Raw genomic sequence first — 57,671 nt, 5'->3', positions numbered from 1 at the left:
ATTATGGACGATGCGCTGGAATGCGCTTAGCTTGTCGCTCTCGGAGCCCAAGCGCAGATGATAATTGGCTACGAGGGGATCCACGAACCGCGTCCGGGCGGCGAGTTCTGGATTGTTCCCCTGCAACTCCTGCTCCAGGAGCTGGTAATCCCTCTGGATATGTTCGTCGCCTAGCAATTGCAATGCGCCGAGCACCCGCCCGCTGGGGTCGCCGAAACCACCAAAAAACCCTTCTACCGCGGGGGACATCCCCTCAGGAAAGAGCTCTGGCGAGGCGGAATTCCCCGCCCGCAAGCTGGGCGGAGCGAATTCCGGTGGCCTCAGTGGCACCTCCTCGCTTGGTAGCAGGTTGCTCCTGTCCTGTGCAGCGATCCGCTCGTCCGGCGCGCGCTGGTCGCCGTCGCGCCAGATCAGGGGACGAAAGGACTCTGCGGGATCCGAGGCTTGGTGATGGTGCCCAGTTGGTACGAAAGACGATGGCAGAACAGCGGCGTCTTCATTAGCTTCCCCAGGGAGCTTCTCTGGCCGACCCAATGCCTTCTGCGGCCCGCTGTGCTGCGCAGCGGCGTCCCCAATGGCACGAGCCACCATGCCGACTGCGTCTTCCGGACGAGCAGCAAGGGCAATTTCGCGCCCGAGTGCGGCGGACGGCAGGAACTTCCGGAGATGAGGTAGTGCAATGATCCTCCGGTCACCACTGGAGTCCTTATAGCGCTTGGCATCTTCATCCAGCGACTCCTCGTGAAGCCGAGCCGCAATCCCCGGCTTGTTGTTTTCAACCAGGTATTCACTGAAACGTCTAAGAGTAGCTCCATAGTCGTGAATGGTTTGGCGATTCGGCCCGGTCGCAGGCGCTCCCTTGTACTCTTTGATGAGAGCCGCTTTGTACTCTTTGATGAGCACGGCGTCGGCAGGGTCGGGATTCAGGACAGCGCGGCCCACCATTGGCACTCCGCCCGCCGACTCTCTGAGACGACGCAGTGCCACAGCCACAGTCGAGGAGCCACCACTGCTCTCGTACTCCTTGAGATCTTCATCCAGCGACTCCTCGTGAAGCCGAGCAGCAAATCCCGGCTTGTTATTTTTAAAGAGCCAACGACCAAAGCCGTAAAGAGAATTTACATGGCGCTTGACCGTGTCCTCCTTGGCCTTACCCGCGTAGAGTGACCTCAGCCCTTCGACAACGGTCGCATCGTTGGAATAAAGAGGACGCTTGCAGCCGCGACCGTCGGAGACCACTATTGGAGGATCTGGCTGCACCGCCGCCGGCACGGCGGAACGAGCATGGTCACGCAACTCGAACGGTGCGGAAGGATTCAGATCACCCACTGACGAATCCGGCGCATGATGATGGCGCGCCGTTGAGTGACCCGGCTGTAGCACCGAGGCACCTAGCATCGACCCACTGCCTCCGGCGTACGGCGCCGCGGCGTGTTCTTGTCCGCTCCCTTGCATCATGGGCTGCGCTTCCCATGGGGCCGCGCCTTCGATGAGGCTCAGGTCTCCCTGAGACGGATGAGGATGGAACGGGTCTGGCAGAGCCGGAACGCCGGGGGCGGGAATTTGGGCAGCGGCTTGGCGCGCCTCGCCCGAGCGCTGCTCAAAGCCCTCTTGCCCGGCCTGTGCCGCTTGCTCTTGAGATGCCGGGGGCTGCACCTGCCGCCAACCTGTTACATTGGATAGGTCAAATTTGTGCCGGTTCACGCTAGCCTCACGTCCACAGATCAGCTGAGCAACCTACTCGGGCATACTTACGAGAAGCTGACGAGGTCCGCGGTCCCGGAGCGGGTAGGCCTAATTTTCTGCGCGCCGATTGCGCTAGCGCGACGTAGCCCGGCCTTTTGCCAGCTCGGCAGCTACGGCTCGCAAAGAGCGTCGTAAGGCTTGCGGAGCCGACCCTCAGCTCCCGTCGAGGAGCAATCCACAATTCACATATTTGGAGATGGCTCGCTGGTTTACCGGTCTGCGAGCCCTGCAAGCCCATGCTTCAGATGCCGCCCGTGCAGAGGTATTTCATTTCGAGGTAGTCCTCGAGGCAGTGGCGGGAACCCTGCGTCAGCGGGAGCGTCAGCTACATAGTCGATAACACGCGCTTTTTACCTCGGTCTCGGCTCGCAACGATGGATTGCTAACGGCGAACTCATGCTGGTCGGCAAGGCGATACTGGCTGGAGCATCAACTCGGCCGACGAGAGTGGCCACACCATCCTAGACAGGATCGGCCGATATGCCCGGCATCGCCGCTCTGCAAAAAGCACAGCGGGCATCCAGACGTTGCCGGGTTGACTATGGGTGTCCGAACCGCGAAAAGAGGCCGCTCTTTATGAGTGGCGTGCGCTGGCAGTCTAACCCCAAGCCCCCCGCCCGGGCTGCCGGCGCGCTTCTAGGAACATCGAGGTAGATGACGAGACTCCGAACTACATTTCCAAAGCTATCGGTGGATTCACATTTCAAGCCCAATCGATTTCTTACAGCCAGGCGCGAACGTTCGATTGGAACATTCAGAATTCACATCAAGGTGCACCGCTATTGCGTCCCGAACAGGTTCGGCTGCTCGATGACGACTACGAGATTGTTCTCATCAAAGGTCTGCCACCATTAAAATTGAGGAAGGTGCGATATTTTCGGATCGCATTCTGAAACGCATCTTTGAAAGCCAGACAGGCGCCCTCCCGGAGCCGGCGCCCTTGACGGGAGCAGAGGAGGCGCTCTCCGCAGAATCTCAACTCGATGACCCGCTGTGTGAATTGGCGCAGGACTTTGACGATACAGTTTGATGTGAGGCTAGTATGAACCCGCGAAATAGTAATCCATCCCGTGTAACAGCTTTGTCGCAGGTGCAGGACGCCGGCTTGGAAGACGGGCAAGCGCTCCAGGCCCGGCGAGTGGGCTTTGAGCAGCACGTGTCCGAGGCGCTCCGGCCGCTGTTCGATGGTCGAGCTGACGAGCCGCCTACCGGTCCAGAGGAGCTTCTGCGACTGGAAAAGGGGTTTCGCGAGGTGCTTCAGCGAGGGCAGGATCATCAAGCCGCCTCGTCTTTTTTCAGCGATCCAAGGATGCCCGCTGGACGGGATGACCCCAAGGGAAGCGTGTCGGACGCTTTCGCAGCAGCCGGCTCTAGGCACGCCGGAGTTGAGGCCGCCGCCCCGCCAGTGTTAGCTGCCAGCCAACAGCAGATCCGGCCCTCGCCAGTTGCGTTTGACCGACCGGTATCATCCTCGGCTGCTGCAGGCGTGCGCTTGTATGCCCCTTCGATGATCTCTCGGAAGACCAGTTCCGAAAACTGCGATCAGTTGCCCGCCTTGTGCTGCCGCCTCGCCGTCGAGGTCGAAACGCCCGCGAATCAATGGAACGTCAGCGGGCCATGGGGGCAGAGTGCAACGGCGTCTACACCGCCTATTTGAGGGGAGAGGTACACTTGGCTTTCCTGTTCCAGCAGCATCCGGCCGCACACCGACGCGATGGGGAGCTAGAATTAAAATCGGACCTTCGCAAGGCACGCACCGCGGATCAAACGCCGTTCGTTTGGGAAAAATGGCTCAGTACCGACAAAGCTTCTGTAATGGCCCTAGTGGCCTCGGTCGCGCTCTTGGTCGCGATACAGTGGCAAGACCCCCAGATCAACGAGGCGGTCCTAAGCGAACTGCGGACGATTCAGATCAACTACGCATTGCTCCAGCGAGACGTCGCCCGCGCAGACATGGTATTGGACTTCCGTTCCGTTGCTTCTACCGGGCAAGCATTAAAAAGGAACCTTCAAAACTACCAACGCCTTGTTGAGATCTCGCCCAATGAGAGCTCCGGGGTGCACTCCAGGTTGGTTGCACAGCTCAAAAATTCCCTCGAAAACACAGAAGCTGCCATCTCGGCCTCGGCCGCGCAAAATGAGCTTCTGCAAAGCTCTCTGGTACGCTTTGCTCGCTCGGCTAATCGCCTTCGGGGGGGGGTGTCGAACAGGCCTGAATTTTCCAATCTGATCCTTCAATTTTCGGCCAGACCGGGATTCAGCCTCGCATTACAAATCGATCAGTCTCTCCGCCGACTTCCTCCTAGCCAGGACCAAGTCACGGAGGATGTTGCCCGCGAGGGCCGCGCTATCCTGTCCTCAATGTTGAGGTTGGACCGCGCTGTCAATCGGATCCCATCCTTCGACACGTTCGCCAAGGCTGCCGAATTGGAGCGAGAACATCTGAAAGCCTACAGCTTCGCCAGCGCGCAAGCGCAGCGTACACGACTTTTCTTTGGCTTGGTGTCCATATGCCTCTGCTTGTTTGCGACCATTCGAGCCTCCACGCTGCATGTGCGGACGAACCGGGTGGAAAGGCGGTTAGAGCTTGAAGCGGCGATGAGTGAGATCGAAGCTTGTTTCATCGACAGTCAAGCAACGAAGGCTTCGCGGCGCTTCTCCACCGAAGCAGCGCTTAGACTCATTCAATGCGTTTTCGATGCAGATCAATGCGCGCTTGCTCTGGTGGATCCGAGTATCAGCAGGAATACCGAGTACTTTGTCGCGAACAAGCGCATGCGCGTCTGGAACGCCACGCTAATCCATGAAGTCGTCTCACTTGTACACCCGGAACAGCCAGTGTTTCGCGTCGTTCCGGCGTCGGAAGTGGTTCGGACTGCCGTAGGCGCTACCGGTGTTTGTCAAATTGTTGGTTGCAGGGCCTCCGATCAGCAGGCTGCGGTTTGTATCCTTGTTTTTGAAGGAGATCGCTCACCACCCTCCACAGACGACCTCCTGGTTCTGGCGAGCGCTACTGTGCGTTTAGGCAACCATCTTGAAATGCAACGTGTACACACGGAACGTAACCTTTTTGAGAGTCGATGGGAGCATGCGGAAAGGCTGACGGCTGTCGGCACAATCGCAAGCGGCGTTACACATGAATTCAATAATGTTCTAGGAGCAATAGTCGGCTACGCAGAGATGGCTAAAGGTCTTGTGCGCCGCCCCTCGAGAATTCGGGGCCACATCGGCCAAATTATCTTGGCCAGCAACCGAGCCAAGCTGATTATTGATCAAATTTTGTCACTAAGCCGAACTCGGAAGCGCGTGACGATGCCTTTCGACGTCTCGGAGAGTGTAATGGATCTCGCGCCATTGCTGCGGGTTACACTTCGTGCGGATGTTCAGTTGAACTTCAAGATCAACGAGTGGCAAACGGTGATCGAGGGCAGCCCGACCGAGATACAGCAAATCCTTATGAATCTATGCAAGAACGCGTCGGAGGCTCTCTTGAATGAGGGCCGTGTCGAGATTAGCGTTTCTCGCGCTCACGTCTGTCAAACGAAGCCCGTGGCTAAGGGCACCTTGAAACCGGGAGATTACGTTCTCCTCTCCATCAGCGACGATGGCCAAGGAATCGCAAGTTCGGTGCTTCCGCACATCTTTGAGCCCTTTTTTACCACGCGCTCTCGCGTCGGCGGGACCGGACTGGGTCTTGCTGCGGTGGACCGCCATGTGAGCGCGCTCGCAGGATGCCTTGACGTCACCTCGGCTGTTGGCCGAGGTACACGCTTCGATCTCTACTTACCGGCCTGCGCTGAGGAGCAGGTCAGAGCTGATAGCGCTTCCGGTCCATACGATGGATCACTTGGCAATGGAGAAATCATTGCAGTCGTGGAGTCCGATCCAGCAGCGTTGGAGATCTACAACGATAAGATCGCCGCGCTTGGTTATAAGCCTGTCGGCTTCGCGACCTTCGAAAGTCTTTGCGACTGGATCGAGAGCGGGAAGGCAGCCGACCTCCTAATTTTCGATAAAGCGACTTTCCTCGGGCCAGGACAGCCCGAAGCCGTACGTACCACCCTGATGACGGTGCCCATCATCGTCGTTGGTGGAAGCGACCCCATGCCGATCACATCTGGTAATCAGACCTTCGTCCTTTGGCTAGCCAAACCGGTCTCGTCCAGGACGATGGAGCATGCAATTCGTAGGATGATAATGGCATGATGCCGCCGACGCGCTCAGGATACCGAGCTGTCGAGGCAGTCGGAGGCGGAGCCGGCTGGGATCCAGCAAATACAAGAGCGTCGGACGATCTCTGCGCACCCGGCTCATGGCGAGTTCCCCTCGAACACTGTCGTCGGCTTCCGCTCAAGGAAGGCTCCCCGACCACGGCAAACCTGCCGCCGTGCTCGTGACCGTCAAGGACAAGTCGCCGCGCGATGGGGTCTGCGGGCCTCCATCCTTGAAGTCACTGCGCGCTGGCGGCGACAGGCGACGGGCAATATAAGGTCGGGACGAGGAGATGGTCGCCAATCGGTCACGCAAGATGGTTGACGAGATGACTCGAGAGCAAAGCTTGACAATCATCGCCCCATTCACGCCAGACTTCTCCTGTGCGTTCATCATCGGCCACGGCTCCTCGCTGCCCCGACAAGGCTATCGCCGCCCGGCCGGGCAAGCGATATCCCAGGTTCCGACGTGTTCCTTTCATGCTTGATGGACCTAGGCCCCGGCAGGCATGTGGCTGGGTTCTCGGTCGCGGATCTGTGAGGCAAGCACGGGGTAAGCGACGGCTCGACCCACCATTGGGAAGGCCGGCTTCGGCACGGAGGTGCGGCCTCGGCGTTGAGAGGCATCGGATCGGGTGTAGCAGGACTTTCGAACTAACTGCCGACAACACACTGGATAGGCCGTTCTCGTCGTTCGGTCCAGTTCACCAACGCCTATGTCGACATTTTACGGCGCTTCACTACTAACCGGGCACCGCACGATGGCAGCTCGTTCTCTCCGGCAAAAGGTACTCCCTGTGTTAGCTTCCGTGTTGTGTGCTTGCCCTCAACTGCGGGATACGTAAGGCCATCCCTAAAAGCATCGAATGCGGCAGCAACAGCGCGAATCCCAAGCGATGCTCCGCCGTACGCGGACAAGACCGTTTTCGAAGTCCACTAGTCCGTCCTTGGCCAGCATCGCCAAACGCTCATCTGAACCGCGAAGACGGATCGGATCAGATCCGTGGGCGACACAGATTGCCGGCACGTCAGCCTCGAAATCGCACATTAATCGCTCGATGATTGCGGCTCGCACGCGGTCGTCGTCTGTGAGGCGATGGCCCTTCGATGTCGCCAGTCGGCCAACTGCGATGTGCTGGATGTAGATATCCCGTGTAACTTCGTTTTGAACGTACCCCTGGCCGATGCGGCCGATAGCCGACGCGCCGAAACCGATCAGGGTTCTGCAGGTATCGGCAGAGTAGCCCAACGAGTTACGTCGCAGGCGACCGGTTTCCTGTGCCAGCGCGAGCTCGTCGTGCGGCAAGGCGAAATGGTCGAGCCCGATCTCCCGGTAGCCGGCGGCAACCAGCGTCACGGCGACAGCCGCATGCTGTTCAGCGCGGGCAGCGCTGGCAAGCCGGTCGGGGCGCATGGCGACCGCTGCCCTCGCCGTCTCGACCCACGACACCACCGTTTGACGCGGCAGGCGTCCCACGGTGATAACAAACCAGTCAGCTCCGCCTGGGAAATTTTGCCAGCTTGCCGGATCCGACGAGATAATGCAGCGCTGGGACGGACTTTGCTCGCCAGCTAGCGACCGTGGTGATCTCTGCCAAAAGGACGAGGCCATGAACGCGATCGGCGCTAACGGTGGGCGTTTGTATAAGCCTTGGGGTGGGAACTGGGCCTTCTATGCTGGCGCCACATACAAGCTCAACGAGACAACTTCGTTCTACCTTCGGCTCTCCCGGTGACCAGCTCTCAGTAGCGTCGCGGCAAACGTTGCCTATGGGCTTCTTTTCGATTTCACAGCTACGGCGACTCCAAACTCAGCAGTCGGCAAGATGGAAGCTTCCAACGGGAACTGCCCAATGCGAACAAGAAGAGCAGTGTCGGCAGTAATCCTGCGCTTCGAACGCTCATCCTAACGCCGTGAAGCGTTGAGCTCCGAGGTTGGGCAGACCAAGCCCGCAACACGCTCCAAGAGAACGGCGCATAGAAGCCATACGAGATTGCAGCCTAGCCTTCGGGGCCGGACGTTGTTTCATATCAGACCGGTGGGGATGAAGCCTGCCATCCAGCACCCGGTCAGTTTCAGGTCAAACTTGAAATCCCAGTCGGGTCAGAACGCGATCAACTGGCAGTCCGACGCACTTAAAAATGACAAATGGATCGCCTGCTTTTGGGCCATCCATGGGGAATTCGGGCGCGAGAGAACAAGCTCACACAGCATAAGCGAAGCTCCAGGCGAATCTTGCGCTGGCCGAGGCAGAACCATGTTTAAAGCTGCCTGTTTTCCACCTCGAACCTGTCTGAGTCCGGCCGATCGTCATAGATCGGCCAAAGCATCGGCCAGATGGCTCCCCCAATTACGGTTTGTGCATAGTTGTCAGTACGATAGGCCTGCCGAACATCGGCCATGATCATCATCGGCAGCATCGATTTGTGTCCAAGCCTGGCGACGTCGGCTGTTTTGGGCAAAAGCCTGCACTCGCGTACCGCAGCCAACCTCGCCCATCTCGTGCGCATCATGAACACCTACTACAGCAACCTGATCGAAGGCCACGATACGCGCCCGCGCGACATCGAAGGGCGCTGGTCGGAATTTCGATGTTCTTGCACCTCAGCTCAATACACAAGGTTTTGGGAGCCGCAGCCGACTTAGGAGAGGAAGGCGAACAGGCGGCCGAGCAAGCCATGAACCAGTCCGATTTTGACACCACCTTCGAGAAAAAGTTGGACATTGAGTTAGAGGATGCGCGAGTCGTTTACATGGGCGATTTGGCTGATGGTAACGCCTTCGACCCCCGGTTGCTTCAAATCTTCAGTGTTGAATATGAGACCACCGTAGCCTTGAGCGACAAGCTTGTCGTTGCGACCATGGTCGTCGAAGTCGAGGTTGAAGTGGACTTGGAGTACGAAGACCGCAGCGAGGGTGGGTACGACAGCGAAGAGGGTGTTTGGCATGGTGCCCAAACTGCCACAACCGCACTGGCCGAGCCTGTTAAGGTGCTCGTTCTTGTTGAGATTGAGCGAAATAGCGGGAAGGTGCGGGCCGCCAAGCTTATCAAACGAGAGATCTATTTTTACCACTCGGTGTACGACTACCGGTAAGAGCCGCTTCAGTGATCCCACAGGGCGGCGTAGCACGTCACTTCTGAGATAGAGCTTCGCTTTTCGTTGAGTTGGATGCGGCAGTCGGATGCCAGTTTACATAGTACGCGCGGTAATGCAGCATATTGGTTCCAGTCCGAGCAGCGGGCACGCCATCGCCATATTCACATAGACCATGGAGCCGTCGGCGACTGGCAGAGTTCGCGCCATCTGATTGCGGACATTATTCGCGGTGTTGGCAACCCTGTGGACTTTCGGGGATGCGATGGTGAATTCGCCATCAGGCAGATCGTGAACGCATGGAATGGCTTTTCCGCCTGAACCGCTCAACCAACGCCCGGATGCACTTGCGGGAAAATGGCTGCCGATTGTGTCGACACACCGTTACGGCATTGCGAAGCCATCAATCTTCGTCCTGACAAAACCGCATTGTAGATTTCCCGTTCGTTCTCTATCTCTCTTGCAGTGCCTTGCGGGGGATGAGCACATGGCAGAGCCCATAGATTTCGATAACTTACCGGAGAATCCGTTCCAGGCGTTCGTCATCCTCGTGGGGTTGTTCGATGAGCAGCTTGCCGAGGACATCCGAGGCAACGAGGAGGGTGACACCCGCCTCGCCCTTATCAGTCACATGAACAAGATTACCGGTGCCGCGAGGGCGCTGCATATCGAGGCGCTGAGAGATTGGGAGCTGCCCGACTACGACAACACGTACAACGTCCACCGCGAATTCGACCTTGCCACCAAGAGCATCGTCCTGCAAATCCAGATTCAGAAGGCCCGCATCGGTGCCATCTACTCGGTCGAGCTGGACGCTGCCACCAAGGCTCGCATCCACAACCTCGTCAATGAAATCCGCCAGTTGGTTGAAGCCGCCGACCTTGAAGTCGGCAAAAAGAACTCGCTATTTTCCAATCTCAACGCGTTCGACGCGGACGTTGACCGCGCGCGGACGCGGTTCGACAACGGGATGCTGATGGGCATCTCCATCGCCGACCTCATCAACAAAGGCGCCAACGCCTTGAAACCAGCCAACGAGCTGCTGAAGCGTATCAATGAGCTTCTTGGCGGTGCGAAGACCAAGGAAGCCGCCCCAGAGAAGCTGCCGTCCCCGGACGACATCAAACGCGTCGAAAAGCCAAGGAAGCAAATCCAGGACTTCAGGCGCGCAAGCCGAGAGCTGGACGACGAAATTCCATTCTGACGGCTTGCAGGCTGATTCCCCTCCAGCTCCTCGCTCCGGGCCTGCACCTGCGCTCGCATCTTCGCCTCGTCGCCGTTGTACACGTTGAAGGCTGCGAACAGCTTCATCACGTCCTCCTCCAGTTCGGTGCCGCGGTGGACGCTCGGCATCAGAACCTCAGAAAGAGATCGGAGCGCTGCCATCAGGGTTTCGCGATCGGCCGGAGCCATCTCGGGTTTCGCCGACAGATTCAGCCCCACGCTCCCCGCTACTGCCAGCGCCTGTTCCGTGGCGGTGATCCACGACTGCACTGACGCAAGTCCTCCACCAGCCGTTCCGCCAGCGCCACTGCCTCGCCCGCCGTAGCGGGCGGAGCGACGGTAATGAGGGCGCCAGGTTGCGAGCAAGTCAGCCTCGATACCGTCGCCGATGCCAGCTTAGGCTTGCCCGATGGTGAGGCCGACCTTACTCGCTTCCGACCTAAGCATCTTCATGAGGGAGGGATTTGGCAGTTCAGTGACCTCTACCAGCGTAAAGTCACCTCCATCCGAAGTGACACTCATCCGCTGGAATTTTTCTGTCATAATGCGATCGATAAAGCCCTGAATACGGGCAGGAGCATCTGGTCCATTGCCCTGTATGCCTAACGTGTAGGTCTGCGGAGAAATATTCCCAGCCTTGCCGAACCTAAAAGCTGCCGCGCGAGTGAACCCCTGCTCAGGCCTTTCGAGCGCGCTGACCCGGTTTAGAATTGCATCGAGCTGATTCTGAAAGATCTTCTCTGCAGGCGTGGCCGACTGTGCGAACTCCACTTTCCCGCGAGAAAATGTGACCGGGTTGTCCACCTCGTACCCATCGGCCAGCACTGCCTCAATAGCCATCTTGAGCGCGCCCTGAGCAAGCTCTAGGTCTTTAGGTCTTTTCCGGGAAAAGCTGAGTGTGCGGAATGACGCAATATCGAAGGGAATAGGCTGCTTTTCCAGGCGCACTGGATAATGGGCTTCTGGGTCATGTGCCGGATCCCGATTTCATAAAAGGCGTTCGGGTTCAGAGTTGTTAAATCAGCCACAACCAATTCAGCGTCCAGCAGGGCGGTGATGACCTGGGCATCAATGCGGCCTGGTTCTGCGATCTTGTCCGCCCGCTTCACCTCAAACTCAGGGAAATGCTCGGCAAAAACCGGTTCAACGATGCCCTCAAGGAACCAGTCCGCGTGAATTCTTTCGTCGCTATCATCGCCACCAATCGGCCCGACTACAAAGCAAAGCTTCTTCGCTTCTTTCTTGGCCATAATCCCCCCTGGTCACTATCCGCCGATGTCTACTGCCTGAGAGGTATCGTTGAGCAAACGACCTTCTTGTCAGCATCTGGCACGCCTGCCTCTTCCAAAAGCGCGACCGTCGCCTCCCGCAGTTGGTCAGGAAACTCGGTTGGGCCGATGATTATGCGATCGACTAGCTTGGGCAGCTCCGCACCAACAAATCCCTCCTCCGGGTAGTCCTTGAAAGGAATGCTGTATACGACTTGCGGCACCCCCCGTATTAGCTCGATGCTCTTCACGAGCTTGTGCTCTGTCGAAAACCGCGGGTCGAAAATGACGCGCCACTCGCGCTCCTCTTTGAAGCCGGGGTGCTTGGTGCAAAGAACCGCAAAACGGAATGCATTAAACAGCGAGTTGATAAGCGCTTGCCGGCCATTTGCCTTAAGCATGTCTTGGTGGGTTTTAATCCCATCCGTCACCCGATTGAATTGCGTTACGAACCCCCGCTCATCGAGATACGCTACCGGCGATGACACGGCGCCGAGAACCGTACTGGATGAATAGAACGCCTCTGGATTTAAGACCACAGCCACGCCAGAAGGCCCGCCGTAGGCTCGCCACATTGAGAGGCGTCCGAGATCGTCTTCATCGCTGTCATGCTCCGAGAGACAGCTTATGTAAGTTTCCCTTCCGAAAAGGGGAACCCAGCCCCTGAGAAGGTCGGCTATTTCCTGGGAAATGCCTTCAAACAGGCCATCGATAGTTTGCCGAAACCGATCGCCGTCAGGACTGTCCCAGGCGTTCGCTAAACAGCTGCTTCCGTGTTCGATTTCCATAAAGTCGTTCATCACCTTCGCGTTGCGAAGCCGCATTCTGTTGGACCTCACGATGTGAAAAGCGGTCTCGGCGCTGCAGTAATGAACAAAGCGAGATTTCTTCGTCATGGCGACCATGTACTGGTCGACGGCGTGAGGGTGGAAAATTCCGAAATTAAGAAGCTCTTCTGGCGTTATCCGCATATCAGTACCTGTCTGCGTCGGTGTCCGCTCTGGTGCCTCATTGCCGGATCGCACCCGGTAATCTTTCAGATCCTTACCGGGCTCGAAATGCCACCGGAAGGCCTCCTCTGCCTTTTTTTCCCACCCTGGCCCGTCCGGCCCTTCTTTTTGTGGGCAGTCCAGTACTTGAACTGCGGCACCGAACGCCGTGGTTTGGCGGTGTCATCGGCGGGGCCAGCTTGCTTGACTTTTAGCTCCGCAAGGTTCTTTTCACGCTCTGCTATCTGCTCAATTTCTGGACTGACTCTAAGCCGAAACAGTCGCATCCTTCATTCGGGGTGAGAGGGCGTGGGGAAAATCCAGCATCATATCGGTGCCGACCTGGCTGACCAGCGGCGCAAGAACGCCAAGAAGCGGCGGCGCGGCTTATGGCGGCTTGAGTATCTGTTTGCACGGTACCCGTAGCCGTGGTCGTCTCGCAGAACCCCGGCATCATCGGCGCGACGCCCAGCCTCATGCAGCTTACCGACGAAGTTGATGACGATACATCTCCAAACGCCTCTCTATTGTCCACGGGTGCGGGATGCACGATCAAGGGCAACATCAGCATCAACACCGGCGAGCACATCTACCATGTACCCGGACAGCAACACTACTCCGAGACAAAAATCAGCCCGCAGTATGGTGAGCGATGGTTCTGCAGCGAAGCAGAGGCGCGGGCGGCCGGATGGCGCCGAGCAAAGCGATAGTAATAAATTCGGATTTCTCCGCGACCGCCAAATTTTGAAACGACGACCAGCCATCACAGGTTGCGATGCTCATCTTCTCCCGACGTACGCTGCAATCCGTCATTGATACGGTCTCTGGTCACACACCGGATTCGCAGTTGCGTTCCCTTATCAACGCGGTGGAGAAACCGAACAAGAACGGGATACCTGGAGTCTGGGAGCTTTACCTTTTGGCCGGCCATATTCTGGCGCACAACGCCAAGGTTGAGCCAACGCTCGCCAACGGGAAGAAGCCTGATATCTTGCTGCCAGAGCATCTTATCTATGCCGACGTAAAGGCGATTTCTGATGATCAAGCTCACCACGACTATCCGATTGAATTCTTTATTGAAACTTTTTCGGATCAGATATTGCGCCGCTTGCCGGTGATGGGGAATTTTCAAGTTGATTTCGGATCACGCAAGGCTTCGATAGATGGCCAATTGGTGTCAGTCCCTGTGCTGCCACCGAAAGCAGATATTGCTCAGATCACAAAACAGATTGCCTTGGACCTGAGACTGCAGGGCGGCGATTTTAAACGCCCTTTCGAATATTTGATCGTTTTCGACGGCGTGCCGACCAAAATATCGTTCACGCCTGGCCGCCATGACTTTCCGACGCTTGGTTGGAATTCGGCGCATTTCACGACACATCGCAGACACGATCGCGAGGTCGATTCTGTTGCAAAAAGCGCTCTCGACGGTGCTCGACCGCAGTTGGAGTCATCACCGGAAGGGTCCCTCAGAGGTGTTTACCTTTGCGATGGCGGCACGGAGCTCTGGACAAAAGGGGCAGCACATAAAACTTTCCCGATACATGACATAGTACGCCGCTATATCGCTTCGTCGTCGTGGCTCGACTTCGTCGTGCTCTTTTCCGTGGAGCAGGAGCGAGATCCGACAGATCGGATGGCACCGTCTCTGCGATCACGACGGGCGACGTACAGGGTCAGCCATAGCGTCATGGCTCGCGATGAGGCAATTCGTGACAAAGTCGATCGCCTAGTACGGGAAGCGTTAGCCAAGCTGGATTCCCCGCTCCAGAATATTGAGAGTGCTTACCTCAATCGCATGAACACAGCGACAAGTATTGGCTTTCGAGGAGGCTGGACGACTATGGGAGACGACAAGTTTCGCATCCCCGCGCGATCGCTCGGCGAAATACTCGCTGGCGGCAACGCTCGATCGATTTTGGACGGCGACGAGGACCGTCTTTGGATCTCAGAGAGGCTGGCACAATGCCACCGCGATGGAAGGATGATCGTCAAGACCGAGCTGGTGAGCGGCCGACCAAGTGACGACGATTGGATCGACATCACATTCGGACCCAAAGATGCAGCTGTCTCCCCACTTGAGTTGCCAGCAAGCAAAAAGAAGGATCCTAGCTAAAACGTCTCGATAGCGTCCCGGCGTGTAGTGATGGCTGACAACGACCGACCGAAACCACCCGATGAGCACCTGATAGAGTTTCTTGACGGGCTGCGACCATTCGCAGCAACGTTCTGCATATGTGTTGCTGGGGAGTAGAGATCGCCGGTCTTGTTGAACTCACCACGATGGACCTCCTCCAATAGTGAAGGACTTCTTAGCGGAGGAGCCCTGACTTAGGGCGTATCGGTGCGGACAGCTCATTGGCGTAACCGAAATTGTACTCGCGCCGCCAAAAGTAAATGAAGAGCTAAACCAGAAAATCTACGAAGAAACTGGTCACGAGGCGTTTCGAGATGCTGCCATCCGCGCTCCATTGAATGAACGTCACTTTGAGCGCGCTCGCCAACAATTCGCTGAACTGCGGCGGACATCCCTGAGTCCTGAATCTCTTTCGCTATGGCGAGAGATCTACCGGGATTGACGCCCAGTGAAACCAAGACTGCCGCAGCGGCGTCTTGACCGACTGCCCGCCGGCTGTCTGTTCGACATCGTTTCATAGCGACCACCAAGCCAGCGCCAGCACGACGCCCGCGGCGAGGGTGAAGGCGAGGAAATGTATCATGCGGCATCGTCCGGCCTTCCGCCCGGCAAGACCGTGAGCCGCGGTTTGGCTTTGCCGGGCAGGATCCCCACGCCTATCGTGCCTGCGACTAGATGCTGCAGGCGCGGGATATGCGAGATGTCAGCGACGGCGGTGAAGGAGCGCGCGCACATACTCCGATTCTTATCGCTTGGGAGGCCCAAAGCGCATGACGCCTAACAGGAATGTCATTAGCGGTTGAAACGAGTTGGATCTGAACACGGCACGCCGGCCCTCCTCCGACTTGAACTCCACATTCGGATGTCAATTAAGATTATCCGATGGGAAATTCTGTGAACCCAGCCTCCTGCGCGAGCGCGCGCAATTTGGCTGGAGGAGCCAGACAAAAAGTTCGAAAAGCTTCCATAGAACCCCAGTCGATGGTCAATTGTAGAACCGTCTGACTGTCCTCCTAGGGGTCGACAGCGGTCAGTCCGCTTATGGGAGCGGATGGCGGAAGGCTGCGGTTCGGCTCTCGACCGCATTGCCGCCGCTCCTGCGCTCCGGTAGGACTGCTTTTAGCCCTTAGCGGACTTGTGTCTCGGCTTTCCTGGTAAGCCTGCACCGCGGGTGGCCAGTGGATGCCGCAAGCTGCCAATCCGCCTTAATTTCGTAACTCCGACTCAGTCGCTTTCTACAACGTAGTGCTTCCTAATCTCTTTTTCTTCGTAGAGATCATCACTAACCATCGCCACGATGATGGCGGCGACGGCAAAGCACAGATCAACGTCGGCCTTAGCAATCGGCTCTGTTTTCGTGTTGTGAGCGATAGCGTTTCTGAGTTTTTCGCACTTGTCGAAACCGTTCTTAACGTCTCCCCATATCTTCACTTTATCGAGGCCGCCGACAGATGGTGGCATGTTCGCCTTTATGATCGCCTGCAGTTTCTGCATCAGTCGGATGTCAGGTTTGATCCGCTGATCGTCGGATTGCCCCTTGTTGAGTTTCTCACGCTCCGATTCAACGAAGCTGTCGAGTGCCGAAAAATATGAGAAAAATGCCTGCTTGAGCTTTCCCTCTTCCTCGAACGCGAAACCTTCGGCAATCGCTTCCGCAGCATATCCGATACGACTGCTTTCTCCGGAGTAGGAGGCCACGATGAAATTGAAGCGCACATCCATGTTCATTTCCATGGAAGTACCAGACAAGCTTCCCCTGACCAGTGCTCGGCACCCAAAGCGGTCTGCCATCTGGAGTTCCAAGGCAAGCTTCCCTGTGCTTTCAGAAGTTGCTTTCGGTAGCTCATATTCGGGATCATCGTGCGGGTCATCGTCAACGAAGTACCCATAGTCGTCCAGTATCAAACTATGGATGAAAATCGCTTCGTCCGAGAGATCGAACTCGTGCCAGACTGGGTAGTCCTTATCGGTTCCCCCGTCGTACGGGATGAAATCGAAGTCGGGAAGGAGTTCAGTGGTCCTATAGACGCGCTTGACCTCGGAGGCCTCCAATTTAAGGCAAACACTGAGCTTGTCCTGGCTCAACGCCTCCGTCAGCTTACTCATGAATTCGACCTCGAATCTTGCAGAGCATTCATATCCAGATTCTGCAGATCACGTCGTCTGCGTGAGTACAACCATCAATGACTGAAACCCATGGGGGATTTATGACCACTTCCGCCGGCCAAAAACCAAGCTTGATGGACTTTGCTCGCGCAAAAACTTTGTTGGCGGCTCGACTTCGCAAACTCGAAGCGACCGGCACGAGTGGATTTGAAGGTCTCATGCGAGACGTCCTGTCAGAAACCACAGGTCAGCTGTTCAGGTTGGCCAAATCAGGCCCGCAGGCAGGATCCGATGTCCGGACGATCGAGCACAATACATTTCGCCTCGGTCTGGAAGCCAAAAGATATGGCGCGAAAACACGGCTTAGCCTTGATCAGATGAAGGCAAAGGTCGTCGACTCCGCTCTTCAAAGCGACCCTGTCGATCTATGGATACTGGCTGCCTCGCGGGAGATCCCGGTCACCGATATCGAAGCGCTCCGAGACATCGGAAACCGCCTGGGAGTAGCTGTGCTGGTCCTCGATTGGCCAAGCCACAAAGACTCGCTTCCCGACTTGGCGGTCCTTTGCCTTGAAGCGCCAGTCGCCATGGCGCGCCACTTTGGGAACGACCGATCTCTGCGGGACGTGGTCAGAGCAATTGGATCCCACCCGGATTTCGCAAAGTCTCGCGAGAGGGTCCGCCAAAGGCTGCTGGACGCCGATATCGGATATGCGGCAGCTGTGAGCGCCATGAAGACCTGGATTGAGGTTGGTTTGTCCAATCCCATGAACGCGGCATCACGTCTTGGCGGGAGCTTTAACAATCTGCATGACCCTGCCGTGAGGAAAGTCTTACGGCCATCGCTGAACGAACAGCTCGACAAATGGCTCATCAGCGGTCGACCTGCGGTTCTGCTCGGCGATGAAGGCATGGGGAAAACTGGTCCTTCTTGTCCTGGTGGGCAGCGAATTCCGCAGACGGCCGTAATCTGCCTCTGTCGGTTTTCGTCTCGGCCAATGACGTCCGGGACGACAACGCCGAGGAGCTGCTGGCCAAGGTTCTAGCCAGACGGCTCGGCCATGGCGATGCGACGTTCTGGCTACGCAGAGTTGGGCTCTGGCAGCGCGCCGATTTCGCCGGTCAGCAGTTCATTCTGGTCGTCGATGGACTGAACCAGAATTGGCGAAAACGCGATTGGTCGGATTTCCTGCAACCGCTCTACGACGAGCGCTGGAAAGGTCGCTTTGCCGTTCTGACAGCTGCTGGCCAGACCATTGGGCCGATCTGCACAGGCTGGCGCCGTTGGCTCCCCGTCCGGATGAAATTCGTGTTGGTCCCTTCAGCAACGACGAGCTGAAAGCGCTGTTGAAGTTGCACGCGGTGGAGGGTGAGGCGTTTGGAGATCGGATGCTGGATCTTATGAAGGTGCCGCGTCTCTCCCAGTTGGCTATCGAACGGCGTGAGGCCCTCGCGCCAACAGGCGACATAACGCCCGAGCGGCTCGCATACGAAGATTGGAAGCACAGGGTAGGTCGGCGCGGAGCAGCGCTGGCGATTTCCGATGAGGAATTCCGAGATTTCATCCGCGATCTCGGCAGCGGCGTGAAGGTTTCGCTCGATGACGCAATGTTCACCCGCGTTGATCTGGTTACCAAACTGGGCCGGGAGAGCGGCAAGGGCCAGGACGACCTTCGCGAAACCGTGGCGGAGCTGATCGCCGGGCGTTGGCTGGAAGCAGGTGACGGTCCTCATCGGTTTAAACTCCGCAAGGAGCTTACGCCTTTCGTGCTCGGCCTAATATTGGCGGCTGAACTGAGAGGCCTGGGCGATGAAGGCGAGGCCGCTGCCATCATCGCCACGTTCGTAGATCCCTACAAGGGGCAACGGCTCGGCGTTTCGATCCTGCGAGCGACAGCAACAATCGCGCTCCTGGACGGGCTTGTCGGCCGGCCTGCTCGGCGTGCCATCGTTCATCGGTGGGTAGCCGAACAAAACTTCTCTCAGGTGGACTATGATGCTTTCTGGCGTTTGATCGGCCTGGATTTTGAACTTTTTTGCCAGATTGCTGAGGAGACCTGGCTCGCCCGGTCCGGCAACAGATCGATGGATGAAATCCTTATCAAGGGACTGGCACGAGCCCATTCCTTCGCAGAGATCGCGCCACGCCTCGTCAGGCAGGTGACGATCTGGCTGGGATGGCTCTGGGCAGACCCAGACGACGGACGCTTCCTTGGTAAGATTGATCCGAACTCCGAGCGATCGGTCACAAATCGCAAGCGAACTCATGACAACCTGAAACGATGGAATGACTCGCCGATATCGTCGACCTGCCCGACCGTTGAACTGGTGGCCACGGGCGACGTGAGTTGGCTCGCTCACCGGGTGTTCGGGATTCTTTCGTTCCTGCCGCTGCAGGCATTCACTGACGCGTTCCTGGCCTGGGCAATCAGCCGGGCAATCATGGCCACCGCCAATCATTTCGAGGAGCTGGCCTGGGTCTTGCGCCTGGGCGGCGGCAAATCTGGCGATTTTCATGCCGCGCTGCTGAAAGCCGTGGACGAACTGACCGCAACAGGTGATGACATTGCGCTAACTGGCGGGCAATGGCTTCTGGAGGCTTTTGGAGACGCTGTCGCCGGGACGCACTTGGCTGCGTTAGTAAAGGACAAATCACCTACACTATTTGCAGACCGCGCGGATACCCAAAGTCCGCTTGATCCGAACGCATGCGTAGCGAACCATGATGCCAAGTTCGCAGGCGACCAGCTTTGGCTGCTCGGGCGCCAGTCGAGTGATGACGACAATCGTTTTGAGCGCCTAAAAGCTATGTTGGCCCGCACAGACCCAAATCTCCTGCAACAAATCGTTCGCTTGGCGGCCCTGAGCGCCCCGGGGCGAAACGAACTCGAATTGCAACGTCTTGTGGCCGAGGCCAACCGACTTTCGCTACTGTATAGACAGGAGGAGAGACTTCTAATCGCCGATGCCATCAAGGATTTGATCGACGCCTCGGCCATCGCCAAGGACGATGATCTTCCTTGGTGGCGAGCACGCGAGCTGGAATTGCGTCTTTGGGACCTCGAACCGGAACAACTGCTGGATAGAGTGCTCGACGATTGTCTGAAGCTGCCGATCCTCGCCAGGATCGAGAAGGTGCTGCTGCGTTGTGGACAATCAGCCATACGATCGCGCCTTTCCAGATTCCCGCTAACCGGTCCTCGCGATGACGTGCTCAGCGGGCTTCTGCTCCTGGGCGCCATAGCTGATGAAGAGGCTCTGGATGGTTGGTCAGATTTGGCGCCACTTGTCAGCAGCGTGGACGCAGAAATACGCGGCGCCGCTTTCGAACTGGCACCAGAGACACGCGACACTCAGGTGCTGCAGGCGATCGCCGATAGCGGATGGAAAGCTGCGGAAGCGAACAACCTCAAAGACCGCTGCCGGGGATCATTGGCGTTGCTGGCTGCAAGCGAGATTCTGCAACGCCCGGAACTGATGGAAGAGGCGGATCCCGAAATCTGGGCCGTCATGCTTCAACGAAATCCTGAAGACCCGGTCGCGCTGCAAAAATATCATGACTTCGTTCGCGGTGCCTTCGATAGGCTGGATCAAAAGGGAGGCTCCTGGTCCTACCCGAGATATTGGGCAAACCACGACCTGCCGATGACCATCTTGATTGCGAAGCAAGGGGCGAGCCTCGTGGCCTGGTTGAACGCTTGGCTCGACGAGCGTAACCACATTTCGAACGTTGATACGCTCGATGAATTTCCTCTCATTGCCCTGTGTGAGGGACTCATTCGATCCTTGCCCGCGGCTGGCATCCCGTTGTGGCGGAAGTTGAATGACGCAAGGGACCGAGGCATCATAAAGAACCCTCGGATAACCCTGTTGCCAGTTGAGGCGCCAGCATGCGCTGCCGGAGATGAAGGACGCCGGGAGGCTCTTGACCTCTGCACGACTGACAATGTGTTGCTTGACATGGCGAGGGCCGCCATCCAGCACGGCCAATCGAGCTGGCTTGAGGCCACCATCCGAGATGACGAGGCCAGTGGCGATGCGGCCCGGATCGCGCGGGCTTATACGCTCCTGGGTTTCTGCGATCTGACACCCGCATTCGAAAAGATATGGACCGAGTTCGAGGCGAGGAAGCCACGAACAGGCTGGCTGGCCGAGGTTTACGCGACTGGCAGTGATCACTATCGTCGAAACAGATGGGCGCGCGAGTGGTATCGACGCTACCTACACGCCGCTGATCAAGCGACCGCATTTGCCGCCCACGAAGTTCTCGCGAAGACGATCGACGGGCGAGGCAACCTTTGGATCAAGGGTAAGGATATTGAGCTGCTCACGACTCCGGTCGGGCGACACTGGGACACGAACCTGACCGTGCTGAACCAAGCCATCAAGAGCAGAAGCGAAACCCTTCAGGATAGGCTTTATGGCGCGAGAATCATGAGGCAAACCCAATCGCCTTGGCTCTGACGGGGATTCGACACCGAGCAAACCTGTTGGCAATGCGAATTCGAAGCGCTTGAACCAGCCGAGTATGTAAGTTGGGTTTCCGCGCAAGCTCGGTGATTAGATAAAAAGCAACCTTCTCGGCGGCGTCGCCCGAGATCGTGTCCCAGGGAGTGGTGTAGCTGACGGCTTGGTCGCCGCGCTCTCCGGGATGGGGCCGGGCTGATCAGCGTGCCACGGCTGGCAGGCTGATCAGACGGATCATCGCTCATTTGGCTGATGGTTTCCAGCGTCATGTATCTGGCGCGCTGCACGGCCCATTCGTCGTTCTGTTCGAGCAGGATCGCGCCAACCAGGCGGACGATGGCGTCGTCATTTGGGAAGATGCCGACGACCTCGGTGCGCCGCTTGATCTCGCCGTTGAGGCGCTCGATCGGGTTGGTCGAGTGCAGCTTGGCGCGGTGCTCCTTGGGGAAAGTCATGTAGGCAAGCACGTCGGGCTCGGCGTCGTCCATGATTGTCGCCAGCTTCGGCACCTTCGGCCGGATCTGGTCGGCAACGGCGCGCCATTGCGTGCTAGCAGCCCCGGGCGTTTCCTGGGCGAAGGCGGTGGCGATGAAAGCGGAGACGACGCGGCGCCCGCTCTTGCCGGCATGGGCCAGCACGTTCCTCATGAAGTGGACGCGGCACCTCTACCATGTCGCGCACAGCACCTTGGTGACGGCCGCCTTGATGCCTTCATGGGCATGGGAGACGACGAGCTTGACGCCGCGCAGGCCACGGCGGGTCAGCTTGCGCAGGAACTCCGTCCAGATCGGCTCGGCCTCAGACGTGCCGACCTCCATGCCCAGAACCTCTCTCGGGCTTTCGCCCGATCATGCGGGAAACCTTCTCGATGGCATGATCGACTATCTCGAACAGTTGTTGAGTGTCCCCAGAAGGTATCTTTCGGAGAGATATCTTGTCCGAGAGCGGGGTAAGGAGACCTACCAGCCAATTTGTCCGGCTGAGCTCGATTGCCATAAAGCATGTGTTCGTTATCCGCGTAACGGACTGCACCGATGGATTGGCGGTCATGGATATCCTCCTGTCTTTCGCCGAGAGAGGGAGCAAAGCTGCCCCAGCCGCAGGCCCCCTGCATAGGATCTACTTCCAGTACCTTTGCGGCGAGGAATTCTTCTGCCACGCGCTGCCGTTCGATCGCTCGTCGATGACGCGCTGGCGCGGCCGCATGGGCGAGGAGCGGATCATGGCGCTGTTGCAGGAGAGCCTCAGCCTTGCGGTCAAGACCGGGGCGATGAAGCCGGCCGACACGCGCCAGGTGATCGTCGACACCACCGTGCAGCCGAAGAACGTCATGTTCCCGACCGACGCCAAGCTCATTCACCGGGCGCGTGAACGGCTGGTGCGGCTGGCCAGGAAGACGGGGCTCAATTTGCGCCAGAGCTATGTGCGGGTCGGCAAGCTGGCGCTGATCAAGCACCAGCGCTATGCCCACGCCAAGCAGTTCAAGCGGGCCAACAAGGCGCTGCGCAGGCTCAAGACCTATCTCGGCCGGACCATTCGCGACATCGGTCGCCAGATTGCCGGCGATGCGGGGCTGGACGCGCTCTTCAAATGGCCGCTCTACCAGGCCGCCACCGTTCTCGAGCAGCGTCAGCGTCAGCGCGGCCGCAAGATCTACAGCCTGCACGCGCACGAGGTGGAATGCATCGGCAAGGGCAAGGCGCACATGCCCTACGAGTTCGGCGTCAAGGCCTCGGTGGCCACCACGCTGAAGCGCTCCAAGGGCGGCCAATTCGCCCTGCATGCAAAAGCACTGCCCGGCAATCCCTATGACGGCCACACGCTGGCAAGCGTCATCCCCGATATCGAAGAGACCATCGGCAACGAGATCGGCCGCATCCTTGCCGACGCCGGCTATCGCGGCCACAACGCACCCCAGAGCCACAGGTTCAGGGTCGTCACCAGCGGCCAGAAACGCCGCGTCACCCCGGCAATCAAACGCCAGATGCGGCGGCGGTCGGCGGTCGAGCCGGTGATCGGCCACATCAAGGCCGAGCACCGCATGGGCCGCAACTACCTCGCCGGCCAGCAGGGCGACGCCGTCAACGCCATCCTGGCCGCCGCCGGCTACAACTTCTCCCTCCTGCTCAGGTGGCTGAAGGGTTTTTTGTCGCTCTTGATCGCTCTCTTCCAACTCCGGCCCAAGCCGGTCGCCGCTTAGGGGCTGGATTGTTCACGGTCGACTATCTGTTCGGCCGGTCAGACCGCCAAATTCGGTTCATTCAGAATTGGATGGGTACCGACCAAAATGAATCCCTAATCGACCGACTTCACAGAAAACGAAGCGATCTCCGGCCCTGACGAGCGAGTTTCGGCGTTGTCCGGGTGCTCCTGGATGAAAGATCGGGCTTCGCGCCTCATTTGGACAACGCCGCCAGGTAACCGTTTCCCTGAAACCTGCCCTTCATTCAGATTTGCAACATCAACGACTACCGGCTTCCTAGACCTACTTGGAGCCAATCGGAGGACAGCCGTGTCGGCGCCAGCCCGACCGCAAATTGCGGCCGACCCCATGGCAAACGTTGATTAGCCAATGAACTTGATCCACAGGCGCTTGAACCATGCGACGATGGCCCTGAGCCCCTTCGGCTGGGCGCCGCGCTTGAGCAGACGGTCATGGACGCGGCCCGCTTCGATCTGCGCGCGAGACATCTTGCCGGCCCATTGGATGCGGCCGCTTTTAATGATGTAGTGCGAGCCACAAGGGAAGTCGTGATTGCCGATCGACGGCCATATCGAGGCTCCCTCGTCTTCCATAATGAGGTCATATTCAGTCGGAACGAGCGGTGTTGAAACCTCCTCGCCGCACCCACACGCGCAATTATGCAGCGCGACGTGGCATTCGCGCGACACGTAAAGGACACCGTCTTCCAGTTGTTCCGGAATGTCTTCGACGAAGACCGTTGTAAGACAATCCACCCGAGCCATCATGTCACCCGGTTTGTGATATTGTTGCCCTCGATCATGTATGTCGCGTTCCTTTCGTTGCGCTCATCACGATAGAAGGTCAGCCAGCGTTTCCAGCGCATGACCGCCATAATCGCGTTCAAAGAATTGAGTTCGGCGATCTGGATTTCGGTTCCGTACACATCGGCCTCTTCGTCGTCGTCACCGAACGACAGATGGGTAGCCACTTCCGCCCACGGCATGCCAGGGGCAATAAACGTTGCCCTTGCGCAACCGTCGAGCGTGTTGTCGTCCAGCCCTATACCTATGCCAGTGTCGACGAATGCAATGCCCAGGCGAACCAGCCCTTCGGCAATCACGCGCCGCGACGATCCCTTATCAACGCAGACAAATACGAAGTCATAGGCTGAAAATTCGTCAATGTTGTCAGCCGTCACTCGAGTGGTGTGCGGCTTCACGCCCTTGTGCATGCGCGCGTAGAGCGCAGCGTAATAATCTACCTTGCGGGGGAAATTCTTCGCTAGCACCAGTTCGGGAGCACCAGGCGAACGGAAAAGATTGTGGTTGAGAAGCTGGTCGTCATCGTAGATGTGGATCTCGGCAACACGGGTCTTGGCGGCGAGGTCGAGCAGATAGGCACCGGTTCCGCCGAGGCCGATGATCGCGATGCTGCCCCTGAGTTTGCGGTTGGCGGCGAGGATTCCGTAGCGGACTGACGCAGAATCGGGAATCGCGAAGGGACTATCGTCCTCCGCACTGGCCAACGTGACGCCTGTACGCGCGTTGGCGGTCTTGTCGTGAGACCGCGCAGCAGCACCGAGGTGAGACTCATAGGTGACAACCTTGTCGTAAATGTTGGCATACTGGCCGGTGCCTTCTGGCTTCGACGAGAAATAATGGTGGACCTTGATGTCCGACCCCACAGTCGCTTCCTGACTATTATGGATGATATTTGTCATTGGCGTGCCATCGCGATGGCAAGGCGTCTCGCCGGCGAACCACATGGTGTGGTCCGTCAGTGGAGTCGAGGTCAGGCCTTCCGTATCCAGCGACAGAGTGCAGACAAGTGTGCCTCGACCAAGCGACATGTCCCGCTTCACATAGGGCACGCTGTGAACGAGGAGGACGAGGTCGCGCATCTCAAGCTCAAACCCCTCGTCCAGCAGTTGCTTCAGATGTGGATCACGACTTATCAGATCGGCGGACATTGAAGACCATCCCATTCTTGACTTCGATCTTTTCGCCCTCCACCAGATCACCTTCCGCGCCGTGTACACCTTTCAGGTAAGTTATCGTGTACTTGAATTTCTCGAAGTCGGCGTCAGGGTAGGCGAGAAGTGCAACCTCACGATAGCTGAGCTTTTTCTTGGGCACCGTACGCGGTCGCCCGTTGACTTTGATGACCACCGTCTTCGCTTCGCGGCTGCGGATGCGCTCGACTCCCTGTCCGCCCAGAGTCACCTCGCCATCAGCGGGAATGACCGCGTCGCCGGCGCTGTCCAGGATTAGCTCGAGTTCCTCATCGATGCTGGCGTAACGGTAGATGTCAGCTGCGGAGAGTTTGGCCGCCCCCCATTCCCAGCCGCGCTCGTTGACGGTGAGGGAGAAGGTCCGATCACCTTCGAATGAAAGGAACTCAGGCTGCGGCATCTGTCGCAGGTCGGTCGGCTCCTCAAGCCCGATCGAACGCGTCGACCCGTCCGCAATCTGGATGAGAATATAACCGCTAGCTGGATTGAGCCCGCCGATGGTGCGGACCTCGCGACCTGAGATTATGGCGTCATTGGTGGCGATCACGCGACCATCCAGCTTATATGTAAAGTTCGTTACGTCAGGCATTGAACCCTCCTTGTTTCTCATTCTGCACAAATCATATATGGAGTTTTTAGCCAATGTCTAGCTATTAATTGGCTAGTTAATGGTTGTTTTTTGATTGACAGGTATGGACTTTATAGCTACATGGAGAGTGCTGGTTAGGGAGAAGCGCCTGTGAAGCGTACGATGACGCTTAATTTGTCGGACGCAGAAATGAGCGTCCTTGAAACCATGTGTGAAGAAAAAGGGTTGTCTAAAACCGCACTCGTTCGCCAAGCGCTGCGGCTCTACAAATCAGTCGATGATCGACTGGCGCGGGGCGAAAAGGTGTTCGTCGAAAGCGCGGATAAATCAGAAAAAGTAGAGCTTATGGTTCTATGAAAGGGCTGATCGATCGAGTCTTTCTCAAAAATCGTGCCACAGGCCTGTACGAAGATGCACACCTGTATCATGGCTTGGACAGCACGAATCTCGCGCATATCGAAGGACGCTGGCGACCTCTTTTTGAGTTGCGTCGGAGGGAGGCTAAGGCTTCCCTTCAGACGTTAGCAGAGGTCAATGCTGAAGACGCCCATTGGGAATGGGGCAAGAAGGCGCTGGTTGCGCTGAACGACCCCTTCCTGTTCGATTTCTTCGTGCTTGAATGTGGTGGCAGTACCCAAGCCATCATGATGACGCGCAAAGGCGGTCAGGATTGCTTCAGTCGCCACCCCGAGCATCAGCGAGCGCCGCTGATCTACGTGGAGTTTTTGGCGACGGCTCCATGGAACCGACTAAAGTTGGTTGCTGACCCGACTTACAAGGGCGCGGGCCGTGTGCTCATCGGTACGGCCGTCAGCTTGAGCCTAGAAGAGGAATTTGGTGGCCGAATTGGTCTGCATTCTCTTCGTGGCGCAGAAGTTTTCTACCGGGATGCGATCGGAATGACGGATTTCGGAACGGATAGCGAAGGAGTACATAAAGGACTTAGATACTTCGAGCTTTCCAGCAGGGATGCTGCGACTTTCCTATCCGTGCAACACTAACAAGAGGAGTCGACCATGAAATTACATTTCACTGCCGATTGGCTGCGCAGCCATATCGAACATGATCCGGATGTCGATTGCGACGTGGGGCTCCCGCTCCGCGACGCAGCTCCGCTTGAGCGTCTTATGCAGGAGAAGTCTCGTCATCAAGCAACTGCGGGGCAGCCTAATTCGGCTGCCCCCGAACAGAAATCTGCTGTGTTGTTTAAGTTGGTGCATCAGCTTCGACGCAAGGACGGTTTAAGCATTGCGCAGTTGGCTGCCAAAATTCGTGTTGATGCGGCGGAATTGGAGCAGGTGGAGAAGGATCCCAACTATGTTCCAGGCCCGCGTACCGTTCATCAGCTAGCCGAGTTTATTGGGGTTTCAGCACGTGCTGTAGGACTGCTGACTGCGGCGGCGTCCGCGCAGAATGACAATCTCACCGAAGCGGTGCATCGTTTTGCTGCGAGTTCAGACGACCTATCGAAACTAAGCCAGGCTGAAAGGCGCGACCTCAACGATTTCGTTAAGGTACTGGCGTCAATCGATAAGAAGAATGGATGACCATGTCTGCGATTGAGCCGATAATCGGGAACTTTGAGCGCCGAGATATCCATGAGCACATATCACGTTTGCTACGTGATCTCGGCAATCCAGAGCCCCCATTAAGGCTCGAGCAGGTGCGCGCGCTGCAAAAGCTTGACCTTACCTATTATAGCAAGGCGAACTTGAGCCTATTAGATGAGATCGCCCACAGGGCGCGAATGGCTGGGAACGAGATCACCAGCACGGCTAAGCGCATGGTCGATGTAGTCCAGCAATATGGCCTTCGTGGTATCCTAATGTTGAAGGAAGGCGACAAAAGAATCTTCATCGATGACGAGGTAGCCGAGCTAAAGCGACGCTTCCTCATCGCACATGAAATTACACATGACCTTCTACCGTGGCATCGCTCCCTGCTTCTGGGCGACAACGAGTCCACGCTGAACCCAACATTCCATCAGGCAATGGAAGCAGAAGCTAACTATGGCGGACGCCATCTCTTGTTTCTGGGAGGAAGGTTTCGACCGGAAGCGCTGGACTGCTCATTGGAATGGAAGAGTATCGAGCAGCTTCGCAAGCGCTATGGGAACACACTTACAACAACACTTTGGCAAATGGTTTGTGAACGCGACCCGGAGTTTCCTGCCTTCGGCGTTGTCAGTCGGCATCCGTATCACAGAGATATTTGCGAGAAGGCAGGGAATGACAATGTGGCATATTTTCCAAGATCGATAGCTTTAGCTGAGCACTTTCCCGGAATCACCACCACAGTTGCCTATTCCGCGATCTGCGATCACGCAACGAACCGCAAACGGGGTCCAGTAGGCGAAGGCGAAAGCATCTTTTATGATGCGAACGGCGAACCCCATGTATTCTGGTTGCACAGCTTCTCAAACACCTACGATCTGCTCACTTACTGCATCTACAAGAAGAAACACCAGCGCATTTTCCCTGTCGGCTTTAGGGCAGCCTAGGCACAGGCAGACGGTTATCTCAACGGCAGCTTGCCCATACTGTAAGCACACCACCGCTGTTTCGCTTGCGGCATATTTCTTGGCGGACGTCGCTTATTGTCGGCGCGACATTGGTATGACCTCGCCGAGCTGGCCGGACGGCCCCTCACCGCGGGTCGGCGCCACGAGCTTCAGCTTCACGACGCGAGCAGGCTCTTGCGAGAGCCAGCCCGGAGGAAGGTCCATCCGGTGAAGACCGCAGACGTGCGCATCCGGCAGCCAGGAGAACCTGTGCACCGGAGTGCTGGGGTCAAGCTTACTTGGAGGAAGTGCAGCCAAGCTCTCAACATCATGAGCGAACAACGGCAGATCGTGCCGAAGCTCTTCCTTGGACAGCCCCCGTCATCCACCACGGTCCGAAATACATCAGCCAGTAACGTAGGTTGCTGCAGCGGCCAAACGTCATCGTAGGGCTCGGATCCTGAGTAGCCCTTGGCGCTGTAGCTACGATAAAGGCGGGTCGCTCCCTCGGCATCGACAATGCAGAGGCGTTGGAGACGCATGATCTGAGCCTTGATGGACACGCGCCAGCGAACCTTCAGCCGCTCCAGCTCCCAAAGCGAGGCACTAGTGACCTCAGCCGAGAACTGACTCGCCGGCAGAAGCAACGCTGAAGCGAACCGATGAGCTTGGTCTTGGATCAGCTTGAAATTCTCGACAAGCTCATCCTCGGACACTGCACGGTGCAGCAAGAGGTGGGCCAACTCGTGCGCGGCATCAAAATTGTCTTCGCGCGAATGACTGCGCTAGAAATACGTGTGGGCGACGATCAGATCCCCACCTGCTTAGCCCATACAACTGTGTGGTTTCCATTGGTTCGCTCGCCACGACGACGCCGATCTGCTCCAGCAGAGCAACTACGTTGGGGTCGGTCGCAATCCGATTCCCCAGTGCTCTCGCGCTGTTTGGGCAATGCCCTCCAGATCCTCATCCCCAGGCTTCGGTAGCCTAAGCCGTTGAGTAAATCTGGCAGGTCGACTTCAGGGAGAAACGCATAATGGCCGGCAACTGCCGTAATGTCTTCAAGCCAGCGGTTGACCGGATAATCCTTGGTCACAGCCACGCCCTGTACGGTGCGGCCCTCGTCCAGCAGCAACCGCAACGCCCCCAGTCGCCGCCCTCCGGCGACGACTTCGAACTTGGCTCCCTTCGGGGCCTTGCGGGTCAAAAGGTTATGGATGAGGCCATGGGCCTCGATGCTGGCGGCCAGTTCGGCCCTACCTGCGGGCGGGATAGTGATAACAGCGGTATTCATGGACTTGCTCGTGTTGATTTCAGCGATTGACCTGATGGGTTCAGGTCCCCTGAACCCCTGCCTCGCGGCGAGTAGCGGGGAGCGAGGGGGGGGGCAAGTCCCGGGGGCGGAGGGGTCTCCCCGGTCTGCACCTAGCGAAGCGGAGGAAGATGGGGGAACCCGCCCGCGGCGGCTTGCTGGGGAGAGAGGGCCGCGCGCCTCTCTTCCCGCTACATAGGAGAGGTGCCGCTAGGCACATCCATGTCGGCGCAGCCGTGCCGCGAAGCGGCCCAAGAAAGAAGAGCGTACAAAACGGAAGCACCTAAATGCCCGCCAGCGGGACCAAGTCAGATCGGTGCAGGAGAAAGACCGTGGCCCTGAGACCGGCTCAACAGGGCGGCCGTAGGAGCATCAGCAACGCGCCGCCGTCAGGCGGGATGCGGAACGGACGGCCCCCCGGCGAAGGGCGCCGTTCTCTTTGAGCTGCGACCCTGGTGAGCGCCTTCGTGCCTAAAGCTGTGCCGTCGGGCTAAGCTTCAGCTTCAGATCGTTCTGAAAAGCCGAACATGGTTCGTCGAGTAACCCTTGAGGGAAGGATCCTTGTCGGGTTCCCTGTTTTTCGACAAAATCGCCCTGCAGAATTTATATTGCGTGATTTGGCGGCATCGCACTGCTGGGTGTCCGCCTTATAGCAAGCGTGGACCAAAACGGCTCCCACGTAATCATGCTCGACGTTGTTGGAAGAAAGGTGGGTCTGAATGTCTTGGAGAATGGCAACTCCATGGGACATCCCATCTGCTCCGGAGTAGGTCATTACGAGTTGACCGGGTCGTTCAAAGCCGCTTACCGAGCCGCTCCCTGCAACGTTCTCGTAGGTGCCAGACAAATCCGGGGCCGACGTGAATGTCACCTTGAAGGGGTGCCCCAGGCCGACGGGGGTGACATCCGTAAAGTCGGGACCGTAGTACACCGAGAGATCACGCAGTATGGAGATGATAACCCGATTGCGGCTTTCAAGTGTCCTCGCATCCCCCGAGGGCGCCACCTGATCTCTCGGGCAACCTTGTTCGGCGCCGCAGTTATTGAGGCGGCCGGCTTGGAAGCAGTTCCTTATGGCCCTCATGCATAAACCAGAGCACCCGTTTGAGGTGACTGCGAAGGGCCTTACGGGCGCGGATTGGCTCTTTGACCGGATCGATACCCAGTACATCCAGCGCCATCTCCTCTTCGCTGGCACTGTCGGCGCAAGCGTCCATGAGCTTCAAATAGAGCTGGAAATGCTTGTCATCATATGCGGTTAGGCTTTCCGACCAGGGGACTTCCGTTGCAATGGTTGGATCAGGCGTTGGGCGCGATCTGCTTTTCATCCATGTCTCGCTTTGGCGATGAACCAGGCCCCCGTTCCAATTCAGAATATCTCCATCTAGCGCACTTTCAACCGTTCTCGGCCTTCTTCGGACAGTGCCCAATCGTTGCATATGGTCGTGGGTTCCAAATTGGCGCGCGGCTGCTCGCGACCAATACATCCTCAACTTGGCGAGGCGATGTAACGCCCGGCTGAACCAGAATGGCGCGGGTATTGAGCATCGCCGATTGGATCGAACCTTCTTTTAGCTTCGCGATAATCTTGTCTGGCTGCTTGCAAGCGTCCATCATGCCGCCGTACATACGCTTAAGGATCTCGCCCATCACCGTACGAGCAGCAAACATTTCCAAAATCGATCTTGCAACTTGAGGCTTTGCGTTACTGCATAGCTGCATTGCACAAAATGTGTTTGCGCATTGCACAACTTTTAGCCATTAAGCTTTACAGCTGATGCATGCGATGGTTTCCTCCCATTCCATGGTATCAGCTGTTCCCCTCTGAAGGTTTTGACTTTACACCTAAAGGGCCTCGGTTTTCCGATGCCCTTTTTTTTGGCGGTCGCCACGTCGTTAATGGAACGCGGCTCGATCGCCGGTTCAGCCATCAGGCTTTGGAACCCGTTCTGCCCGGCCGACCCCTCCCGACAACAGTCTGACCTTCGCCAGCCTTCTACGGGCAAGCGTTCGCGCCAAAAGTTCAAAGCCGCGTCCGTAACATTCGACGATGAAAGCCAATGTCATCAGGTCGAGCAGAAACTCGTCGATCGCATGTGTGAGCGCATCAGACTTTTGTCCGAACTGAAGGAGCAGGGCGCGCGCGTCTTCGATCGCGGCCTGGCAATCGTCTGCATCTATCAGGGAACTGATCCTGTCAAAGATCTGCAAGCGTCCTCACTTTTCGGAAGCCGCACTCAGCATCGAACGCCGCTGATGAGTGAGTTTCCAACAAAAGAACAGGGTAACGTTTCGCGAAAAATCGCTCGCAGCGCGTCGAACGAGCATGATGCCTCAAATGACATGTGAATTCCGGCTCACCAACATGTCGTCGAAGGCGAGTGAGCCGGCCCATGTCTGCGTCCCGGCCGCCAGACCACTGGTCAGGAGGAACTGTGGCCACATCGTCGGAGACAAATGGGTCCATCTATTCTTCCAGCCGCCACGGTTCAGCCTAGATTACATGCGAAACGACAATAACGGAAAGCAAAGGTTCGCAAAATGAGTAGGGTGGCTGGATCAAACGAAGATTTGGCTGCACCAACGACCTTTGGGCCACTTCTGCAGCCGACCTTTCGTTCGATCTGGCTCGCGACGCAGGTTTCAAGCCTCGGCTGGTTGATGCAGACTGTTGCCATCAGCTGGCTGATGGCAACGATCTCGACTTCCGATCTGATGGTTGCGCTGGTGCAGGCTTCATCGAACCTGCCCGCTTTCGTCCTGTCCGTTTTTGCCGGAGCTCTCGCCGACAATTTCAGCCGGCGCAGGGTGATGTTCGCCGGTCGGTGCCTTATGGTGATTGCGTCCGCGATGCTGACCGCGTCTGTAGCGCTGGGCTTTGTCAGTCCGTGGATGATCCTCGGCTTCAGCTTTTTGATCGCAAGCGGCGGTGCTCTCAATGATCCGGCCTGGCAAGCGTCGGTTGGCGATATCGTGGATCGACGAGATGTTCCCGCTGCCGTAACCCTGCTTTCTGTTGGCTTCAACACCGTCCGGACCGTGGGTCCGGCGCTCGGCGGCATTGTGGTTGCCTCTTTTGGCCTCATGGCGGCATTTGCGGTGACCACGCTCACCTATTTCGTACCTTTGGCCACTATTTGGCGCTGCAAGTGGAAGGTTCGCTCGTCCCCTCTTCCACGCGAGTCGATGAGGACGGCGATCTATGACGGGCTGCGCTTCACGGCGATGTCATCGGAAATCAAAGCGGCGATCGCGCGCGGAACCCTCTTTGGCCTGGCGAGCATCGCCATACTCGCGCTGCTGCCGGTGGTTGTCCGCGACCAGCTGGGAGGAGGCCCGCTCGCCTATGGCGCGCTCATGGCCGGCTTCGGGACCGGTGCCGTCTTCGCCGGCCTCTCCAACAGCCTGTTCAGACGGAGCTTGTCGCAGGAGCGGCTGATGAGGCTCTCCTGCGTCGCCTGCGCGGCGTGCTCACTTTCCCTGGCACTGACCTCTTCGATCGGGGTGGCGGCAATTGCACTCGCTTTGGGCGGCGCGGGCTGGGTCACCGCCTGGTCAGGGGTCGGTGTGAGCGTGCAGCTGGCGAGCCCGCGCTGGGTCGTGGGGCGCACCATCTCGATCTACTATGCTTTGATAGACGGCGGCATCGCGCTCGGTAGCTGGGTGTGGGGCACGGTGGCCGAAAACCATTCGTTGACCTGGGCGCTAGAGGGTTCCGCTGGAGCCCTGTTGATCGTCGCTGCAGCCGGCGTTCTCTTTCCGCTTCGGGAGCGCCGCGACTCCGAGCCCGATCCCTTGGAGGAATTCGATGCCCCAGCTGTCTCTCTCAATTTGAAGCCGAGGAGCGGCCCGATCGTGGTCAAGATCGAATACCTGATAGCCGAGAGAAATCTCGAGGCCTTCCTCGACCTCATGCGGCAGCGGCGCCATGTACACAGCCGCGTCGGTGCCCGGAACTGGACGCTCCAGCGGAACTTGCAGAAGCCTATGCATTGGACAGAAACGTTTCGCACGCCGACCTGGACGGACTACCTTCGCCTCAATCATCGTCTGACGGAAGCTGGACGAGCGCGCTGATCCGGGCCAACGCTATCTTGAGGTTGGCATTTTGTCCCGCCAGCTCGCTGAGACGATCACGTTCGGCGGCGACCACATCCGGACTGGCGTTGGCAACGATGCACCCGCGCGGAGCGTGCTGTTGCTGGAAGCAGGAAGGCATGATCGGCCAAAGCCGGGAGAGGTGCTGCCGGCAGTAGCGAATGGGCTGCTGCGTCAGCTTGGTGTCTGGACGCCGTTCGCCGAGGCCGGCTTCGTTGAAAATCGTGCGCTTGTTTCGGTGTGGGCCAATGAAGTTCCCAGCGAGCGGCACGGCATGTTTTCCGCTCAAGGTGCCGGCTGGCAGCTCGACCGGACGCGATTCGACCGGCTGATGGTGCAGGCGGCCAAGGCGGCAGGTGTGGACACGCGGTTTGGCTCGGCCGTGGGTTCGGCAGTGCGCGACGATCAAGGCTGGCTGCTCAAGCTGGCCGATGAAGCTATCGTTGCCCGCGCCGTGGTTTGGGCGACCGGTCGCAGTTGGAGGCTGGCGCGATGTTTCGGCGCCAAGCTCACCATGCACGGACATCTTGCCGCCTACACACGCTTTTTCGACCGCGCACCGGGCGATTGCAGCATGGTCGTCAAGGCGCGTCCCGAAGGCTGGTGGTACAGCGCCGACTTGCGCGTGCCTCACCGATCCGGATCTGGGCAGCGAACTGCGCAAAGCCGGACATTGGTACCAAGCTTTAGCCGCAACGCAGTCCATCGCGCCGCTCGTGCCGCCCAACGCAATCGAGACCGCCAGCATGATCAAGGCGGCGGGAACCGCAATCGATCCCGCCGCCGGTGACCGCTGGGTCGCGGCGGGCGACTGCCTGTTCTGTGCCGATCCACTGTCATCACGCGGGATCGTGCATGCACTCCGCTCAGGGATCCTGGCGGCCTACGCGGCATCGGACATGCTGGACGGGCGTGGCGATTCGCCTGCGCCCGCTATGCAAAATCGCCACACGCGGCTTTGCCGATTAGCTCCCAGCACTGCTGCCCACTATGCAGCCGCCGCGCGATGGGACACGCCTTTCTCGCAGCGGCGGCGCAGCCATGTCTTCCACGCGTCTAGCATCGAAGGAGGGAGGTCAGAGGTGGTCTCGGGACGGGGTGCTCGGCATTTATGAACCGACCGAGCGCCAGCGAGTGGTCGTCGGCGGGCTCAATGGCGGCATCAGGTCAGGGAACTCGGCCTCCATGATCATCTCCGATTTAATTCAAATTTGTCTGTATATATTGCCGATTGCACTACCTTCACCTCGTAGACGGCAATGCGGGCGGGTAGAGAGGGTTCTATGATATGACAAGCGATTTTTCCGCCGCCCGAGTGCATTTAGATCGAGCGTATGACTACCTTTGTGGGGATGACCCGATGAGTCAAAGGGGCCGCGAAGCCTTGGACCTGCTAATTGAGGCGGTTGCCGTCGAAGAGTTCAAGCAGCCACGCCAAAGCGCTGAGGTGCTAAGGTTTCCGATCGGGCGCCGCTGCTGAGGTAATCTCCACGGCCGCCATGTAGCCTCGCGGGTGAGGCGCTCACGGCAGGGACTCGCCGCCCCGTGAGGGCCGGGAACGAACGCATTGGCAAACGGAAAGCCCACTTGCCAGACCAGCGCCCGGCCGGCGTGGCAAGTAGGCCGGCGGTTCCAAGCGGAGACATTGATGCCGGACTATGTCGTGCTTTGCATCGCATTAAGCTGCTGCGGGATATACGTAACGCCATCCCTAAAAACATCGAATGCGGCAGCGACAGCGCGAATCCCAAAGCGATGCTCCCGCCGTACGCGGACAAAGCCGTTCTCGAAGTCCACTATCCCGTCCTTGGCCAGCATGGCCAAGCGCTCAGCCGAATCGCGAAGACGGATCGGATCAGATCCGTGGGCGACACAGATTGCCGGCACGTCAGCCTCGAAATCGCACATTAATCGCTCGATAATTGCGGCTCGCACGCGGTCGTCGTCTGTGAGGCGATGGCCCTTCGATGTAGCCAGTCGGCCAGCTGCGATGTGCTGGATGTAGGAATCCCGTGTAACTTCGTTTTGAACGTATCCCTGGCCGATGCGGCCGATAGCCGACGCGCCGAAACCGATCAGGGTTCTGCAGGTATCCGCCGAGTAGCCCAACGAGTTACGTCGCAGGTGACCTGTTTCCTGTGCCAGCGCGAGCTCGTCGTCCGGCAAAGCGAAATGGTCGAGCCCGATTTGTCGGTAGCCGGCGGCAATCAGCGTCACGGCGACAGCCGCATACTGTTCAGCGCGGGCAGCGCTGTCGGGAAGAAATTCCGCCTCGATGAGGCGCTGATTCTTTACTTGGGATGGGATGTGCGAGTAGCCGAACAAGGCAAGCCGGTCGGGGCGTATGGCGACCGCCGCCCTCACTGTTTCGACGCACGACTCCACCGTTTGACGCGGCAGGCCGTAGATGAGGTCGAAGTTGATGCGGCTTACTCTATGCCGGCGCAGCACTTCCACGGCAGCCGACGTCTGGGCCTCGCTCTGGATTCGGTTGATCGCTTTTTGAACAATGGGATCGAAGCTCTGTACGCCCAGGCTCGCGCGGTTCACGCCGGCCGCTCCCAAGCCTTCCGCCATCTCGGGCGTGAGCGTGCGTGGATCGATCTCGATGGCGACCGTAGCTGCTTTCGAGATGGCGAAGCGGCATCGCAGGAACTCCATCAGAGCGAGGAACTCGGCTGGTCCGATGAGAGATGGCGTTCCGCCGCCGAAATGTATGTCGCTCACGGGCAACGTCTTCGGCACTCGCTCCGAAACCAGACGGATCTCGTCACGCAGCGCCGCCAGATAGTTGAGGATGGGCGCATCACGGCGGGTGATGGTGGTTGGGAAGCCGCAATACCAGCAGGCTGATCGGCAGAACGGAACGTGCAGATAGAGTGACACCGGATCATCAGCCGGCAGGTTCCTGAGCCATTCCTCATAAGCCTCGGCGCCGACCGCCCCAGAGAACTCCGACACAGCCGGATAGATAGTGTACCAAGGCAGCCGGGCCTCTCGAAATTTCGTGGTCTGCAACGGTCACCGTCCCATGCTGATAACATCCAACCTTACCGCTGCGCTCGCCTGCGTCTTTGCGCTATGTCAGTCCGTTCCGCTTTGGGCTCGAAATTTTTTAGCAATGGGCGCCGTTCAGTCTTGGCTGGACAGCGATGGTCTGAGCGCACTCGGTCAGCGACTGACGATGGTGTTCCCGCCGAAACCCTCACGCGCACCGTTTTGTTCCACCGTCCCTTCCCTTCATCTGCGCGTGGGAGACTCTTCTGAGCGCAGATGAAGCATCCGATGAGACAATATACGGTGTTGGGTCCAGACTTTGCACGCCAGCTACCGCCGCCCATAATGATCTCTGCCGTCTCGATGAGCTCGTTGTGTGAATTGCTGGCAGAAGCATTAGCTGTGCCGCGCCGCTTTCAGCACGAAAACCTGCTCGACGCGACCGTCAGGTCCGCCGCAATGCCAAGGCTGGCGCCTACCGACTCAGTGGTGCAAGGCTGCGGCGCGTGGTTATCGACCATCAGCTCGCCAAAGTGACGGCGTCGTACCGAGCGGTGGCCGCCGCATGATGCCTCAACGGCGGGGCTCACAGCAAACAATGCCGTCGCCATTAAGCCAAACTGTCGCGAAGCGAACAGACGAACCGTAGCCGAAACGTTTGCCGTTCGTGCTTGGGTGGATCCGCAAGGCAAAAAGAACGGAAACGCGAACCAAGGTCCGCCCGCACATTTGAGCTTCAAGCCGCAGCTGGGCCGTCAGGGTGGCACGTCATTTGCAGTAGTACCCTTTGTGAGGCCCGCCGCGGAGGTGAAAAGGGTGATTGTACAAAAATGTTGTATGACCGTCTGGGAGTGATAACTACTTAATGTATGTGACAACAAGTCTCAATCACATTCTAAATTCTCCTGAGCATTAGCACGACAGGTGCAGCAACACTCCTAGAATTCAGCTTGATGCGCTATCAACCGTTTGCTTAGCAAAAATCATTTATCGGTCTCGATTCCTTTTACTATTTAGACGGAGATCAACAATGACCATTGGGAGCCTCCTCCTCGGCTCAACTGCGGCACTGGTCGCCGTTTCCGACGCTCGCGCCGTGATCATCGTCCCCGAGCCTGATCCGACTGAGTACCTCAAGATCTGCGACGTCTACGGCTCGGGCTACATCTACATTTCAGGCACCGAGTCCTGCCTGCGCATCCGCGGCTATGTCAGTTACGACGTCGGCTTGGGCCATGTCGGATTGTTTGACCACGCAAGAACCTCAGATGTGAGGACTGGTGAGGATCAGGGTACATGGCAAAACAATACGCGCTTCACACTGAAAGCTTGGACCGGCCAGGAGACCGAACTCGGCACGTTGAAGACCTACACCGAAACCCGCGTGAATTTCGGTAACCGCCACACTTTGGTTTCGGACAGTTCTCGGTCCTATGCCTTCAACGGAGACAGCATCTTGACTTTCGCCTGGATTCAGCTTGGTGGCCTCCGAGTTGGTAAGGACTGGTCGGCCTTCGACATGTTTATTGGCGGCGCGGGTGACGTACTCAACCAGACGCCGGTTCCGTACGGCGCTTTGGATACCGATGTGGTCCAGTACTACTTCGACGCCGCGAACGGCTTTTCCGCCGTGGTTTCGCTCGAAGAAGGCTCAGGCGTGGTGGGCACAATCGACAACTACGCTCCGCACATAGTCGGCGGCTTGAAATACACACATGGCTGGGGAGCGATCACCGGCGTTGCTGGTTATGATAGCAACTACGAATCGGTAGCCGCCAAGGTCCGTGTCGACATCAATGTCACCAACGAACTGTTGCTGTTCGGAATGTTCGGCTACGGTTCCAATGGCAAGCTCAACGACGACTCCATGAACGCGATCGACGCTCATGGTCGCGGCTTCTATAAGATTTGGGGCGGGAACTGGGCTTTCTGGGCTGGCGCCGCTTACGAGGTCAACGAGACAACTTCGTTCAACCTTCAGCTCTCGGGTGATCAGCTCAAGAACTATGGTGTCGCTGCGAACGTCGCCTATGCGCTTCTTCCAGATTTCACAGTTACGGCTGAACTCGACTACGACCGCTACGGAGGCTCCGCCGTCGGAAAGGTGAAAGCTTCCGAAGTGAACTGGGCCAATGCCAACAAGAAGAGCAGTGTCGGCGGTATCCTGCGTTTCGAACGCTCATTCTAATGCGATGAAGCGTTGAGCTCCGAGGTGCAGTTGATGCGCGGACATTTCCCCTACATTCCGTTTGATTGTGGATGCGTGGCTCGGACGGCCGTCGTACGCGGCGACGTCATGGAGCTCGGGTTTGACGCCGTGCTCCTGAACACGGCGGTCCCGAGGGCGGCCGATCCGGTCGGGATGGCGCGTGCGTTCGGCAAGGGCGGTCGATGCCATTCGTGAAGCTAGCACTGGAATGCTCGAACCGCGCTACTCACCGAAGGTCGGCAGGGCTGTCTTCTCATGAAGCTCGATCCCTTCTATCTGAATTTCGACGTGCCGGCTGGGTTGACCGGCTGGCGCCGCTCGGCGTGCGTCTGCTGCAGCTCCGGATAAAGGATATGGACGAGAAAGGACTGCAGACGGAAATCCGCCGCGCGAACGACGCCTGCGCGGTCCATGGTTGCCAAGTGAGCGTCAACGACAATTGGCGCACGGCAATCGAGGAAGGCTGCGACTTCGTCCATCTTGGTCAAAAGGATTTGGCTGCCGCCGATGCTGACGATTAAATACGACGGAATGAAGCTCGGTCTTTCGATCCACGATCACACCGAACCGGAAACGGCGCCAGTGGCCGAGCCGGAGTATGTGGCGCTCGGCCCAGTCTATCCAACTAGCCTCAAGAAGATGAATGGGCGTCGCAAGGGCTCGAGCGGATCAGCGAGTGGAAGCACCAGGTCGCGCCGATCCCATTGGTCTCCGTCGGAGGCCTCAACCTGACCGGCTCGAAGGCGTTTTTCGAGGCTGGCGCGGAAAGCGCAGCCGTGGTCACCGACTTTGCGCTGAACGACGCCCCAGAAGCGCGCACGCGAGAATGCATCGAAAGACAGAACAATGGCGCTGGGGCGAGAACCGCATCTGCTCGTTGTTGTCGGGTCAGATTCCCGCGGTGGGGCTGGAATTGCCCGCGAGATCGAGACGATCGCTTGCCTTGACGTGCGCACCTGCCTTTGCTGTCAGCGCGCTGACGGTGCAAACCCAGGAAGACGCCTTGGAAATCCAAGTTACGCAACCCGGTTTGGTGACGGGTCAAATGCGCGTTGCGCTTCAAGCTAACAGAGTGGCCGGCACCAAGGTTGGCATGCTCGCAACGGCTGAGATCATCTCGCTGCGGTTGCAGGCTGTGCTGCGCGAATATCGGGCGCATATCGACAGTCCAGATCCGGTGCTGGCTTCCACGTCAGGCCGAGCGCTTCTTGAAGCAAGCGCCATCCCGCATCATGAAGTAGCATCTGATGCCGCTTTGCCGTGTCGACACCCAATGTCATTGAACTGGCGCTTCTTGCCGGCTCAGTGCTACCGGTGAATGAGGCCGGCGCGCTTCAACAAGGACCCCAAGCCACCCCGTCTGCCGGACTCCTCCAAATTCGAAACACGGATGGTTCCTATCCAGACAATCGATTTTATCAATCTGCGACAATACCGCATAGCGGCGCCGGCGGAATGATCACCGGTAGCAAGACGAGCTGCTTTCAGTGGCCTGCACGACGCGCACCGCGACCGAGTACAAGCCGGCTCGTCTGCAGCCATGTTCGGATCGGCCGCATCGGTGCGCCGAATGAGATTGCCGGCGGAACGCTCTATTCGTGCAGCTGTGACGGCAGTCATCTCACCGGAGCCATCCTGCCGATGGATGGCCGGCAGTCGGTGCAGCATGGGCTGACACTGTTCACGGAATGAAGCCGCTCGCGCTTCGGACGGTTGAAATGGAGGACATTAGCTTGGAACCGATCAGTCTCGACGAGCTTCTGGCCAGCGTCGGCAAGGAAGTCGGCGTGTCGCCGTGGCGGGTGGTCTCGCAGCGGATGATCGACCAGTTCGCCGAGTCCACCGATGACCACCAGTTCATCCACTGCGATCCGGAGCGCGCCAAGCGCGAGACGCCGTTCGGCGGCACCATCGCACATTGCTTCCTGTCGCTTTCGCTTTTGTCGGCGATGACTTTCGAGACCATGCGGCCGCTCGAAAACTGCAAGATGGGTGTCAACTATGGCTTCGAATCGCTGCGCTTCCTGGCGCCAGTGAAAACCGGATCGCGCATCCGCACCCGTTTCGTACTGGCCGACGTCAAGGTCAGGCCGTCGGGCTGGGTGCAGACGGCGCTGGGCGTGACGATTGAGATCGAGGGCTCGAAAAAGCCGGCGCTGACCGCGCGCTGGTTGACGCTGACGCTGATCAAACGCCAGCCGGAGGCGGCCTGAATTGTCAACGAGCGTCAGCAGAGACGATCTTCACGTGCCGGGGCGATGTAGGCGACCAGTGCGCACCGATCGGCAACGCGGCCACGGGGGTCGGCTAGATAGAGTGGCAGGAATGCCTAATCGGGGCTCCGACTCGGAAGGGGCTTCGATGTATCGGAAGCGCTTCGGCTTTCGGCGCTGCATTCCTTCTTCACGAAGGTCCATGGAGAATTCCCGACTACGGGGTCGAAAGATCGGCTTGTGATCGGAGTGGGCAGATCCTCCCCGACTGAATCTGCCAATAGGGTGTTATCGAGTCAACCGGGTCGAACTTGAGGTCGCGGGTGTCGCTGATCGGCTGCTCGTCGAGCTCGAGAGCTGCCAGCTAAAGGCAGAACACGGCGATGCCAAGAGCCTCCGCAGTTGATGTGGACGCCCAGAGCTGGGAGTACAGACCGACGAGTTCCCGGCGGGCGAACTTGCCATTGGTAGCGCGCCAGACCAGTCGCGAGAAAGCCTCGATGAGAAGGCCCCGAGCCGCGCGCGGCATCGACTACAGTGGCGTTTGGCGAGAGGCCTTCGAAGATGAGATCGAGTGTAAGATGGACGAGCTCGACACGCATATCGCGCAGTCCCTGCGATCGCTTTGTCCGCGGCGCTCGTGCGAGCGAACTGTTGGTAGATCGAGCTGACTAGATGAACCGGGATGGCATTAAAGCGGAACTGGAAGAGACGCCCTGGCCGAACCAAGCAAGATCAATCCAGCCATCGCTAAAGGTAGGCGAACACGAGACGTTCGGACTCCGTGCCGCTGAAATCCTCAAATTGAATCGGCCGGACCGTTGGAGCTATCATCACCCGCTTGGCTTCCAGAGCTACGGAGCGGGTTGATTATCAGAACGTCCTCGAAGTCCTTTTCATTGTCGGTCACTACGACACACTCGTTGGCTTCGGCTACAGCGGCAATGATTGTGTCTAGGGCGCTCCGCGAACGGCCTCTGGCTTTGCCGTTGGCCATCAGCCGCGCCCACACGAGGCCAGCTTTCTCGTCGAACGATAGCACGCGGCCAGCGAACAGCGCTTGCGGGCCTTCGGAGCCCTCGAACCAAGTTTCAAGGCTGCTGCGCTTTTTCCCCTTCGGCTTCTCTAGGATGCCTCGGCGAATTTCGGCGACAGTAAGCGAAGCAATGAAGAGGTCTTCGTCCTTCTGCGCGCCCATCCAGGCCAGCAACGAGCCCGAAGGCTCCGGCTTTATGACGTTGCTGATGATATTGGTATGAAGAAGGTAGCGCGTCACAGGTCGATCTTGCGCCCCTCTTCGCGCGGCCGGCTGAGGTCGAGATTGGAGCCAACCAGAGGCGAGCGACGCAACGCGGCGAGAATGCTGCCCGCTTTCGGTGGCTCACCCGCCACGGCTTGCTGTATGGTCCGACGAAGCTGTCGGGCATCCGGCCCGCTCTCCGTTAATTTTCGGGCAAGAGTTCGCAGCAGATCGCGGTCTGCGTCGAACGCCTGGATCTCGAACCGCGCGATGCCGCGCTCAGCCAGGCGAGAGCGATAATTCTCGATGGCTCTCTTCTGTGCAGTGTTGCCCATCGCGTGCCTCCGTTCTCTATCCGGATATATAGCCATGGCTTCTTCGGAGCACAAGGTGCCGTCATCGGCCAGCACTGGCTCCTGCGCGACGCGCGCTATTGATAGAATTCCAGCTTGTCGAAGCACTGACTTGGCATCATTGTCGCGAAACGGAGTATTTCGCGTCAGGACAGGAACGCGATCATAGCGCGCCGAAACGGCAACAGCCGAAAAGCTTCGTGTGGTCGCCGGCGCGGCCCGCGAATCGGCTGTGTCTGCGTCGCCGAAGCCCGATCGACGCTTCGTCATCTGGTCCGGCTGCTGGCACGACAGGCCGCACGGGATTTCGTTCAAGCCGAAACGGATAGCCAGACGCGAGACCGCGTCCCGGAGTAAGGGGCCGCCTCATGAAGGTCGCGCTTGGCGCTCGCTACTCAACTGACAATCACCGAGACGCCTCGATCGAGGATCAGTTGCGGCTCTGCTGCTTGCGTGCTGAAAAGCAAGGCTGGACAGTCGTCGACAGCAATACCCACCGCGCGATCTGCGGCGGGTCGCTGTTGCGTCCCAGCCTTCAGGAGCTGATCAGCGATGCGATGCAGGGCAAATTCCTGATCGTGCTCGCAGAGGCGATGGATCGCCTGACCATGACCGCTGCAAACCGGGAGCAGGCCAGGCTGGGCAAACGTTGCAACAGATCCTTCAAGGAAATTCATAGACTCTTAGCAACTCCGGCTCGCTGTGAATGGTAGGCTTATTGCAACGTCTGAGGTCAGTGGTTCCAAACCGTGGCCCCGCTTGTCTTCGACTGGCCGAACTGCTTGCAATTTCGGCTAAAGGCAAAAGAACGCCCTTTGTTGTTCGACACAGGATATCGACGGTCGTCACGGCCACCGAGATTTGTCCGGTCGTTGGACAACCCTTCGAAATCGCAACTTCTGCGGAGAACGCGAAATGAGAAATTCGGTAGGACTTGGTCCTGAGCCATGATGACACTGGTTAGTCGCCTACGTATGGCAGCGCATCCTGACCGCCTTCGAATCCTGGGCCTTTGTGCGCATGCGGACCTAACTGTCTGCGAGCTAGCGGAGATTCTGAGCGTGTGTCGAGAGCGGGTTGCGCGACACGTCCGGCTGCTCGCCAGAGCCGACTTTCTTTGCTGCAACGAACAGCCTCCGTGGCGCTCGTACCATCTCAACGCAGGATCCAACGACGGCGGGCTGGTTCAATTATTGGTCGATCTCCTGCCCCATCGCGACGGCTATCATAAACAGGACCTGCAGCGGCTCGAAGCGGTACGAGACACGCGGCCGAAAGGGACCGCGTGCTTGATCGTGAAATAGGTCAATCCAATTGGAGCGCGAAGCTACCATGGACAACTCCGCAGACGGCGCGATCGCACAGCCGGACACCCACGGGCGGTCTTCCTTGGCCGCGGTTGATTGCCGCGTCCACGAGCTGCTTCTGAGACAGGAGCGGCAGGAGCGGACGACCCTCAAGCTCATCGCCTCAGAGAACTTTGCGTCCTCGGCCGTGCTGGAAGCGAACGGCTCGATTTTCACGAACAAGTACGCCGAGGGGTACCCCGACGCGCGCTACTACGCTGGAAACGAGATCGTTGATGAGCTTGAGAAGCTAGCCATTGAGCGCTTGAAAACACTATTTGGCAGCGAGCATGCCAACGTCCAGCCTTATTCCGGCTCGCCGGCCAACCAGGCTGTCTATCGTGCGCTTTTGAGTCCCGGTGACAAAGTCATGGGCTTGCCCCTTCCGGAAGGGGGCCATCTGACTCATGGTTGGGCCATCAACTTTTCCGGTACTGACTATCAACGCGTCCCCTATGGGTTGGATGAAACGACACAGCAGATTGACTATGACCGCTTGCGCGAGACAGCCAAGCGGGAACGGCCGCGGCTCATCTGGGTCGGCGGAACTGCTTACCCGCGTGTCTTTGACTACGCGGCAATGGCAGAAATTGCCCTGGAAGCGAACTCCTATCTCGTAGCCGACATTGCGCACATCAGCGGCCTGATTGCCGCGGGAGCGCACCCGAATCCCGTGGGCCATTGCGACGTGGTCAGCAGCACGTCCCATAAGTCGATCCGCGGTCCCCGCGGTGGCTTCATTTTGTCAAGGAACGAAGATCGCTATCAGGCCCTGTACCATACAAAGAGCAAATACAATCTCGCCAGACGAATAGACCGGGCGGTCTTCCCTCACCTGCAAGGCGGACCTCACATGAATGCCATCGCTGCGCTAGCGGTTGCCTTGCACGAAGCCGCGAACCCCTCCTTCCGAAGCTACGGCCAACAGACGGTCAAGAATGCCAAGGCTCTGGCACATGCACTGCTTGAGCGAGGTTATGACCTGGTTACCGGGGGGACGGACAATCACATGCTGATCCTTGATCTTCGCGATCGGCCACTATCGGGCAAGGCCTATGCCGAGCGACTAGCAAAGGCAGGAATCATCACAAACTTTAATATGGTGCCTGGCGACCCGCGGCATCCGGCGGTCACAAGCGGAATTCGCCTGGGGGCGCCAGCAGTGACGTCAATGGGCATGCGCGATGTGGAAATGGTGCAAATTGCTGGCTTCATTGACTCCGTCCTCCAGCGGCCAGACGACGAAGATCTCCATGCCTGCGTGCGAAGAGACGTTGCCGACTTGTGCGCTGCGTTCGAGGTCCCGGGCATCTCCGACAAGTAAGGTGGGCCAAGCAAAATGCCCATACCACATCCAACATCCGAAGCGAGGTATTCATGGCTAGGCAGTTCGTGTTCTCTTCCGAATCGGTTGGCGCGGGGCACCCGGATAAGTTGGCCGACAACATCTCGGATGCCATCCTCGATGCCATCCTCCGCACAGATCCCAAGGCGCGCGTCGCCTGTGAAGCGTTGGTAAAATCAGGGATAGTCGTTCTGGCTGGCGAGATCACCAGCGATGCCCAGGTGGATTACAGCCAAGTTGCGCGCGATACGATTCTCGACATTGGGTACGACGACGAGGCCGTCGGCTTTGACGGCCGGCGTTGCTCCGTCGTTCATGCCCTCACCGAGCAGTCGCCCGACATCAGCCAAGGCGTTGACGAGGGAAGAGGGCAAGACCTCCAGCAGGGAGCGGGAGATCAGGGCCTCATGTTCGGCTACGCATGCCGCGAAACCGATACCCTGATGCCTTTGCCGATCCAGCTCGCTCATCGCTTGACGAAACGGCAGGCGTATGTCCGGAAGGCACAACAGCTTGGCTGGTTGCGTCCTGACATGAAATCCCAAGTCTCAGTGCGCTATGAGGGGTTGCGCCCGGTCGCCCTGGATACCATCGTCGTGTCGACGCAACATGACGAGCAGGTCTCGCAAGAGACTGTCCGCGAGGGCGTCATTGAGGAAATCATAAAGCCTGTCCTGCCGACCCACCTGGAGACGGAAGGCATCAGAATTCTGGTTAACCCGACGGGGCGGTTCGTAGTCGGCGGGCCGCGCGGCGACTGCGGTCTCACTGGACGCAAGATCATCGTCGATTCCTATGGCGGGATGGGTCGTCATGGCGGCGGCGCCTTCTCGGGCAAGGACCCGTCCAAGGTTGACCGCTCGGCTGCCTATGCAGCCCGCTATGTCGCAAAGAACATCGTCGCTAGCGGACTTGCGGACGTGTGCGAGGTGCAGCTTGCTTACGCAATCGGCGTGGCCAGTCCGGTTTCCGTCATGGTCAACACGTTCGGGACAGCCAGGGTTGAGGAAAGCAGGATCGAGCGCCTCATTCTTGAGTTGTTCGATCTCAGACCGAAAGGCATTATCAAGATGCTTGATCTCTTACGCCCTATATATCGCAATACAGCGACCTATGGCCATTTCGGCCGTGAAGAGCCTGATTTCACCTGGGAGAAGACAGACAGGGCGGACGAATTGCGTCGCGAGGCAGGACTCGCCGCCCCGTGAGAGCCGCCGGCGAACGGATTGGCAAGCGGAAAGCCCATTTCCACCGAGCAGACCCGCGCCTGGCAGGCGTGGCGAGAAGCCGGCTCGGTTTTTTTGGCGGAGACATTGATGCCGGATTATGACGTGCTTTGCATCGGCAATGCCATTGTCGACATCATCGCCCAGTGCGACGAGGCATTCCTCGAGATCAACGGCATCATCAAGGGCGCGATGAACCTGATCGACACGCGCCGCGCCGAACTGCTCTACAGCCGCATGGGCCCGGCGATCGAGGCCTCCGGCGGCAGTGCCGGCAACACGGCGGCCGGCGTAGCCAGCTTCGGCGGACGCGCCGCCTTCTTCGGCAAGGTCTCCAACGATGCGCTGGGCGAAATCTATGCGCACGATATCCATGCACAGGGTGTCGCCTTCGACACCAGGCCGCTCAAGGGCGAGCCGCCGACGGCGCGCTCTATGATCTTCGTCACGCCCGACGGCGAGCGCTCGATGAACACCTATCTCGGCGCCTGCGTCGAGCTTGGCCCTGAGGATGTCGAGGCCGACAAGGCATCCGGCGCCAAGGTTACCTATTTCGAGGGCTATCTGTGGGATCCGCCGCGCGCCAAGGAGGCGATCCGGCAGACGGCGAAGCTCGCACACGAGGCCGGACGCGAAGTGTCGATGACGTTGTCGGATTCGTTCTGCGTCGACCGCTACCGGGACGAGTTCCTCGAGCTGATGCGCTCGGGCACTGTCAACATCGTCTTTGCCAACAGCCACGAGATCAAGTCGCTCTACCAGACAAAATCCTTCGACGAGGCGCTGGCTCAGATCCGCAAGGACTGCAAGATTGCCGCCGTCACCCGTTCCGAAAAAGGCTCGGTGATCGTGCGCGGCGACGAGACCGTGGTCATCGAGGCGACCGCCATCAAGGAGTTGGTCGACACCACCGGCGCCGGCGACCTCTACGCCGCCGGTTTCCTGCATGGCTACACGCAGGGCCGCAACCTCAAGACCTGCGGCGACCTTGGCTCGCTGGCGGCCGGCCTGGTGATCCAGCAGATCGGCCCCAGGCCAAGGCAGAATTTGCGCCGCGAGGCGGAAGGGGCTGGGTTGCTGTAGATGCGCGGGCAACTAACCAGCCGCCCTACTGACGCGATGACCGCAGTGGCGGAACTGTGTCAAAGCTCGCTGATAGCGACAGCCATTCGCTTCGGAGAACTGACCCATGCTGCTGCCGTGAGGCTCGCTGGAGGAGCGGTGCAAGGCGTGCTTGCCATGACAGCATTCACCGTCATCCAGATCGTCACCAGCATTTTCCAGAAGCTCAGCTTGGGGAAGGCCAGTAAGGTTCCTGAGGTAACGGAGAACTCGCGGCGTCCGTCGGACTTCACTTGCGATCACGTCCCACGATGCCGAATGCGGGCAGCAGACTGAATATTTCACAATGCTAGACAAAGGCGTAAAACGCGACCATATAACGACATAAACATTTCATTATGCGTCATTGACAAAGAGAGGGTTGCTGTGATTGTCTGCTGTTGTGGTTCTCGCGTACGGTGCTGCCGCAGCGGAGCTAAGAGGGAAGCCGGTGCGATGCCGGCGCTGCCCCCGCAACTGTTAGCGGCGAGCCAATCCACTCATGTCACTGAGGCGAATACCCTCGGGAAGACGGGTAGAGGCTATGACCCCGCGAGCCAGAGACCTGCCACGGCGAATTACGTCCACGGGCGGGGTGTCTCGGTGGCCGCTGCAACCGGCGTGCCGGCCTGCTAGCGCCTTCCTTGTCACCGACGCCCCCAACCATCGGGGTATGACATGACTGTCTCTCAGCAAATTCCTGTAGCAACGCTCGGCGTGCCGCGCTTCGGTCGTCGGCGAGAACTGAAATTCGCGCTTGAAAGCTACTGGTCCGGAACATCGTCCGCTGGCGACCTTCTCACGACGTCGAAGGCGCTCCGTGCCGCTAGCTGGGAAGAGCAGCGCGATCGCGGCGTGTCGAAAATCCCGTCGAACGACTTCTCGCTTTACGACCATGTGCTCGACACCGCAGCCATGGTCGGGGCCGTTCCATCCCGTTACGGCTGGAATAGCGGCGAGGTCCCACTTGACATCTACTTCGCAATGGCGCGCGGCAACCAGGGTCAGACGGAGGATTGTGGACACGCTGGTTACCAGGAGGAGGCTCATGGACCTGGTGTAACCGCGATGGAAATGACCAAGTGGTTTGACACCAACTACCACTACATTGTGCCGGAACTCGATGATGATCAGACGTTCGCCCTCTCGTCATCGAAGCCGGTCGATTACTTCCTCGAGGCTAAAGCTCTCGGCATTCACACACGCCCAGTCATCCTTGGACCCATCACCTTCCTCAAGCTGGCGAAATCGCGTGCCGAAGGGTTCGGTCCCATCGCGCTCCTACCGCGGCTGCTGCCCGTTTACGAGCAAGTCCTGCAGAGGCTGAAGCTGTCGGGAGCCGACTGGGTGCAGATCGATGAGCCAGCGCTTGTCCTCGATCTGAACCCGAACGAACGAGCTGCGTTCGAATTCGCCTATGGCCAGCTGTCGAAAGCCGCGCCCGAGCTGAAGATCATGCTGGCTACGTATTTCGGGTCGCTGGGAGACAATCTCGAAACCGCGGTTTCTCTGCCCCTGGCCGGCCTGCATATTGATCTCGTGCGCGCTCCCGAGCAGCTGGAAACGGTGGGTCGGCTCGCTCCGAAGGATCTGGTGCTCTCGCTCGGCTTGATCGATGGCCGCAACGTCTGGCGTGCGAACCTGCCCGCCATTCTCGACCGCATCAAACCGATCGTCGCCGGCTGGCCCTTGGACCGCGTCGAAATCGCGCCTTCTTGCTCGATGCTGCATGTGCCGATTGACCTGCGCATGGAGACGGAACTCGAGGCCGACATCAGGTCGTGGCTCGCCTTCGCGGCCCAGAAGACCGACGAGCTGGTCTTGCTGGCCCGGGCCCTTTCCAAAGGCAGAGATGCGGTGGCAGCCGCGTTGAAAGCTTCTGCCGAGGCTGCCGCCACTCGCTTGACGTCCACGAAGATCCATGACCCGCTTGTTGAGGGGCGGATCGCCAGCATTGACCATAGCATGAAACGACGAGAGAGCGCTTTTGGCGAGCGCTCCAGAGTCCAGGCCGGCACGCTCGGGCTGCCGCCGTTCCCGACGACGACAATCGGGTCCTTCCCGCAGACGCCGCAGGTACGCCGCGCCCGGTCCGCTCATGCGAAGGGCCAGCTCAGTTATGTCGACTACGAGATTTTCCTGAAGAAGGAGATCGAGTCAGCAATTCGTTGGCAGGAAGAGATCGGGCTGGACGTGCTGGTGCACGGTGAGTTCGAACGAAACGATATGGTACAGCATTTCGGCGAGCAGCTGTCCGGCTTCGCCTTCACTCAGCATGCCTGGGTGCAAAGCTATGGGTCGCGCTACGTGCGTCCCCCCATCATCTTCGGGGACGTATCGAGGCGCAATCCGATGACGGTGCGCTGGTGGCAATTCGCCCAGTCGCTTACGGAAAAGCCTGTGAAGGGAATGCTCACAGGCCCAGTGACCATTCTCAACTGGTCCTTTGTTCGAGACGACGTACCCCGCTCCGAAGCCTGCCGCCAGATCGCGCTCGCCATCCGCGACGAAGTGACGGATCTCGAAAGGTCCGGCGCAAGGATGATCCAGATCGATGAGGCCGCGTTTCGCGAAGGATTGCCACTGCGCCAATCTGACTGGAAAGCCTATCTCGACTGGGCTGTCGAATGCTTCCGGATCGCTTCAACGGGTGTAAAGGACGCGACTCGAATCCATACCCACATGTGCTATTCGGAGTTCAACGAGATCATCGACGCGATCGCTGGAATGGATGCGGATGTCATTTCGATTGAGACGTCGCGCTCCAAGATGGAACTGCTGGACGCCTTCACGAGCTCCAAATATCCGAACGAGATCGGTCCCGGCGTCTATGACATTCACTCACCACGTGTGCCGGAGGTCTGCGAGATTTCGGACCTAATCATGCTTGCCCGCGAGCGACTGTCCGACGGCCAACTGTGGGTAAACCCGGACTGTGGCCTCAAAACACGCAAGTGGGAGGAGGTCCGCCCTGCCCTCATGAACATGGTCGCTGCAGCGCGCGCGCTCCGGGAGAAAGTGGCCTGAGGCTTCTCCTTCCTCACCGTGTGGTGAGCTACCGGCTGGCTCCTGTCGGCCGTGAACATGCCAAACCGGCACACTCTTGGAAATGAGCCACTCGGCGCAAATGTGCAATTTCCCTACGGCACGTGTCTTAATCCCGCAGAAATATAAATGTGGCACTACGCTATAATATTGGTTGCTTGGGGACATACAGGCCCCGCGCCTCGAACAAATCGGACACGCGTCGTTTCTCAAAGTAGACTGCTTGGCGCGTTCGCTCAGGACAATATATGGTGCTGCGTCTGTCCGCCCCCAGTTGATCGCGCAGACTACGGGCGAGGTGGCAGGGTTCGGGTATCGCTAGCGTCCCGCCAATTCGGAGATGGACGTCGCAATTCGTGTCGCCAAGCAAAAATCGCCAATCATTTTCGATTGCGAGTCCGCAGCCAGTTGGCCCTTATTTTCCTGAGATCTGCGTTACAGGCCGGGGCGTTGTCGCCGTTTCTGAGGGTAAGATGGGATAGGCGACGCCAGGTGCCTCTCCGGTCAGCGAGTTGAGGAAGGCAACAAGCAGGTCAACTTCTTCGTCCGCCAGTACTACGCCGAGCTGGGTGGTCCCCATAATGGCGACGGCCTGTTTCAGATCCCAAACCTTGCCCGAATGAAAGTATGGCGCGGTGAGTGCAACGTTGCGCAGCGGCGCCACGCGGAAGACATAGGAATCGTCGGCTGCATTGGTGACGTCAAATCGGCCCTTGTCTTTGTCCGGCAGGACTTCGGCGCTGGGCCGTTCCACGAGGCCGAATGGGTAATAGGCTTGCCCACCAACGTTGATGCCGGCATGGCAGGACGAGCAGCCTTTGTCCATGAAAAGCACCAGGCCCTGTTTCTGTTCGGAAGTCATGGCAACCTCATCACCATTCAGGAAGCTGTCGAACGGGGCAGGTGTGACCAGTGTCGCCTCGAAGGCTTCGATCGCCTTGGCGAAGTTGTCGAAGGTGACCCGATCGGCTTCAGCCGGAAAAGCTGCATCGAACCACTCGACATATTGCGGCATGGACTTGAGAGTGGCGATGAGTTGGCCCGGTGTATTGGCCATTTCGATCCCGGCTTGGACCGGTCCCTTCGCCTGAGCCTTCAGGTCTTCGGCACGACCATCCCAGAACTGGGCGATATTGAAGACAGCGTTCAGTACGGTCGGCGCGTTGCGCTGTCCCTTCTGCCAACCATGGCCAATCGAGGTTTCGTGATTGTCGTCGCCGCCGGTGGCCAGGTTGTGGCATGAATTGCACGACAAGACGCCTGACGCCGAGACGCGTGGATCGAAGAACAGTGCCTTGCCGAGAGCGATCTTTTCCGGGGTGATCGGGTTATTGGGGACTGTCGGCGTGGTGGATGGCAAAGCCGTGAAGGTGGCCAATGCCGTATCTCTGAGGTCGGTGGGGATCGAATCCGCAGCAAAGGCGGTGGGTGCCAGCAAGGTGACAGCCATCGTACTGAATAGGATTTTCATAATTGGTCTTCCTGCGTCGTCCACGCAGCCATTATGCGATCTGCGGCTCATGAACGCCCTGAGCTAGATCAGCTTGAGGGAGAGGACGGGTCTCACACCTGTTTTCGCAGCTGAGCTGGGACCCTCTTGGAAGTGATCGCTCTTCTCGATTGGACTTCAGGGAGGAGGAGTATCCCTGGTTGGCAACCGGTTTTATGCATCAAAGCACGCCCTGAGGGCGGCTTCGTAGATTCGGTCACTGCGATCTTCCAGCCAAGGTTGAGAAAGTCGACAGCATCCGCAAGACTGGCAATCTCTTGCACGATGTGCGCTGCACGCCTTGCGAAAAGTGAGCTTCTGAAACGTCAGGGTTCATTCGTTCCTCCTGACCTGCTGATTGCGTGAATCGGCCTTGTCGACACCCGCCGACTGCACATTGTGATGTCACCAGCGATGGCGGTTTCAATACCTAAGCAGCGACGGTCTATGCGACAGTATGGAGGTCGTAGCGGAATAGCCGTTCTGCCTTCATCGATCGTCACACCGGCATATAGCTCCGCTTCTACGAACATCCCATCACGCGAGGATGGCGCGGCGCTTGAGCAGGTCCACCCACTGCAACTGCCTCACACCTTGATCCACAGATCCTAGGCGATGACCATGTTGTCGTCATCATTTGACGGGCGCGGGGCATTGGCTCATAAGCGAGCCACCGCAAACTGTGCGGTTGCCAGTGCGTAATGAAGTGAATTGGAATGATTTTCGGTTTGGGAAACACGCACGTCCGACGCAGCTTGCGTTGACAGAGGCGGTTTTAGGCGCAATAGCACCTCCGCTGGCCTATTTTGTGGAGTTCAATTGTGGTTCGGCCAAAGGCGCGGGGCGCCGGACCGGCCCTTGTAAACGTAATCAAAGAGAGAGAGACCCTGCATGGAAGAAATCTTACCGCGCATCGCCACTGGTGCCGGCATCGGCCCGGCTGTCGCAGAGAAGGCCGTTGGGTTAATGCTGGGTTTCCTGCGGAGCCACGCGGCCGACGGTCCCGGCGCGCGCATGATCGAGGCCATTCCGGGAGCTTCGGAATTAGTAGCGAAGTATCATGGGGACGACCCAGAGGGTGGCGGCCTTATGGGGCTCGGGCAGCAATTGATGAGTGAGGGTCTCAGCATGGCAAAGATCGCCGCCCTCGCCAACGAGACGATCGCCTGTGCCAAGGAACATGCCGGCGACGAACTCGTGGACGAGGTCCTCAATTCCGTTCCTGGCCTTCCCCAGTTCGTCTGATTAGCGGCAGCCGGGGCGCATGACCTTGTGCGCCCGTGCCGGCCCGTTTGCGCAGCAGGCATTCTCCGCCGGGCGTTCCGCACCGATCTCGTGAGACCACCAACCGCCGGGCACGCGGAGCGAGCGTTGGAGTACTTCATTCGTCTATCGAAAAATCAACTTCAGGCGATTCGATGTGTATAATTTCTGGCGGTAAGGGTTTATCCTGAACGCTTTCGATGAAGCCCGCGAGATAGGCAAACGTATTGTATTTCTCGAGGACCAGCCGCTTCGCCTCTCTTATTGCGCCGCGACGTTCCTTCCAGAGGTCTGAGTTGATAATTTCTTGAATTTTTTGGATTACGTTCTTGTCCTCTGGGTCAATCAGAACCATAGAGTCCGAAGGGAAGAACCTCGTGATTGCCGGGCTGCCGTAATAGATCGGCATTGTTTCAGCGACGAAGCAGTCCATAAGCTTCTCTGTAAAATAGTAATCAGCACGAGTATTCTCGAACGCTATACTGTAGCGATAAGGTGCGAGTGCGTTCCATTTATCTCCAATCAGCCGAAAACCTCGGCCGAACAGGTCAAAATCGAGCTCCTTTCTTAGCCGTTCCAGAAACGCCAGCCGATACCGATGTCCTTTAAGCAGGGCGATGTTACTGGTAATCCATGAGAGCCGAAGTGGCTTATCCATGACTTCGCTGACCAGAAGTTGGTCATATGTCTTGTTTACAGACCAAGACCGAGTGATCGGTGGAGACAAAACGAATCGGCGAGCTGCATTCTGCCGAGCAACCAGCTCTGCGTCAGACGTCAGGACGATAGTATTTTTCCCCTGCCCTTCATGAAATGCACGATGAGCTTTCGTCGGCGGTTCGCCGATTGCAAAAATTGTCCTGTTGGGGCTCGCCTCGATATCAACAGGGAGCCCAAAAAGAGAAGCAGAGTTAAAGACAATATGCCAATCGGGCACGAAGGATGTCGTGCGTACAAAAGCGACATTGTTCCAGATTCCACTGCCCTTTGGAGTGAGGTGGTGGATTGCATCATCCAAAACGCCCCAAGAATCTAAACATGTAGCAACAATGGGCGCCGGGCGTTCCGTCAACAATTTGGCCGACAAAGCAGTTCCACTCCCTTCACTCGTGAAGGTACTCAATCGCCATTCAGGATTGCGGTAACATCGGGCAGCATAAACCTTCCGGGACCTGCTGTCGAGGCAATTGTCGCTTTGCACTTGACCAGGTTCTTCCTCGCTTCGTGTGGTGATTAGGCCGGCTGAGTGGCAGCATGCGTGCCTAAGGAGTTCGCAGCCGGCGCTGCCTAATGGTACGTTTGATCGTCTTCAGGCGGTTGATCAGCCCTTCCGCCTCGGCCGTTCTCCACGGCAGTTCAATGGCATCGCGAACGGAGTCAACGTCACGGCGTAGGACCAGACCGAAACGCGTGATGGCGATGAGCCGGGTGACGCCAAGTCGATCGAAGTGCCGAGCTTGCCCAACTCACAGGCCCCGCAAAATGCCGCGGAAGGGCAAGGCAAGCCTGCGCATAGTGGCAAACTCATGTCATCCCTGCTTCAGGACGTCGACCTTTCTGGCCTGGTTGATCGTCAGCACATCCGGAGGCTTCATGCAGAGGGACGCGGCGACTACCCGCGAGATCACACGGCCGGTCAAGGGATTCCGTATGAGGACGCGTCGCTGGCTGGTTGATGCTTATGGTTGAAGCAGGCGACTCACTGTCCTCGCCCGGCCTCTCGGCGCGGCGCCAGCGTGCGAGAAGCCGCTCCAGATTCGAGAAGCTGCCCGTGTCGCCGCGCTGTTTGATATCGTGGAACAGGTGTCATCCGCAGCCATTGCCGCCTCTCCAGGACCGGCTAAGAAACGCCTCGAAATACATTGATGTCCTAGGTTTATCAGCGGCGGTTCCCAGCCCTTTGCAAGAGCGGCTCACCGGCGATGAACTTACATCACTTTGGCCATTGCCAATGAACGTTTGTTCCATCGTCCCTGACGCCCACCATCAACCGACCACTATCGCTCGATTTCACAGTCCAAAGAAGCAAAGCGAGACAAAAACAGCGCGCCTAGCCTCGAGGCTACTAGCGACTTCGGCGCTAAGTTAGAGCGGCACGCGCCACGCACCTCGGCAGGGTCGCCGACAACGAGTGGCTCAGCGGTCACGCCGCGAAATATGGCGCATCGATGTCGCTTCTGGACGAGCATTGGCAATAACGCAGTCAGAGACATTGTTGCTTTCAGCGGCAACCGGCCCTATGAAGCGACGCTTCGCTGACTATGTTTCACCGCCTGGAGAGTTTCATGACAGAAGAAGCCGGAAAAAACGTCGACACCCTCATTGAGCTTGCCGCCGACGTCGTGTCGGCCTACGTGTCCAACAATCCGATCCCGGTGGGGGATCTCCCTGCCCTCATCGGCCAAGTGCATGCGGCTCTGAGAGCGACGGCCGGAGGTATCTCTGCACAAGAGCCGGTTGCCCTTACGCCTGCAGTCCCGATCAGGAAGTCGGTGACACCGGACTACATCATCTCCCTTGAAGACGGGAAGAAATTCAAATCTTTAAAGCGCCATCTGTCGACCCACTATGGGCTGACGCCGGGTGAATATCGGGCCAAATGGGGCCTGCCGGTGGATTATCCCATGGTGGCGCCGAACTACGCCGCGAAGCGTTCGTCATTGGCCAAAACGATGGGGCTCGGCCGCAAACCGAAAGCGCCGAAAGAGCCGGAAGCGCCGGTGCCAACGAAGCGAACCCGCAAGAAGGTCGCGGCTTGATTTCGGCAATCGAGATTCGTTCTGGAGCGTTGCATCCATCGGCTTAATCTGCGCGTCATATAAAAAGGCGGGGCCAACCCCGCCTTCCTTTCCAACAACTTGTTTCATGAGGAATTCGCGACCCATGCAGCAATCTGCTGCCCTCACTTTTTGCTCGTCCCTATCGAGCGGCAGTGAGCACTTCCGGGCCTACACGCCCACTCTTGCGACTTCGCAGGAGAAAATTTCAACCAGCTTTGCTCAGGCTGCCAGCTGAGGACTTGCCAGTGCGGCGGTCCTGCTCGATCTCATAGTTGATCTTCTGGCCGTCAGCGAGGGTCGAGAGGCCCGCGCGTTCGACAGCGGAAATGTGGACGAAAACATCCGGACCGCCATTGTCGGGCTGGATAAATCCAAACCCCTTGGTGCTGTTGAACCACTTTACCGTTCCAGTCGTCATATACTTGTTCCTTCTTCTACAATGCACGTGGGCGGCCATTAGGCCTGTCCGAGTCATAGCCGAGAGTTGGGCGCAGCAAAAAGCGAAAAATTGTTAAGCCCCGATCAGCTGGCGCACTCCATTGTGGGCGTAGCCGCCAGCAAGCACTGTCCTATACTACCGCTCGAGCGTGGCCGGAAGCGCCCAATTTCCTCCAACGCTCCTCAGCGCCACGTCGATGGCTCGTGTTTGGAGGCGCGGGACGTAAGGCCGACCGCTGCTCGTGCCGCCAGGTCAAAAGGCCGGGTAGTTCACGGAGCTGCCTTCGTGCATAACACCTTGGGAGCGCCTTAAGGAGTTTCGAGTTGGATTGTTTCAAGAGGCTCGAGGGGTTGATCGATGCGACCAGCGTGGAAGCGATCGATAGCGCGCGCGTTTTGCTGGACCAGTTCAAGGGCAAGTCAGAAACAATCGCCCAAGCGATTGACGACTTCCTGCTTGATTTCATGACCTTGCTGTTTGTGGTAGAAGCCACCCGCGAGCAGTTCCACAATCCGGCGAGGCGGTTAGCGCGCATCAGATTGAGCAAGGTCAGGCTGTTACTCACGCGATGCTCTTGACCTAAGGGGACTGTCAGGAATTCCGTGTGCGGGTGGGCGGTTGAACATTATGCCGCCATGGCTTTGATGAAGCGTTCGCCAAAGATGACGGGGAACTGGGCTTTAGCC

General features: G+C 58.2%; 45 protein-coding genes, 7 pseudogenes and 1 riboswitch (1 of these 53 running past the window's edge). Of the genes and pseudogenes, 31 read left to right on the top strand and 21 right to left on the bottom strand.

Translation table 11 applies throughout. From position 1 onward, the window contains the following. Positions 1-1,704 carry the beginning of a Ulp1 family isopeptidase gene (locus NKH38_RS27035; RefSeq protein WP_352764159.1) on the bottom strand. The gene continues 7,152 nt to the left of window position 1, outside the view, so only the first 1,704 of its 8,856 coding nucleotides appear in the window; the start codon lies at positions 1,702-1,704; its stop codon lies beyond the left edge, outside the window. A gap of 695 nt (positions 1,705-2,399) precedes the next feature. Between NKH38_RS27035 and NKH38_RS27030 the strand changes: the two are divergent. Together NKH38_RS27030 and NKH38_RS27025 are read left to right on the top strand one after the other, a co-directional pair. Then, positions 2,400-2,776 (top strand): annotated as a pseudogene (locus NKH38_RS27030) (type IV secretory system conjugative DNA transfer family protein); the annotation flags it as partial. 641 nt (positions 2,777-3,417) lie between these two features. Further along, positions 3,418-5,952, top strand: a complete 2,535-nt coding sequence (locus NKH38_RS27025) for a two-component system VirA-like sensor kinase (protein WP_352764156.1) — start codon at positions 3,418-3,420, stop codon at positions 5,950-5,952. 854 nt (positions 5,953-6,806) lie between these two features. On the opposite strand, the pseudogene NKH38_RS27020 reads toward NKH38_RS27025, so the two are convergent. Then, positions 6,807-7,425: pseudogene (locus NKH38_RS27020) on the bottom strand (oxygen-independent coproporphyrinogen III oxidase); the annotation flags it as partial. A 73-nt stretch (positions 7,426-7,498) separates the two neighbouring features. On the opposite strand from NKH38_RS27020, the gene NKH38_RS27015 reads away from it, so the two are divergent. From NKH38_RS27015 to NKH38_RS27000, 4 genes are all read left to right on the top strand, one after another. Further along, positions 7,499-7,693 (top strand): porin, encoded by a 195-nt coding sequence (locus NKH38_RS27015; protein ID WP_023697157.1) that lies wholly within the window; start codon positions 7,499-7,501, stop codon positions 7,691-7,693. Positions 7,694-8,358: 665 nt separating this feature from the next. Beyond that, positions 8,359-8,604 (top strand): hypothetical protein, encoded by a 246-nt coding sequence (locus NKH38_RS27010; protein ID WP_081731043.1) that lies wholly within the window; start codon positions 8,359-8,361, stop codon positions 8,602-8,604. A 32-nt stretch (positions 8,605-8,636) separates the two neighbouring features. Continuing rightward, positions 8,637-9,053 (top strand): hypothetical protein, encoded by a 417-nt coding sequence (locus NKH38_RS27005; RefSeq protein ID WP_081731044.1) that lies wholly within the window; start codon positions 8,637-8,639, stop codon positions 9,051-9,053. A gap of 487 nt (positions 9,054-9,540) precedes the next feature. After that, positions 9,541-10,257, top strand: a complete 717-nt coding sequence (locus tag NKH38_RS27000; RefSeq protein WP_023697161.1) for a hypothetical protein — start codon at positions 9,541-9,543, stop codon at positions 10,255-10,257. A 416-nt stretch (positions 10,258-10,673) separates the two neighbouring features. On the opposite strand, the gene NKH38_RS26995 is transcribed toward NKH38_RS27000, so the two are convergent. From NKH38_RS26995 to NKH38_RS26985, 3 genes are read right to left on the bottom strand one after another with little or no spacing between them, the layout of a single operon-like run. Continuing rightward, complete coding sequence (locus NKH38_RS26995) at positions 10,674-11,117, bottom strand: hypothetical protein (RefSeq protein WP_023697162.1); 444 nt, start codon at positions 11,115-11,117, stop codon at positions 10,674-10,676. Positions 11,118-11,140: 23 nt separating this feature from the next. Next, entirely contained in the window at positions 11,141-11,527 is a 387-nt protein-coding gene (locus NKH38_RS26990; RefSeq protein ID WP_023697163.1) for a hypothetical protein, read from the bottom strand. 29 nt (positions 11,528-11,556) lie between these two features. After that, positions 11,557-12,516 (bottom strand): DUF2971 domain-containing protein, encoded by a 960-nt coding sequence (locus NKH38_RS26985; protein ID WP_352904605.1) that lies wholly within the window; start codon positions 12,514-12,516, stop codon positions 11,557-11,559. Positions 12,517-12,962: 446 nt separating this feature from the next. Between NKH38_RS26985 and NKH38_RS26980 the strand changes: the two genes are divergently transcribed. Both NKH38_RS26980 and NKH38_RS26975 read left to right on the top strand, forming a co-directional pair. After that, positions 12,963-13,244, top strand: a complete 282-nt coding sequence (locus NKH38_RS26980) for a sunset domain-containing protein (protein ID WP_023833143.1) — start codon at positions 12,963-12,965, stop codon at positions 13,242-13,244. Between the two features lie 65 nt (positions 13,245-13,309). After that, positions 13,310-14,650 carry a hypothetical protein gene (locus NKH38_RS26975; RefSeq protein WP_023697166.1) on the top strand — a complete coding sequence of 447 codons (1,341 nt, stop codon included), beginning with the start codon at positions 13,310-13,312 and terminating at the stop codon, positions 14,648-14,650. Between the two features lie 1,245 nt (positions 14,651-15,895). Here NKH38_RS26975 and NKH38_RS26970 read toward each other — a convergent pair. Beyond that, complete coding sequence (locus tag NKH38_RS26970; protein WP_352764149.1) at positions 15,896-16,777, bottom strand: hypothetical protein; 882 nt, start codon at positions 16,775-16,777, stop codon at positions 15,896-15,898. A gap of 931 nt (positions 16,778-17,708) precedes the next feature. Between NKH38_RS26970 and NKH38_RS26965 the strand changes: the two genes are divergently transcribed. Together NKH38_RS26965 and NKH38_RS26960 are read left to right on the top strand one after the other, a co-directional pair. Continuing rightward, positions 17,709-18,116 carry a hypothetical protein gene (locus NKH38_RS26965; RefSeq protein ID WP_352764147.1) on the top strand — a complete coding sequence of 136 codons (408 nt, stop codon included), beginning with the start codon at positions 17,709-17,711 and terminating at the stop codon, positions 18,114-18,116. Positions 18,117-18,166: 50 nt separating this feature from the next. After that, complete coding sequence (locus tag NKH38_RS26960; RefSeq protein WP_352764145.1) at positions 18,167-21,241, top strand: hypothetical protein; 3,075 nt, start codon at positions 18,167-18,169, stop codon at positions 21,239-21,241. Positions 21,242-21,443: 202 nt separating this feature from the next. Here the strand turns inward: NKH38_RS26960 and NKH38_RS26955 are convergent. After that, positions 21,444-22,077 (bottom strand): annotated as a pseudogene (locus NKH38_RS26955) (IS256 family transposase); the annotation flags it as partial. 287 nt (positions 22,078-22,364) lie between these two features. On the opposite strand from NKH38_RS26955, the pseudogene NKH38_RS26950 reads away from it, so the two are divergent. Then, positions 22,365-23,444: pseudogene (locus NKH38_RS26950) on the top strand (IS5 family transposase); the annotation flags it as partial. 365 nt (positions 23,445-23,809) lie between these two features. On the opposite strand, the gene NKH38_RS26945 reads toward NKH38_RS26950, so the two are convergent. The 3 genes from NKH38_RS26945 to NKH38_RS26935 are packed head-to-tail and all read right to left on the bottom strand — an operon-like array spanning position 23,810 to position 26,029. Then, positions 23,810-24,214: a ubiquitination-like system serine protease family protein gene (locus NKH38_RS26945; protein ID WP_023697172.1), complete on the bottom strand. Its 405-nt coding sequence runs from the start codon at positions 24,212-24,214 to the stop codon at positions 23,810-23,812. Next, positions 24,211-25,398: a ThiF family adenylyltransferase gene (locus NKH38_RS26940; RefSeq protein ID WP_023697173.1), complete on the bottom strand. Its 1,188-nt coding sequence runs from the start codon at positions 25,396-25,398 to the stop codon at positions 24,211-24,213. The genes NKH38_RS26945 and NKH38_RS26940 overlap by 4 nt, the downstream gene beginning before the upstream one ends. Next, complete coding sequence (locus tag NKH38_RS26935) at positions 25,373-26,029, bottom strand: multiubiquitin domain-containing protein (RefSeq protein ID WP_032898264.1); 657 nt, start codon at positions 26,027-26,029, stop codon at positions 25,373-25,375. The genes NKH38_RS26940 and NKH38_RS26935 overlap by 26 nt, the downstream gene beginning before the upstream one ends. Positions 26,030-26,179: 150 nt before the next feature. On the opposite strand from NKH38_RS26935, the gene NKH38_RS26930 reads away from it, so the two are divergent. The 4 genes from NKH38_RS26930 to NKH38_RS26915 are packed head-to-tail and all read left to right on the top strand — an operon-like array spanning position 26,180 to position 28,529. Then, positions 26,180-26,386, top strand: a complete 207-nt coding sequence (locus tag NKH38_RS26930) for a ribbon-helix-helix protein, CopG family (protein WP_010913797.1) — start codon at positions 26,180-26,182, stop codon at positions 26,384-26,386. Then, positions 26,383-27,030, top strand: a complete 648-nt coding sequence (locus NKH38_RS26925; RefSeq protein ID WP_352764142.1) for a hypothetical protein — start codon at positions 26,383-26,385, stop codon at positions 27,028-27,030. Before NKH38_RS26930 ends, NKH38_RS26925 begins: the two co-directional genes overlap by 4 nt. 15 nt (positions 27,031-27,045) lie before the next feature. Then, positions 27,046-27,576: a helix-turn-helix domain-containing protein gene (locus NKH38_RS26920; protein WP_023830723.1), complete on the top strand. Its 531-nt coding sequence runs from the start codon at positions 27,046-27,048 to the stop codon at positions 27,574-27,576. Between the two features lie 2 nt (positions 27,577-27,578). After that, positions 27,579-28,529 carry an ImmA/IrrE family metallo-endopeptidase gene (locus NKH38_RS26915; RefSeq protein WP_245266069.1) on the top strand — a complete coding sequence of 317 codons (951 nt, stop codon included), beginning with the start codon at positions 27,579-27,581 and terminating at the stop codon, positions 28,527-28,529. Positions 28,530-28,705: 176 nt separating this feature from the next. Here NKH38_RS26915 and NKH38_RS26910 read toward each other — a convergent pair. The 4 genes and pseudogenes from NKH38_RS26910 to NKH38_RS26895 all read right to left on the bottom strand — a co-directional run. After that, positions 28,706-29,296 (bottom strand): annotated as a pseudogene (locus NKH38_RS26910) (ImmA/IrrE family metallo-endopeptidase); the annotation flags it as partial. 41 nt (positions 29,297-29,337) lie between these two features. Further along, on the bottom strand, positions 29,338-29,823 hold the full coding sequence (locus NKH38_RS26905) for a ParB N-terminal domain-containing protein (RefSeq protein WP_023697180.1): 486 nt from the start codon (positions 29,821-29,823) through the stop codon (positions 29,338-29,340). Positions 29,824-30,881: 1,058 nt separating this feature from the next. Next, on the bottom strand, positions 30,882-31,169 hold the full coding sequence (locus tag NKH38_RS26900) for a hypothetical protein (RefSeq protein WP_081731045.1): 288 nt from the start codon (positions 31,167-31,169) through the stop codon (positions 30,882-30,884). A 67-nt stretch (positions 31,170-31,236) separates the two neighbouring features. Continuing rightward, the gene (locus NKH38_RS26895) at positions 31,237-31,512 is read right to left on the bottom strand and encodes a hypothetical protein (protein WP_023829685.1); all 276 of its coding nucleotides are present in this window, start codon (positions 31,510-31,512) and stop codon (positions 31,237-31,239) included. Positions 31,513-31,707: 195 nt separating this feature from the next. On the opposite strand from NKH38_RS26895, the gene NKH38_RS26890 reads away from it, so the two are divergent. Both NKH38_RS26890 and NKH38_RS26885 read left to right on the top strand, forming a co-directional pair. Further along, positions 31,708-32,190 (top strand): hypothetical protein, encoded by a 483-nt coding sequence (locus NKH38_RS26890; protein ID WP_084624820.1) that lies wholly within the window; start codon positions 31,708-31,710, stop codon positions 32,188-32,190. Between the two features lie 192 nt (positions 32,191-32,382). Beyond that, positions 32,383-33,918, top strand: coding sequence for an MFS transporter (locus tag NKH38_RS26885; RefSeq protein ID WP_352764136.1), 1,536 nt, complete (start codon positions 32,383-32,385; stop codon positions 33,916-33,918). On the opposite strand, the gene NKH38_RS26880 is transcribed toward NKH38_RS26885, so the two are convergent. Next, a complete protein-coding gene (locus NKH38_RS26880) occupies positions 33,881-34,465 on the bottom strand; it encodes a hypothetical protein (protein ID WP_352764134.1) in 585 nt (194 codons plus the stop codon). The genes NKH38_RS26885 and NKH38_RS26880 overlap by 38 nt on opposite strands. Before the next feature lie 762 nt (positions 34,466-35,227). Between NKH38_RS26880 and NKH38_RS26875 the strand changes: the two genes are divergently transcribed. Next, positions 35,228-35,419, top strand: a complete 192-nt coding sequence (locus NKH38_RS26875) for a hypothetical protein (protein WP_023727257.1) — start codon at positions 35,228-35,230, stop codon at positions 35,417-35,419. A gap of 176 nt (positions 35,420-35,595) precedes the next feature. Here the strand turns inward: NKH38_RS26875 and hemN are convergent, their stop codons facing one another. Continuing rightward, positions 35,596-36,957, bottom strand: coding sequence for an oxygen-independent coproporphyrinogen III oxidase (hemN, locus tag NKH38_RS26870; protein WP_286487845.1), 1,362 nt, complete (start codon positions 36,955-36,957; stop codon positions 35,596-35,598). A 1,009-nt stretch (positions 36,958-37,966) separates the two neighbouring features. On the opposite strand from hemN, the gene NKH38_RS26865 reads away from it, so the two are divergent. From NKH38_RS26865 to NKH38_RS26845, 5 genes and pseudogenes are all read left to right on the top strand, one after another. Then, positions 37,967-39,124, top strand: a complete 1,158-nt coding sequence (locus NKH38_RS26865) for a porin (RefSeq protein WP_352764131.1) — start codon at positions 37,967-37,969, stop codon at positions 39,122-39,124. 33 nt (positions 39,125-39,157) lie between these two features. Then, a pseudogene (locus tag NKH38_RS26860) lies at positions 39,158-39,404 on the top strand (thiazole synthase); the annotation flags it as partial. Next, a pseudogene (locus tag NKH38_RS26855) lies at positions 39,401-39,998 on the top strand (thiamine phosphate synthase); the annotation flags it as partial. The pseudogenes NKH38_RS26860 and NKH38_RS26855, both read left to right, overlap by 4 nt. 48 nt (positions 39,999-40,046) lie before the next feature. Next, positions 40,047-40,463: a bifunctional hydroxymethylpyrimidine kinase/phosphomethylpyrimidine kinase gene (locus NKH38_RS26850; protein WP_502895773.1), complete on the top strand. Its 417-nt coding sequence runs from the start codon at positions 40,047-40,049 to the stop codon at positions 40,461-40,463. A 400-nt stretch (positions 40,464-40,863) separates the two neighbouring features. Continuing rightward, positions 40,864-41,358, top strand: a complete 495-nt coding sequence (locus NKH38_RS26845) for a MaoC family dehydratase (RefSeq protein WP_352764129.1) — start codon at positions 40,864-40,866, stop codon at positions 41,356-41,358. A gap of 799 nt (positions 41,359-42,157) precedes the next feature. Here the strand turns inward: NKH38_RS26845 and NKH38_RS26840 are convergent. Both NKH38_RS26840 and NKH38_RS26835 read right to left on the bottom strand, forming a co-directional pair. Next, a complete protein-coding gene (locus tag NKH38_RS26840) occupies positions 42,158-42,634 on the bottom strand; it encodes a type II toxin-antitoxin system VapC family toxin (RefSeq protein WP_352764128.1) in 477 nt (158 codons plus the stop codon). Beyond that, positions 42,631-42,933, bottom strand: coding sequence for a hypothetical protein (locus tag NKH38_RS26835; protein WP_023671839.1), 303 nt, complete (start codon positions 42,931-42,933; stop codon positions 42,631-42,633). The genes NKH38_RS26840 and NKH38_RS26835 overlap by 4 nt, the downstream gene beginning before the upstream one ends. A gap of 386 nt (positions 42,934-43,319) precedes the next feature. On the opposite strand from NKH38_RS26835, the gene NKH38_RS26830 reads away from it, so the two are divergent. The 5 genes from NKH38_RS26830 to metE all read left to right on the top strand — a co-directional run bounded on the left by NKH38_RS26830 (position 43,320) and on the right by metE (position 50,996). Continuing rightward, on the top strand, positions 43,320-43,664 hold the full coding sequence (locus NKH38_RS26830; RefSeq protein ID WP_352764125.1) for a recombinase family protein: 345 nt from the start codon (positions 43,320-43,322) through the stop codon (positions 43,662-43,664). A gap of 619 nt (positions 43,665-44,283) precedes the next feature. After that, positions 44,284-45,621: a serine hydroxymethyltransferase gene (gene glyA, locus NKH38_RS26820; RefSeq protein ID WP_352764122.1), complete on the top strand. Its 1,338-nt coding sequence runs from the start codon at positions 44,284-44,286 to the stop codon at positions 45,619-45,621. 53 nt (positions 45,622-45,674) lie between these two features. After that, positions 45,675-46,850, top strand: a complete 1,176-nt coding sequence (gene metK / locus NKH38_RS26815) for a methionine adenosyltransferase (protein WP_023693516.1) — start codon at positions 45,675-45,677, stop codon at positions 46,848-46,850. Positions 46,851-46,958: 108 nt separating this feature from the next. Next, positions 46,959-47,951, top strand: a complete 993-nt coding sequence (locus tag NKH38_RS26810) for an adenosine kinase (RefSeq protein WP_352764121.1) — start codon at positions 46,959-46,961, stop codon at positions 47,949-47,951. Between the two features lie 405 nt (positions 47,952-48,356). Continuing rightward, a riboswitch (cobalamin riboswitch) is annotated at positions 48,357-48,556 on the top strand. Between the two features lie 91 nt (positions 48,557-48,647). Continuing rightward, positions 48,648-50,996: a 5-methyltetrahydropteroyltriglutamate--homocysteine S-methyltransferase gene (gene metE, locus NKH38_RS26805; RefSeq protein ID WP_352764118.1), complete on the top strand. Its 2,349-nt coding sequence runs from the start codon at positions 48,648-48,650 to the stop codon at positions 50,994-50,996. Between the two features lie 433 nt (positions 50,997-51,429). On the opposite strand, the gene NKH38_RS26800 is transcribed toward metE, so the two are convergent. After that, positions 51,430-52,485: a cytochrome-c peroxidase gene (locus NKH38_RS26800; protein WP_352764116.1), complete on the bottom strand. Its 1,056-nt coding sequence runs from the start codon at positions 52,483-52,485 to the stop codon at positions 51,430-51,432. 909 nt (positions 52,486-53,394) lie between these two features. On the opposite strand from NKH38_RS26800, the gene NKH38_RS26795 reads away from it, so the two are divergent. Beyond that, the gene (locus NKH38_RS26795; protein WP_023671848.1) at positions 53,395-53,748 is read left to right on the top strand and encodes a hypothetical protein; all 354 of its coding nucleotides are present in this window, start codon (positions 53,395-53,397) and stop codon (positions 53,746-53,748) included. Between the two features lie 136 nt (positions 53,749-53,884). Here NKH38_RS26795 and NKH38_RS26790 read toward each other — a convergent pair whose 3' ends face one another. Further along, on the bottom strand, positions 53,885-54,889 hold the full coding sequence (locus NKH38_RS26790; protein WP_155924293.1) for a glycosyltransferase family 10 domain-containing protein: 1,005 nt from the start codon (positions 54,887-54,889) through the stop codon (positions 53,885-53,887). Positions 54,890-56,051: 1,162 nt separating this feature from the next. Between NKH38_RS26790 and NKH38_RS26785 the strand changes: the two genes are divergently transcribed. Further along, positions 56,052-56,525, top strand: a complete 474-nt coding sequence (locus tag NKH38_RS26785; protein WP_023702968.1) for a Ros/MucR family transcriptional regulator — start codon at positions 56,052-56,054, stop codon at positions 56,523-56,525. 226 nt (positions 56,526-56,751) lie between these two features. On the opposite strand, the gene NKH38_RS26780 is transcribed toward NKH38_RS26785, so the two are convergent. Beyond that, entirely contained in the window at positions 56,752-56,964 is a 213-nt protein-coding gene (locus NKH38_RS26780; RefSeq protein ID WP_023671852.1) for a cold-shock protein, read from the bottom strand. Between the two features lie 344 nt (positions 56,965-57,308). Between NKH38_RS26780 and NKH38_RS26775 the strand changes: the two genes are divergently transcribed. Next, entirely contained in the window at positions 57,309-57,563 is a 255-nt protein-coding gene (locus NKH38_RS26775) for a hypothetical protein (protein WP_352764113.1), read from the top strand. The last annotated feature ends 108 nt before the right edge of the window (positions 57,564-57,671 follow it).

Origin of the sequence: Mesorhizobium sp. M1078, assembly GCF_040318615.1 — a bacterium.
Taxonomy (GTDB): Bacteria; Pseudomonadota; Alphaproteobacteria; order Rhizobiales; family Rhizobiaceae; genus Mesorhizobium.
Note: the sequence above shows the minus strand (reverse complement) of the source record. Positions and strands in the feature narration are given on the sequence as shown.

Coding starts and splice junctions, on each gene's coding strand:
- NKH38_RS26895 (WP_023829685.1), bottom strand. CDS start 31,512: ATGTTTGCTGCTCGTACGGTGATGGGCGAGATCCTTAAGCGTATGTAC.
- NKH38_RS26935 (WP_032898264.1), bottom strand. CDS start 26,029: ATGCCTGACGTAACGAACTTTACATATAAGCTGGATGGTCGCGTGATC.
- NKH38_RS26900 (WP_081731045.1), bottom strand. CDS start 31,169: ATGAAAAGCAGATCGCGCCCAACGCCTGATCCAACCATTGCAACGGAA.
- NKH38_RS26885 (WP_352764136.1), top strand. CDS start 32,383: ATGAGTAGGGTGGCTGGATCAAACGAAGATTTGGCTGCACCAACGACC.
- NKH38_RS26875 (WP_023727257.1), top strand. CDS start 35,228: ATGACAAGCGATTTTTCCGCCGCCCGAGTGCATTTAGATCGAGCGTAT.
- NKH38_RS26835 (WP_023671839.1), bottom strand. CDS start 42,933: ATGGGCAACACTGCACAGAAGAGAGCCATCGAGAATTATCGCTCTCGC.
- NKH38_RS26995 (WP_023697162.1), bottom strand. CDS start 11,117: ATGGCTATTGAGGCAGTGCTGGCCGATGGGTACGAGGTGGACAACCCG.
- NKH38_RS26880 (WP_352764134.1), bottom strand. CDS start 34,465: ATGTCCGTGCATGGTGAGCTTGGCGCCGAAACATCGCGCCAGCCTCCA.
- NKH38_RS26865 (WP_352764131.1), top strand. CDS start 37,967: ATGACCATTGGGAGCCTCCTCCTCGGCTCAACTGCGGCACTGGTCGCC.
- NKH38_RS26970 (WP_352764149.1), bottom strand. CDS start 16,777: ATGAGTAAGCTGACGGAGGCGTTGAGCCAGGACAAGCTCAGTGTTTGC.
- NKH38_RS26795 (WP_023671848.1), top strand. CDS start 53,395: ATGGAAGAAATCTTACCGCGCATCGCCACTGGTGCCGGCATCGGCCCG.
- metK (WP_023693516.1), top strand. CDS start 45,675: ATGGCTAGGCAGTTCGTGTTCTCTTCCGAATCGGTTGGCGCGGGGCAC.
- NKH38_RS27000 (WP_023697161.1), top strand. CDS start 9,541: ATGGCAGAGCCCATAGATTTCGATAACTTACCGGAGAATCCGTTCCAG.
- NKH38_RS26780 (WP_023671852.1), bottom strand. CDS start 56,964: ATGACGACTGGAACGGTAAAGTGGTTCAACAGCACCAAGGGGTTTGGA.
- NKH38_RS26990 (WP_023697163.1), bottom strand. CDS start 11,527: ATGGCCAAGAAAGAAGCGAAGAAGCTTTGCTTTGTAGTCGGGCCGATT.
- NKH38_RS26920 (WP_023830723.1), top strand. CDS start 27,046: ATGAAATTACATTTCACTGCCGATTGGCTGCGCAGCCATATCGAACAT.
- NKH38_RS26830 (WP_352764125.1), top strand. CDS start 43,320: ATGAAGGTCGCGCTTGGCGCTCGCTACTCAACTGACAATCACCGAGAC.
- NKH38_RS26915 (WP_245266069.1), top strand. CDS start 27,579: ATGTCTGCGATTGAGCCGATAATCGGGAACTTTGAGCGCCGAGATATC.
- NKH38_RS26810 (WP_352764121.1), top strand. CDS start 46,959: ATGCCGGATTATGACGTGCTTTGCATCGGCAATGCCATTGTCGACATC.
- NKH38_RS26905 (WP_023697180.1), bottom strand. CDS start 29,823: ATGAATACCGCTGTTATCACTATCCCGCCCGCAGGTAGGGCCGAACTG.
- NKH38_RS26960 (WP_352764145.1), top strand. CDS start 18,167: ATGCTGGATCTTATGAAGGTGCCGCGTCTCTCCCAGTTGGCTATCGAA.
- NKH38_RS26940 (WP_023697173.1), bottom strand. CDS start 25,398: ATGTCCGCCGATCTGATAAGTCGTGATCCACATCTGAAGCAACTGCTG.
- NKH38_RS26845 (WP_352764129.1), top strand. CDS start 40,864: ATGGAGGACATTAGCTTGGAACCGATCAGTCTCGACGAGCTTCTGGCC.
- NKH38_RS26925 (WP_352764142.1), top strand. CDS start 26,383: ATGAAAGGGCTGATCGATCGAGTCTTTCTCAAAAATCGTGCCACAGGC.
- NKH38_RS26890 (WP_084624820.1), top strand. CDS start 31,708: ATGCCCTTTTTTTTGGCGGTCGCCACGTCGTTAATGGAACGCGGCTCG.
- NKH38_RS27005 (WP_081731044.1), top strand. CDS start 8,637: ATGAACCAGTCCGATTTTGACACCACCTTCGAGAAAAAGTTGGACATT.
- glyA (WP_352764122.1), top strand. CDS start 44,284: ATGGACAACTCCGCAGACGGCGCGATCGCACAGCCGGACACCCACGGG.
- NKH38_RS26975 (WP_023697166.1), top strand. CDS start 13,310: ATGCTCATCTTCTCCCGACGTACGCTGCAATCCGTCATTGATACGGTC.
- NKH38_RS26945 (WP_023697172.1), bottom strand. CDS start 24,214: ATGATGGCTCGGGTGGATTGTCTTACAACGGTCTTCGTCGAAGACATT.
- NKH38_RS26985 (WP_352904605.1), bottom strand. CDS start 12,516: ATGCGGATAACGCCAGAAGAGCTTCTTAATTTCGGAATTTTCCACCCT.
- NKH38_RS26785 (WP_023702968.1), top strand. CDS start 56,052: ATGACAGAAGAAGCCGGAAAAAACGTCGACACCCTCATTGAGCTTGCC.
- NKH38_RS26800 (WP_352764116.1), bottom strand. CDS start 52,485: ATGAAAATCCTATTCAGTACGATGGCTGTCACCTTGCTGGCACCCACC.
- NKH38_RS27010 (WP_081731043.1), top strand. CDS start 8,359: ATGATCATCATCGGCAGCATCGATTTGTGTCCAAGCCTGGCGACGTCG.
- NKH38_RS27015 (WP_023697157.1), top strand. CDS start 7,499: ATGCAGCGCTGGGACGGACTTTGCTCGCCAGCTAGCGACCGTGGTGAT.
- metE (WP_352764118.1), top strand. CDS start 48,648: ATGACTGTCTCTCAGCAAATTCCTGTAGCAACGCTCGGCGTGCCGCGC.